This window comes from Actinoplanes nipponensis, from assembly GCF_016862275.1.
Lineage (GTDB): Bacteria > Actinomycetota > Actinomycetes > Mycobacteriales > Micromonosporaceae > Actinoplanes > Actinoplanes nipponensis.
On sequence record NZ_BOMQ01000051.1, the window covers coordinates 1 to 57,160 of the forward strand.

Genomic DNA, 57,160 nt, shown 5'->3' on the forward strand with positions numbered 1-57,160 from the left:
ACCACGCAGGTCTCGGTCGACGTGGACCGGACCGCCCCGGTGATCACGCCGACCGTGCAGGGCCGGCCCAACGGCGCCGGCTGGTACAACACCGCCCCCACGGTCACCTTCCAGTGCGCCGACGCGGTCTCGGCCGTGGCCCTCTGCCCCGCCGCCCAGGTGGTGTCCACCGACGGTACGGGCACCGTCGTGGCGGGCGACGCCGCGGACCGGGCCGGCAACACCGCCTCGGCCGAGGTCAAGGTCAACGTCGACCGGACCGCGCCGGTCACGACCGTCGTGGGCGTCGCCGAGGGCGCCGTGTACGCCTCCGACGCGGTGCCGACCGCCTCCTGCCGGACCACCGACCAGGGTTCGGGCGCGGCGCTGGAGCCGAAGCCGCTCGTCACCACGGCGGCCAACGGCAAGCAGACCGTGCTCTGCGCGGCGGCCGTGGACAAGGCCGGCAACCAGGGCGCCGACGCCGCCGTCACGTACACGGTGACCACGAGCCTCGGCACGCTGCGGGACCTCACCCACGAGTACCTCGCCGGCGCGCCGGCCGCGACCGTCCAGACCTTCGACAAGGCCCTGGACAAGCGCAACCTGGTCCCCTACATGGCCGAGGTGATCATCCACTCGAGCGGGCGCAAGGCGGTCCTGACCCAGAAGCAGGCGGCGACGCTGCTCAGCTGGGCGGTGGTGCTCGACGCGCGCCGCTGACCAAGCGCACCGCACGGTGTACGGCAGCGCCGGGGCTCGTCACGAGCCCCGGCGCTGCCGCGTCGGGTCCGGCGCCGGCCCGGCCCGGAGGGTGACGACCACGGGGAGGTGGTCGGAGCCGACCGCGGGGGCGACGGCCGCGGTGACGGCGGTGATCCCGGGGCCGAGCAGCACGTGGTCGATCTGGGCGACCGGCCGGTGCGCCGGCCAGGTCCGGCCGCGCAGCGCCGGGCGGTACGGCCGGGCCAGCAGCACGGTCGGCCGGCACATGTTGAGGTCCCCGGCGATGACGGTCGGCCCGGCCGGGGCCGGCAACGCGGCCAGGAGCCGGCGCAACTGGCTCGGACCACGGGTGAGCCGGTGGGTCAGGTGGACGTTCACCACCCTCAGCCCGGGGAACGTGACGACCTGGGCCAGCCGGGCGCCCACCGGGTCGCGGGCCGCCGTGCCGAGCGGCACGGTGGCGCAGTGCTGCCAGGGCACCCGGCTGAGCACGGCCAGACCCCAGGCTCCCCGCTCGCCGGCGGCGGCGCCGCCGGCGATCCGCAGCTCGCCCAGCGACCGGCCGGTGACCATGTCGAGCTCGGCGACGTGCGGATAGCCGCAGTCGGCCGCGGCCGCCGCGGCGATGCTCGCGGCGCGGCCGGTCCGCCAGTTCTCCTGCACGACGACCACGTCGGTGTCGAGGGCGGCGAGGGCGTTCTTCACCGGGTACGCGACGCCGTGCCGGTCGAGACCGCAGTGCAGATTGAGGCTGGCGAGGCTCAGGGTCACGTCGAGCTCCCCTTCGCGCCTCCACTGCCGGAACGCCCCGCGGCCGAGCCTAGCCGGATCATGGCTCCCGCGAGGGCGGAACGAGGCGATGCTGAAGGTGGTCGGCCAAGCGCCCCCGCGGTCGCCCGCGCGCTCATACGCTGATGGTGTGCACACGATCCTCAGTACGGGCAGCCGGTTGGATCCGGGCGTCACGCTTCCGGAGGGTGCCGGCCTGACGATGGTCACCGGGGCGCCGGTGGAGTTGCTGATAGCGCTGAGTCGCCCGCATGAGCTTGAGGTCCAAGCGGTCACGGCGGCGCCGACCCGATTCGCGTGGGTCGACGCCGGCGCCGCGGCGGTGCTGTTGTACCGCCTCGGCCCGGTGTTGCCGTGGGCACAGGTGACGTTCCATCCCCATCTGGTTCCGGCCGCGGAGGGGCCGGCCGGGTTCGACGACACGTACGGGGTGCGGATCGTGCTGGTCGACCGGGACAGCCGGGTGGTCCGGGCGGTGCACCGGGTCCGGTGGCCGGCCGACTTCGTCTCGGTGGTGCAGGAGTCGGTGGCCAGGATGCAGGAGGCGCCGTTCAACCGTCTGACCCATGAGTATGCCGTCGCCGCGTTGCACCGCCGGTACCCGACGGCGGAGGATCTGGTGGTCGACCGGGCTGAAGCGCACTGCATCGCCGCACCGATCCGGGCGGGGTGAGCGTCCGCAGCCGCTACCGACCGCCGCATCCCGCGGAACAGGCTGTCGCCCGGTGCGACGGTCGAGCAGGCCGATCCGGGCCGCAGTCGGGATCACGCTCCACGAACTGACAGAATCGCCGGATGAGTGGTCCTGAACTGGTCTTGGTGCTGCGCTACCGCAAGGCGGTGACGTACGGCTTCCACGTGCTTCTCGGCGCCTTGGAACAGCACGGGACAACCACTCGATACGAAGTCCGCTTCGGCGAGACCCCCGCATCGACCGCCGAGCACATCCGGGCCGCGCTCGCCACCGGCGCCAAGGTGCTCGTCCTCTGGTCCTTCTACTCCCCCGACGCCGCCGCACTCGCAGAAGAGCTCGCTCTCGTCCGCCGGCTGGCGGACGGCCCGTCCGTGCTCCACATCGCCGGCGGCGTCCACGCCACCGCCGAGCCGGTGCAGACCCTGGACGCCGGCTGGGACATCGCGGCGGTCGGCGAGGGAGAGACCACCCTGCTCAAGCTCGTCGACGCCGTCGGCGCGCCCACCGGCATCACGGGCCTGGTCTACCGCGACGCCGCCGGCGACATCATCAAGACCGGCCGTCCCGAGCGGCGGCCGCTCGACGACTTCCGCGGCTTCTCCCTCCGATGGGACCGCTTCAACGCCCTCGAAATCACGAGAGGCTGCGTCTTCTCATGTCGGTTCTGCCAGACCCCGTTCATGTTCTCCGCGAAGTTCCGCCACCGCAGCGTGGCCGACGTCCGCTGGCACGTCGACCGGATGCGCGAGCGCGGCCTGCGCGACGTCCGCTTCATCACCCCGACGGCGCTGTCGTACGGCAGCCAGACCGACGAGCCGAACCTGGCCGCCGTGGAGGACCTGCTGGCCTCCTGCCACGAGGGGATCGGACCGCGCGGACGGGTGTTCTTCGGCTCCTTCCCCAGCGAGATCCGCCCGGAACACGTGAGCCGTGAGGCGCTGCGCCTGGTCCGGCGCTACTGCGCGAACACCAACATCATCGTGGGCGCGCAGTCCGGCTCGGACCGCGTGCTGGCCGCGGCCAAACGCGGCCACGACGTCGAGCAGGTCCGGCGGGCCGCCCGGCTGGCCATCGAGGAGGGCTTCCGGATCAACGTCGACATGATCTTCGGGATGCCCGGCGAGGACCACGCCGACGTGCAGGCGTCGCTGTCGCTGGCCCGCGAGCTGGCGGAGCTGGGGGCCCGCATCCACGCGCACACGTTCATGCCGCTGCCGGGCACGCCCTGGCGCGACGCGCCGGCCGGCGACGTGGACCCGGAGACCGTCCGGGAGGTGGACCGGCTGTCGCAGCGGGGCGCGCTGTACGGGCACTGGCAGCGGCAACGCGACCACGCCCACCGGCTGGCGGCCGCGGCGCAGGCCTACCCGCGGCCGGGCCGCAGCCGGACCCTGCTGCCGGTGGTCACGCCCGCCGACCCGGCGGTTCCCGACCAGGGTGGCCGCTGAGCGCACGCGGACGGCGGCACACCGGCCCGTGCACCGGAGGGACCGCCTCAGCGCTCGTCCAGCAGCCGCCCGACGGCGTCCCCCGCCTTCAGCGCCGACCCGGTCAGCACCACCACCGCCGTCTCCCCGGCCCGCAGCGTCCCCCGGCGCCGGAACTCCCGGATCGCCGGCACCACGATCGCGCTGGTCGGCTCGGCGTACAGGCCGCGGCCGGCCAGCTCGAAGGTCGCCGGCGCGATGTCGGCCTCGGCGACCGCGGCCAGGTCGCCGCCGGATTCGCGGATCGCCGCGAGCACCTCCCGGTCGCGGACCGGCATCGCGATCGCCGTGCCCTCGGCGACCGTCGGACGCCACGGGCCGGGTGCGACCGTGGCCGCGCCGGCCGCGAAGGCGGCGACCAACGGGCTGCAGTGCGCGGGCTGGGCCACCAGCAGGCGGGGCCGGTGGCCGATGGCGCCGGAGCGCAGCAGCTCACCGAAGCCCAGGTGGCAGCCGAGCACCAGGCTGCCGGCCCCGGCCGGCAGCACGACCGCGTCCGGCGCGCGGAAGCCCAGGTCCTCCCAGATCTCGTACGCCAGCAGCTTGGTGCCCTGCAGGAAGTACGGGTGCCAGTTGTGGCTGGCGTAGTACGTCGAGGCCGAACGGCGTACCGCCTCGTCCGCGGTGGCCTGGCGGCTGCCCGGGACCAGCTCGACCGTCGCGCCGTGCGTCCGGCTCTGCCGGATCTTCGCCGGGGACGTGGACTCCGGGGCCAGGATCGTCGCCCGGATGCCGGCGGCCGCGGCGTACGCGGCCACCGACGAGCCGCCGTTGCCGCTGCTGTCCTCGAGCATCTCGGTGACGCCCTGCGCGGCCAGCACCGACATCATCACGGTGGTGCCGCGGTCCTTGAAGCTCGCGGTCGGGTTGAACCATTCGGGCTTGACCGCCAGCGGCACGCCGTCGAGGGTGAGGTCCAGCAGCGGGGTGCACCCCTCGCCGAGGGTGACCGGCCGGTCGAGGGGGTACGGCAGCGCGGCCGCGTACCGCCACTGGGAGCGGACGGCGCCGTCCACGTCGTCGCGGGTGATGCCGGGCAGCGGCTCGACCAGCAGCGGGGAGCCGTCGTCACCGCGCCAGCGCGGCTCGTCGAGGGGGTAACGGCGGCCGGCCCGGTCCACAAGCATGACCCGATCCTGCCAGAGCCGGATTTTCTCCCGGAAGCGCTTGGCACTCCGCCGGCGGCAGTGCTAAAAATGTCTTGTCGCTGCTGCTCATCGCGGTGATGGACCACCACGACGGGCGGTGCGACCTCGGCAGAGTTGATCTGTTAGCCGAGCGCCACGCGCCCGCCGGACAGGCCGGCGGGCCCCGTCGAGGAGGTGGATTCCGTGGTGCTGACTTTCGATCCTTTCCGTGAGTTCGACCGGCTGGCCGGGCAGGTGTTCGGCGGCCCGGCGGGCGGCGCGGCCACCCTGGCGATGCCCATGGACCTGTACCGCTCGGGGGACCATTTCGTCCTGCACTGCGACCTGGCCGGTGTCGACCCCGGCTCGGTGCAGGTGGACGTCGACGGCAAGGTGCTGACGATCCGCGCGGAGCGCAGCGCCCGCACCGACAACGACGTCCAGTGGGTACGCCGCGAACGCGCCACCGGCACCTTCGAGCGCCGGCTCACCCTGGGTGACGGTCTCGACCTCGACAAGATCGCCGCCACCTGGCAGGACGGGGTCCTGACCCTGACCATCCCGGTGGCCGAGGCCGCCAAGCCGAGGCGCATCGCGATCAGCACCGGCGCCACCGCCCGGGCCGAGGAGGCCGCTCCGGCGCTCGCCGGCTCCTGACCTGCTCCTCCCGAACGCCCGGCGGGCGGCGACGCCCGCCGGGCACCCGGCACCGAACCACCCACGACCGGCCGCCCGGAAGGCGATGCGCCGCCCGGGCGGGCCGAGCCACGACCGGCCGCCCGGAAGGCGATGCGCCGCCCGGGACAGCGGCCGGGAACCCGGCAGGCTGGCCTTCGGCCGGGCGGTGCGCCCACCGGACGGCGAGCCGCGCCCGGGAACGCGAGCCACACCCTCGCAACGGCTGCCGGGCGAGCGGTTGCGCCGCCCGGCAGCAGCCTCACCGCACCGCAGGTCACGCACGACCACGACCCCGGTCCGGCGGGCGGTGCGCCCGCCGGACCACGCGCCGCCCCGGGGCGGCGCCCCGGCCCGGACCCTCAGAACGGGCCGGAACGCGCCGATAGGCGGGGACGTGCAGGTACACCCCGGAGTCGCCGAGGCCACGATCGAGTCGCTGATCGCGGACATCTACGTGCGTCACGACGGGATGGCCGGCCGGGCCCGTGAGCTGATCCGGGCGGCGAGCGCCGCCGGCGACGCCCGGCACGCCGCTCTGGGCCGGCTGGTGCTGGCCGAGCTGGACAACCGCGGCGGGCGGGTCGCCGAGGGGGTCCGGCAGGCGCGGGACATCCTGGCCGCCGGCGACGACCGGGTGGTCATCGCGCACGCCCACGCCGTGGTCGCCGGCGGGCTGTGGCGGGCCGGCGACAACGCCGAGGCGGTACGGCACGCGTACCAGGCCGACCGGATGCTCACCGACGGCGACCCGCTCGCCCTGCGGGTGGACCACGCGATCATCCTGGCGCTGCAGGTCAACGACCAGCGGATCGGCGGCATCTCGCACAGCGAGTTCGAGGCCGCGCAGCAGCTCGCCGACGCCTGCGGGCGGCCGGCGCTGATCCTGGCCAACCTGAACAACTGGGCCTGGTGTGCCTACTCCCACGGGGATCTGGACAGCGCCGCCGCGCTGGTCGAGCGGATGCGCTCGCACAGCGACCGCAGCGGGGAGCCGCTCAACGCCTCCTGCGCCGACACCGTGGCGCGCATCCTGCTGGAGACCGGCCGGCCGCGGGACGCCACGCTGGTGATCGAGGAGGCCATCGCGCGCGCCGCGCCGACCGACTCGGACGCGATCCCGGCCGCGCTGATGACCCTGGCCGACATCCAGCGCCGGGACGGCAACACCGGCACGGCGATGCGGACGCTGGCCAAGTGCCGGGAGATCGCCGCCCGGGACCGGCTGGGCGACGTCGACGCGCTGGCCCTGCGGATGCTGGCCGGCTGCCACGCCGAGCTGGGCGACTTCGAGGCCGCGTACCGGGAGATGGTCGACTTCCACGAGGCCTGGACCGTGCGCCGCACCGAGCAGAGCGAGGTCATGGCCCGGGTCACGCACGCGCAGTTCGCCGTCGACGAGGCCCACCGCAACACCGAGCTGTTCCGCGAGATGGCCGAGCGGGACGCGCTCACCGGGCTGTGGAACCGGCGCCGGTCCGACGCGCGGCTGGCCGCGGTGCTGGCGGCGGGCGCGCCGGCCGCCGTCGCGCTGCTCGACCTGGACCACTTCAAGCAGATCAACGACACCCACACCCACGCCGTCGGCGACCTCGTGCTGTGCCGGGTCGCGGAGATCCTGCAGGCGGTGCCCGGGCACGCCGGCCGGCACGGCGGCGAGGAGTTCTTCCTGGTGCTGGACACCGGCCTGGCCGCCGCGGCGCGGACCTGCGAGGCGCTGCGGGCGGCCGTGGCCGGCTACGACTGGCCGGCCGTGGCCCCCGGCCTGCGGGTGACCACCAGCATCGGGCTCACCGCGGTGCGCGCCGACGACGACGCGCACACGGTCGTCCGGCGCGCCGACGAGCACCTCTACGCGGCCAAGCGCGCCGGCCGGAACCGGCTGGTCAGCGACCGCTGACGTCGTCGTCCGGGTCCCCCCGCAGGACGTCGCGGACCCCGTGCAGCAGCCGGCCGCCGCGGTTGACCAGTTCGTCGCCGAGCAGCAGCAGCTCGCCGACGTACGCCGAGGCCCGGTCCATCACCAGCAGCGCCCGGTCCAGGTCGTCCTCGTCGTCGCGCAGCGCCCACAGCCGTTCGGCCTGCTCCCAGGCGTGCGCCCGGGTCGCCGCGACCAGCACCCGCTGGCTCCAGTCGTCCAGGTTGCCGACCAGCGCGTCGATCCGCAGCTGCAGCGGCGTCGAATACCGCCGGCGCAGCCCCGGGATCTCCTCGAAGAAGATCTGGTTGATCAGCAGGTAGTCGGGGTGGATCCTGTCCGGGTCCGGCGGGCCGAGCTGCTCCCAGGTGCTGACCAGGGCCAGCGCCAGGTCGTGGTTGATGTGCGCGTTGACGCCGAGCATGGCCGCGGCCAGCTTGCTCACGCCCCGGTCCTGGGCCCGGCGGAACAGCACCTCCCAGGCGTCGGGGGTGGCCGTGTCCTCCTCGCCCCAGAGACGCAGCGCGGCGAAGTAGCGCTTGGCGAACTCGACGTCGAGCAGCTCCAGGAAGTCCTTGTCGTGGACCCCGGTGCCGCGCAGCGCCTTGGCCACCCGGTCGGTGATGGTGAAGTAGAGCGAGTTGAAGGCGGCGACCCGGTTGTCGGCCGGGGGCGGCAGCCCGTCGAAGATCCCCTGCGCGGTGGTCAGGTGGTTGAGCACGGTGCCGATGTCGGCACACTCGGCGGCACACAGGTCGGCGACCTCGATGTGCGCGGGCGCCCACCCCCGGCCGTCCACCGGCGGCATGATCTGCAGCCGTTCGTCGCGCAGCACGACGGCGCTGCGCTGGGCGTTGTCGCGGTCGAAGGCGACTGTCATCGATTCCTCCACGCCGTACACCATGGAGAACCCGGACCCCGCTGACCAGGGTCCGGGCGGCTACCCGACAGTAATCCCGCCGGTGACCACCTCGGCGAAGCGTACGGCGTCGATGTTGCCGCCGGACAGCACGACACCCACCCGGCGCGGCAGCGGCCGGACCCGCCCGGCCAGTAGCGCGGCCAGGCCGGTGGCGCCGCTGGGCTCCAGCACGATCCGCAGCCGCTCGAAGGCGAACCGCATGGCGTCGCGGATCTCGTCGTCGTCGACCAGCACGACCTCGTCGAGCAGCCGGCGGTTGATCGAGAAGGTCAGCTCGCCGGGGATCTCCGCGGCCTGGCCGTCGGCGATGGTGCGCGGCACCGGGATCGCGACCCGCTCCCCCGCCGCCAGCGAGCGCCGGGTGTCGTCACCGGCCGTGGGCTCCACGCCGATCATGCGGATCGCCGGGTGCAGCCCCTTGGCCGCGGTCGCGCTGCCGGCCATCAGCCCGCCGCCGCCGACCGGGGTCAGCAGGGCGTCGAGCTCGCCGGCCTGCTCCAGCAGCTCCAGCGCCGCGGTGCCCTGCCCGGCGATCACGTGCGGGTGCTCGTACGGCGGGATCAGCGCCAGCCCCCGCTCGGCCGCCAGCGCGGCGCCGAGCGCGACCCGGTCGCCGGTGTAGCGGTCGTAGGTGACGATCTCGGCGCCGTACCCGGCCGTCGCCGCCCGCTTGGACGCCGGGGTGTCGGCCGGCATCAGGATGACCGCGGTGGCGCCGAACTCCCGGGCGGCCAGGGCGACCGCCTGCGCGTGGTTGCCCGACGAGTACGCCGTGACGCCCCGGGCCCGCCGGCGCGGGTCGAGCCGGGAGACGGCGTTGAACGCGCCGCGGAACTTGAAGGCGCCGACCCGCTGGAAGTTCTCGGCCTTGAGGTGCACCTCGGCGCCGGCCAGCCGGTCCAGGGTGCGCGAGCGCAGCACCGGGGTGCGGTGGGCGACGCCGTCCAGCCGGGCGGCGGCCTCGCGGACGTCGCCGAGGGTGACGGTCACGCCGCGGCGCCCCGGAGCACGGCGTCGACCAGGTCCTCGGCGAAGGTGTCGGCGGCGACCCGGGTGCTCCACTGCATGACGTTCTGCGCGAAGGACGGCCCGGACAGCATCAGCAGGGTCAGCTCCACGTCGAGGTCGGCGCGCAGCTCACCGGAGGCGATCCCGCGGCGCAGCACCCCGCGCAGCACCTCCCGGCGGGGCTCCATCACGCTCTGGTGGATCCGGCGCATCTCCGGGCTCCGCGCGATCTCCGGCAGCAGGCACGCGGTGACCTTGCCGTAGTGCTCCATGCGCTTGTTGCGCATGGCCGAGATGAGCATGACGAGGTCGTCGCGGACCGACTCGCCGGCGAGCTCGGGCAGCGGGCCCTTCATGGCGGCGACCGCGTCGACCAGCAGCGCCTCCTTGTTGGCCCAGCGCCGGTAGATGGTCGCCTTGCCCACGCCGGCCTTGGCCGCCACCGCCTCCATCGACAGGGAGTCGGCGCTCTGGCCGGAGCCGAGCAGGTCGAAGACGGCCTGGATGATCGCGTGATCGACCTGCGCGTTGCGCGGCCGGCCAGGCGCCTTGCGGTCCTGGCCGGCCGGTTCCTGAACGCTGACCGTCGTCATGGGCTCCATTGTTACCGAGCCTTCATGTCGTGGCCACCTGTCCCCGTCATGACGCGTCGACCAGCTCGATGCCCTGCTCCTCCGCGAGCCCCTCCGCGGAGGTGGGCGCGGGCGCCGTCGCCGGCCGCTTGCCCGGCAGCCAGATCGCCGCCACCAGCGCACCGAGCAGCGCGAAGATCGTGCTGCCGATCGAGGCGTGGTGCATCGCGGTGATGAAGGCGTCGTTGGCCGACCGGATCAGCGCGTCGCCGGCCGGGCCGGCCTGCTCGGCCACGCCGTAGGCGCCGGAGATCGACTCCCGGGCGACCTCGCGCGCGGCGGTCGGCAGTCCGGCCGTGGCCGTCGTGACGTCGTCGCGGTACGAGGAGGAGACGACCGCACCCAGCGCGGCCACGCCCAGGGCGCCGCCGATCTGGCGGATCGTGTTGCTGACCGCCGAGCCGACGCCGGCCTTCTCCCGCGGCAGCACCGACATGATCGCCTCGGTCGCCGGCGGCATCACGTTGGCCATGCCGACGCCCATGAGGAAGAACAGCGCCCCGACGACCCAGATCGGCGTCGTCGCGCCGACGACCATCCAGCCGGCCAGGCCGGCCGCGACCAGGATCAGGCCGACGGTGCTGACCAGCTTGGGGCCGAAGCGCTTGACCATGGCGGCGCTGCGCGGGGCGAAGACCATCTGGGCCACGGCGAAGGGTACGAACAGCGCGCCGGAGGCCAGCGGGCCGTAGCCGCGGACCAGCTGCAGGTAGAAGGCGCTGAAGAACATCGCGCCCATGGCGGCGAAGAACACCAGGCCGATGGCGCCGACCGAGGCGGAGAACTGCGGGATGCCGAAGAGCTTGACGTCCAGCGACGGGAAGGCGATGCGGCGCTCGTACAGCACGAAGCCGGCCAGCACCGCGACCGAGGCGACCAGCGGGATCCACGCCTGCGGCCGGCCGAAGCCCTGCTCGCCGCCCTCGATGACGCCGTAGGTGAGCAGGGTGAGCCCGACGATCGACAGCAGCACGCCGACGAGGTCGATGCGGCCCGGCCGCGGGTCGCGCGACTCGGGGACCAGCACGCTGACCAGCACCACGCCGGCGATCACCACGGGCACGTTGATGAGGAACACCGAACCCCACCAGAAGTGCTGGAGCAGCAGGCCGCCGACGATCGGGCCGATGGCGACGCCCAGGCCGACGGCGCCGGCCCAGACCCCGATGGCCCGGCCGCGCTCGCGGGGGTCGAACACGTTGGAGATGATCGACAGGGTCGAGGGCATGACCGCGGCGGCGCCCAGGCCCATCAGCGCGCGGGCCCAGATGAGCTGGTCGGCGCTCTGGGCGTAGGCCGAGGCCAGCGAGGCGAGGCCGAACAGCACCAGGCCGACGGTCAGGGTGATCCGCCGGCCGAGCCGGTCGGCCAGGATGCCGGCGGTGAACAGCAGGCCGGCGAAGACCAGGGTGTACGAGTTGATGGCCCACTCGAGCTGGCTCTGGCCGGCGCCGAGCCCCCGCTGCGGGTCGGCGATGGTGCGCAGCGCGACGTTGAGGACGGTGTTGTCCAGCACGACCACGAGCAGGCTGATGACGAGTACGCCGAGGATGGCCCAGCGCCGGGGGTGCCCGGAGTTCTCTGCGGCAGGAACGTCCATGGAGTGCCACTCCTGAGGTCGACGGAGATTTGCGATACGAAACAGTTCCGTATCTCTGGCCGACCGTAGACCGGTACCCGACGATACGGAACAGCCTCGTATCGTATTGTGTCGACCGTCACGCCCGGCAGGGTTTGTTGCGTCGCGGTAAAAGTCTCGATCACCCATTGACCGCCGCCGCCGGCCCTACGGATCCTGTGACGACGGAGCCCGGCCCCGCGTTTTCGTTCGTCGAAGGGACACAGGGCATGACGATCGTCATCATCGGCGCCGGGATCGTCGGGTGCTCGCTCGCGGACGAGCTCACCCTGCGCGGCCGCACCGACGTCACGGTGCTGGAGCAGGGCCCGCTGTTCCGCACCGGCGGGTCCAGCTCGCACGCCCCGGGCCTGGTCTTCCGGACCAACCCGTCGCGGACCATGGCCCGCCTCGCCGGGTACACCGTGGACAAGCTGACCGAGCTCGGCTGCTTCGACGCGGTCGGCAGCCTGGAGGTGGCCACCACCCCGGAACGCCTGCGCGAGCTGCACCGCCGGCACGGCTACGCCACCGCCTGGGGCATCGAGGCCGAACTGCTCGGCCCGGAGGCCACCCGGGACCGGTACCCGCTGCTCGGCGAGGTGCTCGGCGGGCTGCACGTGCCGGGTGACGGGCTGGCCCGGGCCGTGGACGCCGCGGAGGCCCAGGCCCGCCGGGCCACGGCCCGCGGCGCGCGGTTCCTGCCGCACCAGCGGGTGGTGGCGATCGAGCGCAGCGACGGCCGGGTGACCGGGGTACGCACGGACGACGCCCACTACCCGGCCGACACCGTGGTCAGCTGCGCCGGCTTCTGGGGCCCCGCGGTCGGCGCCCTCGCCGGCGTGCCGGTGCCGCTGCTGCCCATGGCCCACCAGTACGCCCGGACCGCGCCGCTGCCCGGCCCGCTGCCCGCCCCGATCCTGCGCCACCAGGACCGCGACCTCTACTTCCGGTCCCACGGCGACCGGCTGGGCATCGGCTCCTACCTGCACCGGCCGATGCCGGTCACGCTGGCCGAGCTGGCCGCGGGCCCGCAGCCGTCGATGCTGACGTTCACCTCGGACGACTTCGCCGAGTCGTGGCGGGCCGCGGCCGGCCTGCTGCCCGGCCTGGCGGGCAGCGCGGTCGAGGAGGGCTTCAACGGCGTCTTCTCGTTCACCGCGGACGGCTTCCCGCTGCTCGGCGAGTCCCGCGAGGTCCGCGGCTTCTGGACGGCCGAGGCGGTCTGGGTGACGCACTCCGCGGGCGTGGCCCGGGCGATGGCCGAGTGGCTCGTCGACGGGCGCCCGGGCGTCGACCTGCACGAGTGCGACCTGAACCGCTTCGACGTCGCGCAGCTGTCCCCGGCCTACGTGCGGGAACGCTCGGTGCGCAGCTTCGTCGAGGTCTACGACATCGTCCACCCGCTCGACCCGCCGTCGGTGCGGGACCTGCGGGTGAGCCCGTTCCACGTCCGGCAGCGCGAGCTCGGCGCGGTCTTCGGCGAGGCGGCCGGCTGGGAGCGGCCCCTGTGGTACGAGGCCAACGCCGCGCTGCCCCGCGTGGCCGCGCCGCGCGACGACTGGTCGGCCCGGCACTGGTCGCCCATCGCGGCGGCCGAGGCGCAGGCCACCCGCGAACGCGTCGCCCTCTACGACATGACCCCGCTGACCCGCCTGGAGGTCACCGGCCCGGTCTCCTTCCTGCAGGGGCTCACCAGCAACGACGTGGACCGCCCGGTCGGCACCGTGGTCTACACCCTGCTGCTGGACGACGCGGGCGGCATCCGCAGCGACGTGACCGTGGCCCGGCTCGCCGACGACCGGTTCCAGGTGGGCGTCAACGGCCCGCTGGACCTCGACTGGCTGGCCCGCCGCGCCCCGCGGGACGTGGTGATCCGCGACATCACCGGCGCCACCTGCTGCGTGGGCGTGTGGGGCCCGCTGGCCCGGGAGCTGGTCGCGCCGCTGGCCGACATCGACGTCTCGGCCGGCGCGTTCGGCTACTTCAAGGCGCGGCGGGCCCACCTGGGCCCGGTGCCGGTCACCATGCTGCGGCTGTCCTACGTGGGCGAGCTGGGCTGGGAGGTCTACACCACCGCCGAGCTGGGCCTGCGCCTGTGGGACACGCTGTGGCAGGCCGGCGCCGGGCTGGGCGTCGTCGCCGGGGGCCGGGCCGCGTTCACCAGCCTGCGGCTGGAGAAGGGCTACCGGGCCTGGGGCGCCGACATGACCGCCGAGGACGACCCGTACCAGGCGGGGCTCGGCTTCGCCGTCCGGCTGGACCGGGGCGACTTCGTCGGCCGGGCCGCGCTGCTGGAGCGCCGGGAGCCCACCAGACTGCTCACCTGCCTGCTGCTGGAGGACGAGGGCTGCGTGCCGATGGGCCGCGAGCCGGTGTACGCCCGCGGCGAGCCGGTGGGGTTCGTGACCAGCGCGGCGTACGGGCACACCATCGGCGCGCCCATCGCGTACGCCTGGCTGCCGGCTGCGATCGCCGTGCCCGGCACGGCCGTCCAGGTCGGCTACTTCGACCGGCTGCTGCGCGCCCGCGTGGCCGCCGAGCCGCTGTTCGACCCGAAACACGAACGCATCCGGCGATAGGAGCCAGCGTGGCCGCATTCGACGTCATCGTGGTGGGGCTGGGTGGCATGGGCAGCGCCGCCGTCCACCGGCTCGCCGCGCGCGGGGTCCGGGTGCTGGGCCTGGAGAAGTTCGGCCCGGCCCACGACCGGGGGGCGAGCCACGGCGGCTCGCGCATCACCCGGCAGTCCTACTTCGAGAGCCCCGACTACGTGCCCCTGCTGCTGCGCGCCTACGAGCTCTACGACGCGCTGGCCCGCGACTCCGGCGCCGACGTCATCACACTGACCGGCGGGGTGATGGTCGGGCGGCCGGAGAGCCTGACCGTCTCCGGCAGCCGGCTCAGCGCCGAGCGGTGGGGACTCGAGCACGAGATGCTCGACGCGGCCGCGCTGCGCCGGCGCTTCCCCACGCTGAGCCCGCGCCCGGACGAGGTGGCCCTCTACGAGGCCCGGGCCGGCTTCGTCCGTCCCGAGGCGACGGTGTCGGCCCAGCTCACGCTGGCCGCCCGGGCGGGCGCCGAGCTGCGCTTCGACGAGCCGATGACCGGCTGGGCGCCCGCGACCGGCGGCGGTGTCCGGGTGGAGACCGGCGCCGGCTCGTACACCGCCGGGCAGCTGGTCATCACCCCGGGCCCGTGGGCGCCGCAGCTGCTGGCCGACCTCGGCGTGCCGTTCACCATCGAACGCCAGGTGCAGTACTGGTTCCAGCCGGTCGGCGGGGTCGACCCGTTCCGGCCCGAGCGGCACCCGATCTACATCTGGGAGGAGGCGGACGGCCGCCAGATCTACGGCTTCCCGGCGATCGACGGCCCGGACGGCGGGGCCAAGGTGGCGTTCTTCCGGGGCGGGACGGCCACCACCCCGGAGACCATCGACCGCGAGGTGCACGACCACGAGATCCGCGCGATGGCCGAGCGGGCCCGGCGCAACCTGCCCGACCTGCCCGGCACGTTCCTGCGCGCCAAGACCTGCCTCTACAGCAACACCCCGGACGAGCACTTCGTGATCGCCCGGCACCCGGCGCACGAGGCGGTCACCGTCGCGTGCGGCTTCTCCGGGCACGGCTTCAAGTTCGTCCCGGTGGTCGGCGAGATCCTGGCCGACCTGGCCACCACGGGCACCACGCCGCACCCGATCGACCTGTTCCACCCGCGCCGCCGCACAGGGGTGACCTCATGACCATGACCGAGCTGCCCGCCAGCCTGCTGCGGACCCTGCCGGGCGCCTACTACACCGATCCGGCGATCTTCACTGCCGAGCAGGAGCGCATCTTCGAGCAGATGTGGTTCTGCGCGGTGCGCGGCGCGGACGTCGGCCCGACCGGCGCGTTCCGGACCGTGCGGGTGGGCCGCGAGAGCGTGCTGGTGACCCGCAACGCGGCCGGCCAGGCGCGGGCGTTCCTCAACATCTGCCGGCACCGCGGCGCCCAGCTGTGTGCCGACGAGACCGGCTCGGTCAAGCGCACCTTCCGCTGCACGTACCACGCGTGGGCCTACGACCTGGACGGCAAGCTGGTCGCGGCGCCCAACCTGGTCAAGATGCCGGACATCGACCGCGTCGCGTACGGCCTGAGCCCGGTGCACGTGCGCGAGTGGCTGGGCTACGTCTGGGTCTGCCTGGCCGAGACGCCGCCGTCCTTCGCCGCCACCGTGCAGGGCGCCTGCGAGGAGCGGCTGGGCGACCTGGCCGCGGTGGAGCGCTACGGCATCGAGGACCTCACGGTCGGCCGGCGCATCCGCTACGACGTGCGGGCCAACTGGAAGCTGATCATCGAGAACTTCATGGAGTGCTACCACTGCGCGACCATCCACCCGGAGCTCGTGCACGTGCTGCCGGAGTTCGCGGGCGGCTTCGCGGCGCAGTACTACGTGGGCCACGGCGCGGAGTTCGGGCCGGACGTCGAGGGCTTCACCGTCGACGGCAGCGCCGGGGTGACCCCGATCGCCGGCATCGACCGGGACCAGGACCGCCGCTACTTCGCGGTCACCATCCGGCCCCAGGTCTTCCTCAACCTCGTGCCCGACCACGTGATCCTGCACCGGATGTACCCGCTGGCGGCGGACCGCACGGTGGTCGAGTGCGACTGGCTCTACCGGCCCGAGGTGGTCGCCGAGGGCCGGGACCTGTCCCGCTCGGTGGAGCTGTTCGACCGGGTCAACCGGCAGGACTTCGACGCCTGCGAGCGCTGCCAGCCCGGGATGGCCTCGCGCGCGTACGCGGCCGGCGGCGTGCTGGTGCCCAGCGAGCACCACCTCGCGGGTTTCCACGACTGGCTGCGTACGCGCCTGGCCGGCTGAGCCTTCTCGCTAGGGTGACGGCATGCTCCTCGCCCTGACCGCGGCCGGTGTCACGGTGCTGATCGACGCCACCGCCGGGCGCCTGCCCGCCCTGGCCTACTGGGGCCGGGCGCTGCCGGGCCTCGACGCGGAGCAGGCGCAGGCGCTGGTCGCCACCGGCGAGCCGGTGGCCGGCTCCAACGACCCGGAGGTCCGGCCGCGGGTGGCCGTCCTGCCCGGCCACGACGCCGGCTGGACGGGCCGGCCCGGCCTGCGCGGCTCGTTCGCCGGCGTCGGCTGGTCCCCCGCGTTCACCGTCGCCGCCGTCACCGTCGACGGCGCCCCGGCGCCCGCGTTCCACGCCGGCGGCCCCGGCCGGGTCGAGGTCCGGGCGGTGGACGACGCCGGGCGGCTGGAGCTGCGGCTGGTCCTGGAGCTGCTGCCCGCCGGGCTGCTGCGGGCCCGGGCGGCGCTGCGCAACCGGGCGGCCGAGGGGTACGCCCTGGACGACCTGGTGCTGGCGTTCCCGGTGCCGGCCGAGGCGGACGAGCTGCTGGACTTCACCGGCCGGCACAACCAGGAACGGGTGCCGGTGCGCAGCCCGTTCCCGGCCGGCACGCACCTGCGGGAGAACCGCAAGGGCCGCACCGGCGCCGACAGCGCGTACCTGCTGCACGCGGGCACCGCCGGGTTCGGCTTCGCGGCCGGCCGGATCTGGGCCGTGCACACGGCGTGGAGCGGCAACCACACCCACTACGCCGAGCAGGTGCACACCGGCGAGCGGCTGCTCGGCGGCGGCGAGCTGCTGCTGCCCGGGGAGGTCCGGCTGGCGACCGGCGAGACCTACGAGGGCCCCTGGGTGTACGCCGCGTACGGCGACGGCCTCGACGAGGTGGCCCGGCGCTTCCACCGGCACCTGCGCGCGCGCCGGCCCCCGGTGTCGCCGCGGCGGCCGGTGACGCTGAACGTGTGGGAGGCCGTCTACTTCGACCACGACCTCGACCGCCTGACCGGGCTGGCCGAGCGGGCGGCCGCGGCCGGCGTCGAGCGGTACGTGCTGGACGACGGCTGGTTCGGCTCCCGCCGCGACGACACCTCCGGCCTGGGCGACTGGGTGGTCTCCGCCCAGGTCTGGCCGGCCGGGCTGCACCCGCTGGTCGACCGGGTCGCTCAGCTGGGCATGCAGTTCGGCCTGTGGTTCGAGCCGGAGATGGTCAGCCCGGACTCGGACGTGGCCCGGGCGCACCCCGACTGGATCATGGCGGCCCGCGCGGAGTGGCCGGTCGAGGCGCGCACCCAGCAGGTGCTCAACCTCGGCCTGCCGGAGGCCTACGAGCACGTCAGGACGCAGATCCTGGCCGTGCTCGCGGAGTACGACATCGGCTACCTCAAGTGGGACCACAACCGGGACCTGATCGAGGCGGGCACCCGGCCCGACGGCGGGCGCCCCGGCGTGCACGCCCAGACACTGGCGTTCTACCGGCTGCTGGACGAGATCCGCGCGGCGCACCCGGGACTGGAGATCGAGTCCTGCTCGTCCGGCGGCGCCCGGGTCGACCTGGCGGTGCTGGAGCGTACCGACCGGGTCTGGGTCTCGGACAACATCGACGCCCACGACCGCCAGCGGATCATGCGCTGGACCACCCAGCTGGTCCCGCCGGAGTATCTCGGCTCGCACATCGCCTCCGGCCGTTCCCACGTCACCGGGCGCCGCCACGACCTGGCCTTCCGGGCCGGCACGGCGGTCTTCGGCCACCTGGGCATCGAGTGGGACCTCACCGGGGCGACCCCGGCCGAGACCGCCGAGCTGCGCGAGTGGGTGGCGTTCTTCCGGCGCGAACGCGAGCTGCTGCTGGGCGGGGACCTCGTGCGGATGGACGGTTACGACGACCGCGTGCTGGTGCACGGGGTGGTCGCGCCGGACCGGTCCCGGGCGCTGTTCGCGATGGCGATCACCGACAGCATCGTCCCCGATCCGGTCCCCCGGCTGCGGCTGCGCGGGTTGGACCCCGCGGCCCGCTACCGGGTCGGGCCGGTGGTGGTGGGGGCCGAGCCGGCCGGCCTGATCGCGCCGCGGTGGTGGGGGGCGGACCGCTCGGGCGCCGTGGTCACCGGCGCGGCGCTGGAGCTGGCCGGGGTGGCCTGCCCGCGGATGTATCCGGACCAGGTGCAGCTGTACCGGGCCGACCGCGAGCCGGCCGGCCCGCGCTGAGCCGGCGACCGCGGCCGCCGAGCGCCGGTCAGGCGTCCGGCCGGGTGACCACCAGGACCGGCCGGGACGCCTTCTCGATCAGTTGCAGCGGGAGGCTGCCGAGCAGCCGTTCCGCCACCGCCGGCCGGGTGCTCGCGCCCACCACGATCACGTCGGCCCGCTGCTGGTCGGCGAAGTCCATGATCCGGTCGAGCGGACGGCCGGGCAGCACCGTGCCCTGCGCCTCGATCCCGGCCGCGGCCAGCCGGCGTACCGCCGCGTCCACGGCCTCACCGGCGGCCCGGACGAAGACGCTGCGCGGCGCGGGCGAGAAGCGCTCGAGTTCCACGTGATCCACCGCGACGACCGCCACGGTGGCGCCGGTCTGCTTGGCCAGGCGGGCCACCGCGTCGGTGATCCAGGGCTGGTCGGCGTCGGGCTTGGCAGCCAGCACGATGTGCATGTCGTCCTCCGGCGGGTGGGATCACGTGGGTAGATCCTCGCCCGCGGGCCGCGCCGGAACAAGCCTCTGCGGCGGCGGGTCAGCGTCCCATCGCTTACCGTGAGGCCAGGCATGTCGATGTGGAGGTACGCGGCTATGGCGGACGCGAAGACCCGGGACAGCACGGAACGCGAACAACCGGCTCTGAACCGGGTCATCGGCCCGTGGTTGCTGCTGCTCTTCGTCGTCGGCGACATCCTCGGCACCGGGGTGTACGCGCTCACCGGCAAGGTCGCCGCCGAGGTGGGCGGCGCGGTCTGGCTGCCGTTCCTCATCGCCTTCGTGGTCGCCCTGCTGACCGCGTTCAGCTATCTGGAGTTGGTGACCAAGTATCCGCGGGCGGCCGGCGCCGCGCTCTACACGCACAAGGCGTTCGGCCTGCACTTCCTCACCTTCATGGTGACCTTCGCGGTGATGTGCTCCGGGCTGACCTCGGCGTCCAGCGCGTCGAAGGCGTTCGCCGGCAACTTCGCCGAGGCGTTCGACCTGTCGCTCGGCGAGGGCGCCGGGCTGACCGCGGTGGCGGTCGGGTTCATGACGCTGATCGCGCTGGTGAACTTCCGCGGGGTGGGCGAGAGCGTCAAGGTCAACGTGCTGCTCACCTGCGTCGAGCTGACCGGCCTGCTGATCGTCATCGCGATCGGGGCGTGGGCGCTGGGCGGCGGCGAGGGTGACGTGTCGCGGCTCGTGCAGTTCGACTCGCCGCCGGGCGAGAGCCCTTTCTTCTCGGTCACCGCGGCCACCGCGCTGGCCTTCTTCGCGATGGTCGGCTTCGAGGACTCGGTGAACATGGCCGAGGAGACCAAGGATCCGGTACGGATCTTCCCGAAGGTCATGCTGACCGGCCTGTGCGTCACCGGCGCGATCTACGTGCTGGTCGCCATCTCCGCGGTGGCGCTGGTCACCCCGGCCGACCTCGGCGAGGGCGACGCGCCGCTGCTGAAGGTGGTGTCGGCCGGCGCGCCCGCGTTCCCGCTGTGGGTCTTCGCGTTCATCACCATGTTCGCGGTGGCCAACTCGGCGCTGATCAACATGCTGATGGCCAGCCGGCTGCTCTACGGCATGGCCAACGAGCGGGTGCTGCCCCGGATCCTGGGCCGGGTGCACCGGACCCGCCGGACGCCGTGGGTGGGCATCGTGTTCACCACGCTGATCGCGTTCGGGCTGATCTGGTTCGCCGACCTGACCGCGCTGGGCGGCACCACCGCGCTGCTGCTGCTCTGCGTGTTCACCGTGGTGAACATCGCCGTGCTGGTGCTGCGCCGCGACCGGGTGGAGCACCGGCACTTCCGGGCGCCGACGGCGATCCCGGTGCTCGGCGCGGTGGCCTGCGCCTACCTGGCCAGCCCGCTCTCCGGCCGGGCGGGCGCCGACTACCGGGTGGCCGGCGTGCTGCTGGTCATCGGCGTCGTGCTGTGGGCCCTCACCTACGCGACCAACCGGTTCATCCGGCACCGGGAGACCACGCTGGACCCGACGCACCTGGAGAAGTAGGGCTCAGCCCAGCCGGCGTACCGGTGAGGTGCCGTACAGCCGGCCCATCGCCTCCTTGAGCCCGCCCGGCCGCGCCTTGTACTCCCGCTCCGCGCGCAGCACGACGTGCTGCGCGGCGGCGTCGCCGGCCCAGGCGGCCAGGCACTCGCGCGGCGCCAGGTTCGCCGCCGCGACGACGGCCCCGGCCGCGCCCAGCCAGCTCGCGTAGCCCAGCAGCGCGGAGGCCCCGGTGTAGACGGCCAGGTCCCCGCCGAGGCCGAGCTCGTGGCCGAGCCGGGCCGGGTCGCCGCTGGAGTCCTTGATCCCCGCCAGGCCCAGCTCGCCCAGCGCCTCGACCGGCACCGGCCCGCCCGCGACGCCCGGGTAGTGGTAGGCCAGCACGGGCACCCCGGCGGCGGCGGTCACCCGCTCGTAGAAGCCGGTCAGCGCCCCGCCCAGCCGGGGCGGCGCGACCAGCACCGCGTCCGCGCCCGCGTCGACGGCGCCGGCCACCCGGGTGACGGCCTGCTGCCACCACTCCCCGGAGGCGCCGGCGATCACCGGCACGCCGGGGCAGGCGTGCCGGACGGCGGCGACGAGCTCCACCCGCTCGGCGTCGGTGAGGGTGGCGGCCTCGCCGGTGCTGCCGTTGACCAGCACCGCCCGGATGCCGGCCTCGACCAGCCGGGCGGCGTGCCCGGCGGTGGCCTTGGCGTCGACCGCGGCGCCGGCGTCGAACAGGTTGACCAGGGCGACGGCGGGTCCCGTCCAGAGCGGCTCAGTCATCCACCCAGCCTCCCCGACGCCGGCCCGCGCGGCCAGCGGAACGGCCGGGCCGGCGGACGGGTCCCGCCCCGCCGCTCAGTCGGTGATCAGGTTCTTGCCGGTCGACGCGTCGAACACCTGGATCTTGGAGGTGTCGTACCAGAGCCGGGCGGTCTGCCCGCGCCGGACGTCGGCCCCCGCGTCCAGCCGGGCCGTCACGTCGACGCCGCCGCTGTGCAGCTCGTTGCCGGTGTCCTTGGCCAGGTCGTCGAGCTCCTGCGAGTGCGCCTGGTCGCCCTGCATGGTGAAGTAGGCGTACACGTCGGAGCCCATCGCCTCGACGATGTCGACCGGGGCGTCGAAGGTCGCGCCCGGCTTGTCGCCGACCAGCGAGGCCTCCTCGAAGTGCTCGGGGCGGATGCCGACGATCACCTCCCGGGTGCCGGTGGCCCCGTTCAGCTGCTGCCGGACCCGGTCCGGCAGCTTGGCCTCGCCCAGGGCGGTGACCACGCTGTCCGGCTTGAGCTGGCCCGGGAAGAAGTTCATGGCCGGGCTGCCGATGAAGCCGGCCACGAACAGGTTCGCCGGGTGGGCGTACAGGAACGCCGGCGAGCCGACCTGCTGCACGACGCCGGCGCGCATGACCACCACGCGGTCGCCGAGGGTCATCGCCTCGGTCTGGTCGTGGGTGACGTAGAGGGTGGTGGTGCCCAGGTTCTTCTGGATGCGCGAGATCTGGGTGCGCATCTGCACCCGCAGCTTGGCGTCCAGGTTGGACAGCGGCTCGTCCATGAGGAACGCCTTGGGCGACCGGACGATCGCCCGGCCCATCGCCACCCGCTGACGCTGGCCGCCGGAGAGGTTGGCCGGCTTGCGGTCCAGGTGCTGGGTCAGCTCCAGCATCTCCGCCGCGTGCTGCACCTTCGTGCGGATGGTGTCCTTGTCCAGCCCGGCCAGCCGCAGCGGGAAGCCCATGTTGTCGCCGACGGTCATGTGCGGGTAGAGCGCGTAGGACTGGAACACCATGGCGATGTCGCGGTCCTTGGGGGCCTTGTCGTTGACGACCTGGCCGTCGATGAGCAGCTTGCCGGCGGTGATGTCCTCCAGCCCGGCCACCATGTTCAGCGTGGTCGACTTCCCGCACCCCGACGGGCCGACCAGGATGATGAACTCGCCGTCGGCGATCTCGAGGTTGAAGTCGTCCACGGCCAGGGCGCCGTCGGGGTAACGCTTGACCACATGGTCCAGAACGATCTCGGCCACGTCAGCTCCAAGTGGATGAGTGCGGGTGGATGGGTCAGCCCTTGACGGCGCCCGAGGTGAGCCCGGCGACGATCCGCCGCTGGAAGACCAGCACGAAGATCACGATCGGGATGGTGATGACCACGGCGGCGGCCGCGATCGGTCCGGTCGGCTTCTCGAACGTGGTGGCCCCGGTGAAGTAGCTCATCGCCGCGGGCACGGTGCGCGCGTTGGAGGTCGAGGTGAGCGAGAGCGCGAACAGGAAGTCGTTCCAGCAGGAGATGAAGACCAGGATCGCGGTGGTGAAGATGCCGGGCATGGCCAGCGGCGTGATGACCCGGCGGAAGGCCTGGTACGGCGTCGCGCCGTCCATCTTCGCGGCCTTCTCCAGGTCCCACGGGATCTCCCGGAAGAACGCCGACAGCGTGTAGATGGCCAGCGGCAGCGCGAAGGCGATGTACGGGATGATCAGGCCGGGCCAGGTGTCGAACAGCCCCACCGCCGTCTCGATCTTGAACAGCGGGGTGACCAGCGCGATCTGCGGGAACATCGAGACCAGCAGGGCCATGGCCACGATCGTCCGCTTGCCCGGGAAGTCGAGCCGGGCGATGGCGTACGCCGCCATGGTGCCGAACGCGATGGCGATCAGGGTGGCGATGATGCAGATGCCGATCGAGTTGGCCAGCGCCCGCAGGAAGTCGGAGTTGTTGAAGATCGCGGTGTAGCTGTCGTCGCTGGGCGAGGTCGGGAAGTAGTTGCCGTCGTTGAGGGTCGCGTCGTCCTTGAGCGACAGCGACACGATCCAGAGCACCGGGATGAACGCGTACAGCAGGACGATCGCGTTGACACCCCACCACATCAGCTTGCGGTTGGTGGTCTCCGGCTGCATGACTACCGCCTCCCCTCAGCGTCGGATCCGGGCGCGGCCGCCCCGAAGAACTTGATGAACGCGAACGCGATGATGCCGGTGGTGATGAAGATCAGCACCGACATCGCCGAGCCGATGCCGAGGTTCAGCCCCCGGATCAGATTGCTGTAGGCCACCATCGACACCGAGCTGGTCTGGTTGGACCCGCTGGTGAGCACGAAGATGTTGTCGAACACCCGGAACGCGTCCAGGGTGCGGAACAGCAGCGCGACCAGGATGGCCGGCTTGATCAGCGGCACGGTCACCAGCCAGAACCGCTTCCACGCGGTCGCGCCGTCCATCGAGGCCGCCTTGAGCAGGTCCTCGGGCACCAGCGCCAGGCCGGCCATCAGCAGCAGGGCCATGAACGGGACGGTCTTCCAGACCTCGGCCAGGATGATGATGCCGATCGACGGCCAGAACTCGGTCAGCGGCGCGGAGTTCTCCGGGGCCAGCCAGCCCAGCCCCTGGGTCCAGGCGAAGCGCCAGGAGAACGCCGCCACCACGGTCACGATCGCGTACGGCACCAGCGCCGAGGTGCGCACCAGCCCCCGCCCCACGATCGTGCGGTGCATGACGATCGCCAGCAGCATGCCGAAGATCAGCTCGAGGGTGGCGCCGACGATGGTGATCAGCATGGTGACGCCGAACGCGGTCCACCAGATCGGGCTGGACAGCACGGTGACGTAGTTGTCGAACCAGATGAACTTGTTGGCGTCCGGCTGGCGCAGGTCGGCCTTGTTCAGCGAGAGCCAGAAGGCGTACAGGATCGGGTAGGCGGCCACCGCGAGCATGATCACCACGGCCGGGCCGACGAGCATCAGGCCCAGCTTGCGCTCGGCCCGCTTGGCGTCGGTGTGCCGCTGCCGGGCGATGTCGAGGGTGCCGTCGTCCATGCGGTCCTCGGCCGCCTGGGCGGCCGCGGCGGTCGGTGTAGCGGTCATGGGACGATCCCCTTGCCCTCGATCGCGTCCTTGATGGAGCTGCGCAGCTCGTCCGCGTCCTTCTGCGGGTTGATGCTCTGCGGCGGCGACAGCGTGGTGGAGACGAGCGTGGAGATGTTCTGGTACACCGGCGACACCGGCCGGGGCACGGCGGCCTCCAACTCGCTCCTCATGACGTCGGCCATCGGGTACGCCTTCTGGAACTCCGGCAGCTCGAAGACGGTGGCCAGGGCCGGCACGTCACCGGCGTCCAGGGCGGCGCTGAGCGCGTTCTTCTCGTTGCGCAGGCACATCGCCGCCTCGAACGACTCCTCGGGATGCTTGCTGTAGGTGCTGATGGCGTAGTTCATCCCGCCCAGCGTCACCTTCGGCGGGCCGCCGTCGACCGACGGGTACGGGGCGAAGCCGAGGTCGTCGACCAGCTTCGGGTTCGCCTCCCGCATGGCGCTGAGCACGTAGGGCCAGTTCAGCGAGAACGCCGACCGCTCGGCCTGGAGGTCGGCGAACACCTCGGGTTCCTGGGCGTTGGACAGCGACGCGCTGGTGACACCCGAGGTGGCGAGCTTCTTGAGCAGGGTCAGCGCCTGCACGGTCTTGTCGTCGATGGTGGGCCGGGAGCTGTCCTCGTTGACCAGCGTGCCGCCGTACGCGGTGATCAGGTTGTTGACGTTGACCACGTAGCCCTCGTACTGGGCCGCGGTGAGACCGATCTCGTGGGTCTTGCCCTGGGCCTTGAGCTGCTGGGCCATCGCGATCATCTCGTCGAACGTCTTGGGCGGGGTGGGCACCAGCGACTTGCGGTACCACAGCAGCTGCACGTTGGTCGTGCGCGGCACCCCGTAGAGCTTGTCCTTCCAGGTCGCCGTGTCGATCGGCGGCTGCAGGGTGTCCTTGATGGCCTGCGCCTTCTGGTCCCCGGTCAGTTCCCGGATCCACTTGGCCTCGGCGAACTCGGCGGTCCAGGTGACGTCCATGCCGAGCAGGTCCATGCCGTCGTCCTTGGCGGCGAGCCGGCGCACGAACTGGTCGCGCTGGCCGTCCGCGTCGCTGGGCAGCAGGTTGCCGACGATGGTGTACCGGCCCTGGGCCTGCTGGTTGCAGTCCGCCAGGATCTTGTCGAACCCGGTCCCGCTGGCCCCGCCGTAGAGGTTGACCACCGTGCCCTCGGGACCGCTGGAACAGGCCGTGAGGGAGGTGACGAGGGCCGCCACCCCGACCAGCGCGGCCCATCGTGACGGCCGCCTGGGCACCGTCGGTCGTGGAATCATCATCGATCCTCCGTCCGGGCCAACCGCCGGCACTTGTGGCCCAGCTCACAGCCCTGACCCCGACATTGCCAGATATCGCTGATCCGCGCGAGTGGAGAGAACCAATCTTCTGTAACGACGTGTTCATGCAGCGTGAGCGGCCGGCATCGTGCCCGACATATGCCGGTGAGGCCGGGCAAAAGCCCGGCCTCACCGTCCCCTGAAGCGCTCGCTACGGCAGCCGCAGCTCGCAGACGTCCTCGTCGGCCGCCACCTCGGCCACGCTGTCGCCGGCCCGGACCCGCCACGGCGCCGCCGCCCCGCTGCGGACCACCCGCACGGTCCCGCCCGAGCGGGTCACCGCGAACGTCGTGGCCGGCTCCCCCGCCGGACCGGGCACGACCGTGCTGCGGGTGCCCTCGGCCAGCTCGTACAACCGCAGCGTGATGCCGTCGCGGTAGTCGTAGTCCGGCCGGTCGGTCCGGGCCCCGACCGGCACCACCGAGTCCGGCCGGACCAGCAGCGGCACGCTGGCGAAGCCGTGCGTCTCGTGCACCCAGCCCGGCCCCTCGACGACCTCCCCGGTGAGGAACCGGGTCCAGCGGCCGGCCGGCACGTAGTAGGACGTGTCCCCCGCCTCGCTGAACACCGGGGCGACCAGCAGGCTGTCGCCGAGCAGGTACTGCCGGTCCAGGTGGGTGACGGCCGGGTCGGCCGGGAAGTCGAGCACCAGCGGCCGCATCACCGGCAGGCCCTCGCGGTGCGCGCGGCCGGCCGCGGCGAACAGGTACGGCATCAGCGTGTGCTTGAGCCGGGTGAACGAGCGCAGCACGTCGACCGCCTCCTCGTCGAACAGCCACGGCACCCGGTACGTCTGGTTGCCGTGCAGCCGGCTGTGCGAGGACAGCAGCCCGAACGGGATCCAGCGCTTGAACACCGCCGGGTCCGGCAGCCCCTCGAAGCCGCCGATGTCGTGGCTCCAGAAGCCGAACCCGGACGCCGCCAGCGACAGCCCGCCGCGCAGGCTCTCCGCCATCGACTCGTAGGTCGAGGAGTTGTCGCCGCCCCAGTGCACCGGGAACTGCTGGCCACCCACGGTTGCCGAGCGCGCGAAGACCACCGCGTCGCCCTCGCCGCGGTGCTCGCGCAGCACGTCGAAGACCACCCGGTTGTACAGCTGGGTGTAGTAGTTGTGCATCCGCTCCGGGTCCGAGCCGTCGTGCCAGACCACGTCGAGCGGGATGCGCTCGCCGAAGTCGGACTTGAAGGCGTCCACACCCATCTCCAGCAGGGCGCGCAGTTTGCCGGCGTACCAGGTGCGGGCGTCCGGGTTGGTGAAGTCGACCAGGGCCATGCCGGCCTGCCAGCGGTCCCACTGCCACACGTCGCCGTCGGCCCGGCGGACCAGGTAGCCGGCCGCCATGCCCTCGGCGAACAGCGGCGAGCGCTGCGCGATGTACGGGTTGATCCACACGCAGGTGCGCAGCCCCCGGTCGGCCAGCCGCTTGAGCATGCCGGGCGGGTCCGGGAAGATCCGCGCGTCCCACTCGAAGTCGCACCAGCTGAACTCGCGCATCCAGAACGTGTCGAAGTGGAAGACGCTCAGCGGCAGGTCCCGCTCGGCCATCCCGTCGACGAAGCCGGTCACCGTCTCCTCGTCGTAGCTGGTGGTGAACGAGGTGGTCAGCCACAGCCCGAAGGACCACGCCGGCGGCAGCGCCGGACGCCCGGTCAGCGCGGTGTACTTGCGCAGGACGTCCGCCGGGGTGGGCCCGTGGATGACCAGGTAGCTCAGCGACTGCCCGGCCACGCTGAACTGGGTGCGCCCGACCAGCTCCGAGCCCACCTCGAAGGAGACCCGGCCGGGGTGGTCGACCAGCACGCCGTAGCCGCGGTTGGTCAGGTAGAACGGCACGTTCTTGTACGCCTGCTCGCTGCTGGTGCCGCCGTCCTCGTTCCAGATGTCGACGGTCTGGCCGTTCTTGACCAGCGGCCCGAAACGCTCCCCCAGCCCGTAGACCGCCTCGCCGACGCCCAGGTCCAGTTGCTCGTGCACGTAGTGCGCGCCGTCGGCGGTGTCGACGACGCCCATGCCCTTCCCGCCGCTGCGGGTGAGCCGCCGGCCGTCGGCGAGGAACTCCAGGCCCCAGGCGTCGCCGGCGGCGAAGCGCGCGGTCAGCGACCCGGAGACCAGCTCGTGCTCGCCGACCTCGGGCCGGAAGTCCGGGTCCGCGAGGATCTCGAAATCGGGGGTACGGGGCACCGCGCCCGCGAAGTGGCTGATCGACACCCGGATGACGTCGGGCCGGGGCGCGGACAGCGTCACCGTGATGATCGGCGCGTCCAGGGTGTCCCCCCGCCCGTGCACCCGCTTGGCGCTGGCGTAGGCGGTCAGCGAGCGCGCGTCCGCCGCGGTGTCCTGCAGCTGCACCGGATGCAGCACCGTCAGGCCGTCACGCTTGCGCCAGTAACCGTCGGTGAACTTCATGCGGAATCCCTTACTTGATGGCGCCGGCAGTGATGCCGCGGGTGAGGGTGCGCTGGAAAAGGAGGAAGAACAGGATCGCCGGCAGGATGCCGATCAGCGCCGAGGCGCTGGTGGTGGTGGCGTCCATCTGTTTCTCGCCCTGGAGCACGCCGAGCGCGACCGGCACGGTCTGGTGGGCGTTGGCGACCAGGAAGACCAGGGGCAGGAAGAACTCGTTCCACGTCCAGATGAAGAAGAACGTGAACAGCACGGCCAGCGTCGGCTTGCTGACCGGCACGACCACCCGCCACAGCGTGCGGAAGCGGCCGGCGCCGTCGACCGCGGCCGCGTCGAGCAGCTCGGTCGGGAACTCGGCGTAGACCGAGGACAGCAGGTAGGTGCCGAACGCGCTCTGGATCACCGTGAAGATGATGATGATCGACAGCAGGCTGTCGTACAGGTGCAGGCTCTTGGACAGGTAGTACAGCGGGTAGACCAGCACCTCCTGCGGCAGCAGGTTGGCGACCAGGAAGAACACCAGGAACCAGACCCGGCCGCGGACCCGGCCGATGCCCAGGGCGTACGCGTTGAGGACCGACAAGATCACGGCCAGCACCGACACGGCGGCGCTGGTGATGAAGCTGTTGAGCAGCTTGCGGCTGAAGTCCACCCGTTGCCAGAAGTCGACGATGCCGTCCCAGTGCAGCGACTTCGGGATGGACAGCGGCCCGTTGCTCGCGTAGTCGGAGGGGCTCTTGACCGCGTTGAGCGCGACGACCAGCAGCGGCGCCACGACGATCAGCAGCAGGATCAGCAGCACGATGAGCACGACGAACCGGGCCGGGTACCGGCGCCGGTTGACCCCGGCTTGCGCGGGGGCCGCCTGCTTCTCGGGTGCGGTGGCCAGAGCAGTCATGTCAGGCTCCCTTGCGCTCGTCGCGGGTCTGCAAGCGCAGGAAGACGAACGCCAGCACCACGATCAGGACCGTGAGGACGGTGGAGATCGCCGAGCCGTAGCCGACCTGGGCCTTCTGGAAGAAGTTCTGCCAGGCGAAGTACGACGGCACCAATGTCGCGTTGCTCGGCCCGCCCCGGGTCAGCACGAAGATCTGCCCGAAGATCTTCAGCGCGGCGATGGTGGTGGTCACCAGCACCACGTAGAACTCCGGCTTGATCAGGTGGACGGTGATGTGCCGGAACCGCTGCCACCAGCCGGCCCCGTCCAGGTCGGCCGCCTCGTACAGCTCGGGGTCGATGCGCTGCAGGCCGGACATGAACATGACGATCGGGTAGCCGAGCTGGAACCAGACCATCACCGCCATCACGCTGGAGAGCGCGTACTGCGGGTCGCCGAGCCAGTTGCGGCTCAGCGAGGAGAGCCCGACGGAGTCCAGGACCCGGTTCAGCGCGCCGTAGCTCGGGTGCAGGATCCAGCCCCAGACGATGCCGGTCACCGCGACCGGCAGCACCTGCGGCAGGTAGAACCCGGAGCGGAAGACGCTGGCCCAGCGCGGCCCGAAGATCTTGGCGATGTAGTCGAACAACACCGCCGCCAGCAGCAGTCCGAGCAGGGTGGGGATCACCGCCATGGCGATGATCAGCAGCAGGATGTGCCCGAACGAGGCCCAGAACCGCTCGTCGTGGACCAGCCGGGTGTAGTTCTCGAAACCGACCCAGACCGGATCGCCGACGCCCGACCACCGGGTGAAGCTGATGCCGACCGTCATCACCAGCGGCACCACGATCACCGCGAGGGAGGCCAGCACCCCCGGGACGAGGTACCAACCGAACCCGGCGCTGGACCGGCCTCCCTGCCGGCTCATCTGCCCAGGTCGGTCAGGTTGTCCTGGTACGGCTTGGCGACCTCGTCGAGCATCTGCTGCGGGGTCTTCGAGCCGTTGATCAGCCCTTGCACGCCGCCGACCATGACGTCGTAGTAGCCGGGCGCGGGCCAGTCCGGGTAGAACGCCAGGCCGTCGCTCGAGGAGATCTTGGCGAAGTTGTCGATGAGCTCCTTGTTCTTCGGGTCGGTGATCGCCGCCGCGTCCGCCGCGACCGGGACACCGCCGTTGTTGCCGAGCAGGTTCTGCACCTCGGGCCGCATGGTGATGTCGATGAAGTCGTACGCCAGCTTCTTGGCCTTGCTCTTGGTCGGCACCACCCAGAGGTTGCCGCTCGAGCCCGGGTGCAGGGTGTTGCCCGGGAACAGGAACGTCCCCCACGGGAAGTTCTTGATCTCCGAGGCGAACCGGCCGTACCACCAGCTGCCCGAGATCATGATCGGGAACTTGCCCTGGGTGAAGGCGACGCCCATGTCCTCGGCCTTGATGCCGGCCGAGTTCTTGGCGATGTAGCCCTTCTTGACCCAGTCGGCGAAGGTCTGCGCGCCGAAGGTGAGCTCCGGTCCCTGGAAGTTGACCTTGTTCTTGTAGAGCTGGTAGTCGTCGACGAAGGCCCGGTCGGCCTTGGCCAGGGCCAGCTCGTAGAAGATCTGCTGGGCCGGGTACTCGGCGCCGCCGACCGACAGCGGGGTGACGCCGGCCTTGACGAAGGTGTCCATCGCCGACTCGAACTCGGCGAGGGTGGTCGGCACGGCGACCTTGTGCTTGGTGAACAGGTCCTTGTTGTAGTAGACCATCACGTACTCGCCGTAGTTGGGCACGCCGAACGTCTTGCCGCTGCCCATGATGCCGTCGCCGTCGTACTTGGTGGTGGTCTGCAGGCTCGGGCTCAGCTTCTTGTCCCACCCCCGCTTCTCGGACTCCTCGGTGAGGTCGGTGAGCAGGCCCTGCTTGGACAGCAGGCCGGCGGTAGCGTTGCCCTTGTTGTACTCGAGGATGTCCGGGGCGCTGTCGGAGTTGAGGATCATCCCGGCGTTCTGCTGGATCTGCTCGAAGCCCTTGCCCTCGAACTTCACCTCGACGCCGGGGTGGCTCGCCTTGAACAGCTCGATCGCCTTGGCCCAGGCGACGCCCATGGCGCTGGTGGGGCCCTCGTAGTGCCAGAGGGTCAGGGTCTTGGCGTCGGCGCCCTCGTCGCCGGAACCGGAGTCGCCGCACGCGGTAAGGCCGAGGGACGCCGCCAGTAGCAGCGCACCCGCGGCGAGGATCGATCGGGATCTGACCATGCCGTCCTCCCAGGGAGACCGAGACCGTCGAAGCGTTTCGACGAGCGTTCGTCGAAGCGCTTCGACGGTGGGGCTGGAGCAGACGGTAGGGAACGGCTCGCGGTGGTGTCAACAGTGTGACGGGCAGATTTCCTCAGTCGCGGGAAGAGCAGCTGTCCCGCTCGACGATGGTCGGCGGCAGCAGCCGGGTGCCCGGGGTACGGCGGCCGTCGAGCAGGTTCATCGCCGTCTCCACCGCCAGCGTCCCCACGTCGTGCGCCGGGATGTCGGCCGAGGTCAGCCGCACCGGCAGACCCACGGCCACGTCGCGCGGGCACACCGCCACGATGGACAGGTCGGCCGGCACCCGCCGGCCGCGGGTGCGCAGCTCCTCCAGCAGCGGCGGCAGCGCCTCCTCGTTGTGCACCACCAGCGCGGAGACCTCCGGCAGCTCGGCGTCGATCGCGGCCAGGCACTCGCGCACCCCGGCCGGGCCCGGCCCGCACGGGTGCGCCACGGTCTCCAGGCCCAGCTCGGCGGCGGCGTCGGTGAAGCCGGTCAGGAACCGCGACGCGTACGTGGTGCCCCGCTCGTAGACCGCCGGCGACGGGCCGACCAGGGCGATCCGCCGGTGCCCGTGCCCGGCCAGGTGCCGCAGGCACTCGGCCGCGGTGGCCGCGAAGTCCAGGTCCACGCAGGCGATGCCGGCCGCGTCGTCGGGCAGCCCGACCAGCACCGAGGGCTGCTTGAGCCGGCCCAGCGCCGGGATGCGCACGTCGTCGCGCTCGACGTCCATCACGATCAGCGCGTCGACCATGGTGGCGCCGGCGACCCGTTCCAGGCCGGCCGTGCCCTCGTCCTTGGTCAGCAGCAGCACGTCGTGGTTGTAGGTGCGCGCCGCGGTCACCACCGCGGTCACGAACTGCATGATGACCGGCACGCTGACGTCCACCCGCAGGGGCACCACCAGGGCCAGGACGCTGGTGCGGCTGCTGGCCAGGGCCCGCGCCCCGGCGTGCGGGTGGTACCCCAGCTCGGCGATGGCCGCCTTGACCCGGGCCTGGGTCTCGGCCGAGATCGGCCGGCGCCCGCTGAGCACGTACGAGACCGTGCTCATCGACACGCCCGCCGCCCGGGCGACGTCGCTGATCGTCGGCATCGCCCCTCCCCCGTTCCGCTGCTGCTGGCCTGCCGATCCTACTGACGCCGGAGGTCACCCGGCCCGGAAGGTGGCCAGCCGGACCCCCGCGCCCAGCACGAGATACACGTCGTGCCGCCCGCGCACCGGCGCCAGCCGCGCCGTGGTGGTCGCGTAGGCGTACCGGTCGCCGGCGCCGGCCACCGTCGCCGTGCCCAGCAGGCGGCCCGACGGGGAGCCGAGCCGCACCTCGACGGTGCCGCTGCCCGCCGTCTCCTTGGCCACCCGGGCGGTGAACGCGGGGCCCAGACGCGCGTCCTCGAAGGCGATCCAGCCGCCGCTGACCGCGGTGCCGCGCGCCTTGCTCTCGTCCACCAGCAGCGCACCCCGGTACGCGTCGAAGCTCTCCGCCCGCGTCGTGCGGGTCAGGTCCCGCGCCGGCACGGTCTCGCCCCGCACCCGCAGCGTGGCGCGCTGCCGGATGTCCGCCGACGACGCTCCGGCCAGCAGGTCGTGCGCCGAGGTCTCGAGCGCCCAGCGGCCGCGGGTGACGTCCCAGTGGGCCAGGTCGGCCAGCGCGAACCGCAACGTGACGGTTGTGGTGGCGCCGGGCGCGAGGCTGACCCGCTGGAACGCGCGGAGCTGCTTGACCGGTTGCCGCACCCGCGAGGAGCGCTGGTGGCTGTAGAGCTGGACCACCTCGTCGCCGGCCCGGGCGCCGGTGTTGGTGACCTCGAGACGCACGCTGACCGTGCCGCCGGCGGTGCTGGTCCGCAGTGGCGAGTAGCGGAACGAGGTGTACGAGAGCCCGTGGCCGAAGGCGTACAGCGGCTTCTGCCGGCTGTAGAGGTACGTCTGCCCGGACGAGATGATGTCGTAGTCCAGCAGGTCGGCGGGGAGCTGGTCGTCCGAGCGGGGCCAGGTCTGCGGCACCCGGCCGGCCGGGTTGACCGCGCCGAACAGCACGTCGGCGACGGCGTGCCCGGTCTCGGCGCCGGCGTGGGTGGTCCACAGGATCGCCGGCACGTGCTCCTGCTCCCAGGCGATCGAGTCGGGATAGCTGGTCTGCAGCACCACCGTGGTGCGCGGGTTGGCCGCCAGCACCGCCTCGACGAGCCGGTGCTGGCTCTCGCTGAGCGCGGTCGTGGTGCGGTCGTGCGCCTCCCGCCCGTTGATGAACGGGTTGCTGCCCACCACGACCACCGCGGCGTCGGCGCCCCGGGCGGCGGCGACCGCCTGCGCCACGCCGCTGCCGATCACCTCGCGGGAGAAGTGCGCGGCGCCGGCGGCGGTGGCGGACCCGAGCGCCAGCTTGCCGTCCGCGCCGACCGTGACGTAGGTGTTCGCGCCGAACCAGCTCTCCTGGGTCTCGTAGCCGGCGTAGTGCAGCACGACGCTGCCGTCGGCCTGCGGCTCCACCTTGAACTGCTGCTGCACGAACCAGCCGCTGGGCCGCTCGTCGCGGGTGAGCAGCGGACCCCAGTTGTAACCGAGGAACCGGCCGGTGGCGACGTTGCGCAGCGTGGCGACGCCCTGGCCCCAGTCCACCAGGTCGAACTGGGCGGCCGGGCCCGCGGCGGCGCCGGTGGCGGTGACCGCGTCGGCGTCGGTGGTGCCGGTCGCGATCACGTACCGGCCGGTGGCGGTGTCCTTCAGGGCGATCCGGTCGGCGCCGTCGCTGGTGGTGACGCTCGCGGCGCGCTCCCGGATGCCGTCGACGGCGGTCACCGCGTACGGCAGCTCGCCGCCGTACCAGTCGGTGTAGAGGGTGCCGGCCAGCGGGCCGACCACGGCGACCGTGCCGCCGGGCCGCAGCGGCAGCGCGCCGCGGGAGTTCTTCAGCAGCACCGTGGCCTTGCCGGCGGTCTCGCGGGCCAGCGCCCGGTGGGCCGGGCTGTCGATCACGTCCGGGCCGATCGACGCGTACGGGCCGCCGTCCGGGTCGAACTCGCCGAGCCGGAACCGGATGCTCAGGGCGTGCCCGGCGGCGGTGTTCACCTCGGCCTCGGTCAGCAGTCCCCGCGCCAGCGCCTCCTTGACCGCGGCCACCGTGGGACCGCCGTTGCCGTCGTCCACGGTGAAGCTGTCCAGCCCGGCCCTGAGCACGGCGGCGTCCGCCTCCGGCTGGGTCGCGAAGTATCCCTGCGACCGGATCAGGTTGCCCGGCGCGCCGGCGTCGCTGACGTTGAACAGCGGCCGCGGCGCCCACTGCCGGACCAGGCCGCCCAGGTCGGGGTCCACGGTGGCCGGACGCCCGTTGATCAGGTTGTACGAGGCCATCACCCCGGTCGCGGCGTCGGCCCGCAACGGGATCCGGAACGCCGGGCGCTCGTACTCGTTGAGCACCCGCTGCGGCACGGTGGCGGAGGTGACGTCGCGGCCGGCCTCGTTGTTGTAGGCCGCGTAGTGCTTGAGCGTGGGCGCGGTCCGCAGGTGGGCCGGATCGTCACCCTCCAGCCCCCGCCCGTACGCGGTGGCGATCGCCCCGGTCAGCAGCGGGTCCTCGGAGTAGCCCTCCTCGTTGCGCCCCCAGCGCGGGTCGCGCAGCGGGTTGACCACCGGCGCCCACAGGTTGAGCCCGAACACCCGGGGATCGCGCGCGTGGTAGCCGCGGGCCTCGTCGCCCACCGCCGCGCCGACCCGCCGCAGCAGGGCCGGGTCCCAGGTGCTGGCCAGGCCGACCGCCTGCGGGAAGGCGGTGCCCCGCGCGGTGACCACGGCCCCGCCGGCGTCGACGTCGTTGGACCAGGCCACCCCGTGCAGCGCCTCGGTGCCGGTCTTGAACATGGCGATGCCGAGCCGGGGCACGGCCGGCTGGTACTGGTGCAGGAGCCCGATCTTCTCGTCCAGGGTGAGCCGGCCGAGCAGGTCGCCGACCCGGGCGCTCAGCCCGAGCCGCGGGTCCCGGAACGGATACGCCGGCTCGGCGGCGGCCACGGCGGGCGCCGCCGGCAGCGTGAGCAGGGCGAGCGCGACCAGGGCCAGCGCGCGCCGCAGGGGCCTGTTTCGCATGTTCGTCTCTCCTGGTCGGAGCCGGTCCACGGGCAGTCGAAGCGCTTCGACGATGAAGGGCGGGCCACCGGCGGCGAATGACGGGGATGAATACCGACCATAGAGGCCGGGCGATGGCGGGGCAACCACCGGCCGTCGCCCGGCGGACACCCCGGGCGACCGTCCTACCGGAGCTCGCCGCGGACCGCCCAGGCGCGGGCGGTGAGCCGGATCGACCCGTCCGGCCCGGCCGGCAGTCGCGAGCGCAGCAGCTCGCGCAGCGCCGTCCGCCGCGGCTCGGTCAGCGACGCGACGTAGCCGGGCGCGGACCCCTGACCGCCCAGGAACGGCTGCCAGAAGTCGGCGAACCCGGTGAACACGGTCGCCACCTCCACCGCGCGGGTCCGTACGGCGGTGAACCCGGCGCCGGACCACAGCCCGGCGAGCGGCTCCGGCGCGCACACGGTGAACCGGCTGCCCTCGTCGAACCGCGCGGCCGGCGGATCGAGCTCCACCGCCGCGTCCCAGAAGTGCCGCATCATCGCCATGCCCTCGGCGTAGTCCCACACGTAGGCCGCGGCGACCCCGCCCGGCGCCGTGACCCGGGCGAACTCGGCCACGGCCCGCCCGGGCTCGGGCACGAAGTTGAGGCAGAGCCCGCTGACCACGACGTCGAAGCGGCGGCCGGCCACCGGCAGCGCGCGGGCGTCACCGGCGGCGAACCCCGCGCGGGGGTCGTCCGTCCGCGCCCGCGCCTCGGCCAGGAAACCCGGCGACCGGTCGACGCCGGTCACCCGGGCCGGATCGGCACCGAGCGCCGCGGCGGTCAGGGCGCCGGGCCCGCAGCCGACGTCGAGCCACGTCCGGCCGGCGCCGGCTCCGAGCCAGGCGACGAACTCCCGCGCGACCGGACGGCTCCAGCGACCCACGTACGCCTCGTACGCGGCGCCGACCTCCCACACAACCTGGCCCATGGCCCCGACCCTACGGCCGGCCGGGGCCGCCGTCGCTCCCGGTTGCCCCCGGCCGGAATCTCGCTATCGTTCATCCCCGATGCGGGACACCGGGCGAGATCATCAGCGGCAGGGGCCGGCCCGCACCGGGCAGACCCTGCGGGAGGTGCTGCCCTGGGTGCCGACGGCGCTCGGGGTGGGCGCCCTGATCATGCTCTTGATCGTCGCGGCGACGCGGTTCTCCTCGGCTCCCGAGGTGCGGGCCGTGCCGCCGGCCCGGCCGTTCCCGGCCCAGCAGTTCCCCATCGGGCCCGAGCCGGCGCCCTCCGGGTCGGCCACCTCGGCCGCGTCCGCTCCCCCGGCCGCCGCCACGACCGGCGCCCGGCCCGACCGACGGATCCGGCCCGCGACCACCACGACCTCGCCGCGCGCGGAGCGCCCGTCCACCCGGCCCACCAGCGCGGCGCCGCCCGCCGGCCCGGTGCGCGGCGCCTACCGCGTGGTCGACTCGTTCGACGACGCGTTCATCGGCGAGGTGCTGGTCACCAACGCGGGCGCCCGCGACAGCGACTGGCGCGTCGAGCTGCGCTTCCCCGCCGCCGTGGGCGACCTGATCACCTCGTGGGTCGAGTCCGCGCCCCAGGCGACGCTGCGCCGCGCCGGCGACAGCTACGTCTGGACCTCGGGCGTGCCGGTGCCCGCGCGCGGGCAGGTGGCGCTGCGCTTCCACTTCTCTCGCTCCGGCTCCGGCAACCGGCCGGACGCGTGCACGGTGAACGGGTCGGCCTGCGCCGGGACGTGATCCCGATCTCATAGCCGCCGGGGCGCATCCGCCGGGGGGCCCGGCCCCGAAGTCAGGTCATGGCCCTCACTCTGGCTTCGGCATTGCAGCAGGTGCGACAGGCCCCGCGCCTCGTGGAGGCGCTGGGCGACGAGGTCCGGGCCGCCGCGGCGGTGGGTGGGCCGGCGACCGTCCCGGTGCTGGAGCAGGCGATCGCCGGCGCCGACGAGCTCACCGCGGTGGCCGCCGTGCACGCGCTCGGCGCGGTGGAGGGCGAAGCCGCCGGTGCGGCCCTCTCCCGGCTGCTCTCGCATCCGCGCGGTTTCCTGCGCGAGCACGCGTCCTGGGCGCTGATGGCGCAGCCACCCCGCCCCGACGCGATGGACGCCCTGGTCGCCGCCGTGGCCGGCGGCGGCTTCGCCGGGATGCTGGCCCAGCGCACGCTGGCCCGGTGGGGCGAGGCCGGCGGCCCGGGCGACGTGGCGATCGTCGCCGCCCTGCTGGTGGCGCTGGCGGGCGAGCGCGTACCGGCGGCCCGGGCCCGGCTGGTGGAGTCCCTCGGGCTGCTGCCCGGCGAGCCCGCCGGGCGCGCCGTCGCCGAGCTCGCGCTGGACCCGGCCGAGACGCAGCCGGTCCGGACCGCCGCGCTGGCCGCCCTCGGGGACCGCCACGGCGAGCTGAGCGCCGCGCAGACCGTGGGCGAGCTGCTCGCGGCGGGCGACGAGCTCGGCGCGGTCGCCCGGCTCGCCGCTTTCGACCTCGGGCTGCTCTCCGCCGGCCCGCCGGCCGCGGCGGCGCCCGGCCTCACCGTCGCCCAGCTCTTCCTGCACGCCGACCTGGACCGCGAGCTCAGCCGCGCGGGCGCCGGCGACAACGGGGGCATCGCCACGCTGCTGGTCCGCCTGGGCGACGCGCTGGCCGGCGAGCCCGGCATCGCCCGGGCGCTGACCCTGTCACGGGGCACCGCCGACGCCGCGTTCGACGCGCTGCGGCCGGCGGCCGGGCACCAGCTCGCCGCCGTACCGCTGCTCAGCCCGGCCGTGGGCGCGGCCACCGCCTGGCCCACCTGGGTCGCCGCCCGGCGCGGCATCCGCCGGCTGCTGCGCGCCCACCGGGTCGACCTGCTGCACCTGCGGATGGCCGACGTCGGCAGCCTCGCGGCGGCCGAGGCGGCCACCGGGCTCGGCATCCCGGTCGTGTTCACCCTGGCCCCGGACCCGCACGGGGCGATCGACGCGCTCGACCGCAGCGGCGCGCTGAGCCGGGCCGACTTCGGCCGGATGGACGAGACCGAGCACTTCTGGTTCCGCTCGCGCCTGGTCCGGCGGCTGACCGCCGACGCGGCCCACGTCGTGCTCTTCCCCCGCCCGCACGTCCGCGACGACCTGCGGCGCCTGGTCGGCATCGACGTGGACGCGGAGCCGGACCGGTACACGGTCGTGCCCGAGGGCATCGACCTGGGCGTCATCGAGGCCGCCGAGACGGCCGCGGAGCCCGCCGGGCTGGCCGCGCTGGTGTCGGCCCTGCCGGCCCACCGGCAGGGCCTGCCGCTGGTGCTCAGCGTCGGGCGGCTGCACCGGGTCAAGGGCATGGCGACCCTGGTCCGGGCCTGGGCGGACGATCCGCGCCTGTGGCGGCGCAGCAACCTGGTGATCGTCGGCGGCGACCTGGACGACCCGTCGCCGGACGAGCGCGAGCAGCTGGACCGGATCGCGGCCGTGGTCGCGGACGGCCCCGCGGCGGACGGTCTGATCCTGACCGGCCACCGCCCCAACGACGAGGTGGCCCGCTGGCTGGCCCAGGCCCGGGCGGGCCGGCCGCCGGCGATCGGCCCCGCCGGGGTGTACGTGTGCGCGAGCCTCAAGGAGGAGTTCGGGCTGGCCCTGCTGGAGGCCCTGGCCGCCGGCCTGGTGGTGGTCGGGCCGGACGCCGGCGGCCCGCCGACCTACATCGAGCAGGGGCGCACCGGCCTGCTCGTCGACACCAGCCGGCCGGAGGAACTCGCCCGGGCCACGGCCGCGGGGCTTGATCTTGCGGCCGGTCCGGGACAGGCTGCCCGGGTACGGCGGGCGCGGGAGCGGATCCGCGCCGGCTTCACGGTCGGCGCGATGGCGACCGCGCTGCGCGCCATCTACACCACCGTGACCAAGGAGGGCGACAAGCCGTGACGCTGCTGGTGATCAGCCCGGACTACGCCTCCCACCTGCTGCCGCTGATCACACTGGCCACCGCCTGGCGCGACGCCGGCGAGCGGGTGGTGGTGGCGACCGGCCCGGCGACCGCGCCGATCGTGCGCGACGCCGGCTTCGCGTGGACCGACCTGCCGCTGGGCCGCGGCTCCAACCCCGGCGTGATCCGGGCCGAGCAGCAGCCGGCCGGCGAGGACGAGGCGCTGCGCGGCTTCTTCTCGGCCACCCGGCGCGGGCTGGTCGAGACGCTGCTCTACCAGGCCCGGGCCCGGCGCGCGGACCTGCTCTGGGACCCGGTGGGCCGCGCGTACGCGGTCCGCGAGACGGTCGCCGCGGTCCGCCCGGACCACGTCATCGTCGACCACCTCGCGTTCAGCGCCCGCCTGGCCCTGTCGGCCGACCGGGTGCCGCACGCGGACGTGGTCCTCGGCCACCCGTCGGCGCTGCCGGTCGGCGGCGAGGTGTACGGCTACCCGACGGACTGGCCCGCCGCCTTCACCCCGGCCGCCGCCGAGCTGGCCGAGCTGCACAAGGTCTGCCGCGACGTCCGCGAAGCGTTCACCGCCGAGTGGAACGTGGCGCTGCGCAGCCTGTCCCGGTCGGCGCCGCTGGTCTCCGACGCGCTCGCCGAGCACGGCGACCGGCTGCTGTTCAACTACCCGGAGGCCCTGCACGACCCGGCCCGGACCACGCTGCTGCCGCCGCACGTCTTCCTCGGCTCGGCCGTGCGCACCGAGTCGGTGCCGGGCGACGTCCAGGAGTGGCTGGACGCCGACGACCGGCCGCTGGTCTACGTCAGCTTCGGCAGCTTCCTGTCCGCCCGCGGCGACGTGCTGACCACGGTGCTGACCGCGCTGCGCTCGCTGGACGTCCGGGTCGCGGTGGCGACCGGCTCCGCCCGGGACCTGCCGGCGCCGGGGCCGGACTGGCTGGTGCGCGACTTCCTGCCGCAGACGGCGCTGCTGGCCCGGGCCGCGCTGGCGGTCACCCACGGCGGCAACAACAGCGTCACCGAGGCGCTGACCTTCGGCGTGCCCATGCTGGTCCTGCCGTTCTCGACCGACCAGTTCGCGGGCGCCGCGGCCATCGAGCGCAGCGGGGCCGGCGCGGCCCTGGACCCCAACGCGGCGTCGGCGCCGGACGTGATCGACGCCGTCCGCGACATCCTGGCCGGGCGTCCGCCGGAGGTCGCGGCGCGGCTCGGCGAGCAGCTGCGCGCGACGCCCGGGGCGGCGCTGGCCCGCCGGGCCCTGGTCTAGGTGGCGCGCCGGCTCAGTCGGTGAGGACCTCGTTCCACTCGCGGATCTCGTAGGAGCGCACCACGCCCTCCAGCACGAACGGGTCGCCGGCGACGAACTCCTCGGCGGCCTCCCGGGTGGGGAAGATGGCCATCGACCCCTGGGTGACCGGGTCGCCGAAGGTGCCGACCATCAGGATGTCGCCGCGGCCGTGGAAGGCGTCGATGCGGGCGTTGTGCGCGGGAAAGTGCAGCGGCGCCCGGGCCAGGACGTCGTCGGCCGGGGTGTAGAGGAGCACGTACTTCACGACGCGCCCCCGGGGGCCGGCGCGGGGCTGCTGATCATTTGTGGTCCTCCTGCTCGTACGTTCGTCACGGCTAACGGTAAGCTACGGCTTACCGTTGCCGCTGGCAAGTCCCGGCGCGGCCGGTCCGCTGGGCGACGCAGGTCACAGGTGCGCCGCGGCCGCCGGGATTACGATGTCGGCAAGCAACACGTTCAGCGTGCTCCGGGGTCGGTGCAATTCCGAACCGGCGGTGACAGTCCGCGACCCGACCGCAGCCGGCGGCCGGTTGATCCGGTGCGATTCCGGGACCGACGGTGAAAGTCCGGATGGGAGGCGGCGCGCGGGACGGTTCGGCTTTCCGCGTGCGCGGCCTCCCCCGGCGTGCACCTCTGTCCCCCGGAGGTGCCGGCCATGCACTGGCTCGATCAACTGCTCACCGCCTTCTACGACGCCAAGTGGCAGGTCACCGCCACCCAGGCGATCTACTGGCGGGAGATCGTCGGCAACGCGTTCGGGCTCGGCTCGGCGCTGTTCGGCCTGCGCCGCAACGCCTGGGCCTGGCCGGTCGGCATCGTCGGCAACATGCTGCTGTTCACCGTCTTCCTCGGCCAGGCGGTCGGCAACGACCAGGGCACCCCGCTGTACGGCCAGGCGTCGAGGCAGGTCTTCTTCATCGTCACCAGCGTCTACGGCTGGTGGCGCTGGCGGCGCAACAGGCACGCGCCGGGCGGCGCCACGGTCGTGCCCACCTGGGCCACGAACCGCGACCGGGCCTGGTTCATCCCGGTCGCCCTGGCCGCGGTCGTGCTGTGCTTCTTCGTCTTCCGCGCGGTGGGCGCCGGCTTCCCGGTGCCGTGGTGGTACTACCTGGCCGACTCCTGGATCTTCGTCGGCTCGATCCTGGCCACGTACGCGATGGCCCGCGGCTGGGTGGACTTCTGGCTGTGCTGGCTCGCGGTGGACCTCGTCGGGGTGCCGGAGCTGCTGCACTTCGGCTACTACCCGTCGGCGATCCTGTACGCGGTCTACGCCGGGTTCGTGATCTGGGGCTTCCTGGTGTGGCTGCGCATCTCCCGGACCGAACAGCCGCGCATCGACTCCCCGGCGATGGAGGCCGTGGCCTGAGCGGAGGAGCCCGGCCGGGTGACCGTCAGCTGCGCGTCACCCAGGTCGGGTGGGCCAGCACGAACTCGTCCACGGTGTCGGTCCGCACCGACCGGAGCAGCTCCAGGCTGGTGTCGCTGAGGATCTCGGCGCTGCCCACCCCCGGGATGGTGTCGCTGTTGAAGGTGCCGTTGTTGGTCTTGATGGTGATCAGGTCGTCCGGGCGGATGCCGCGCAGCGCGAACACCCAGTCGGCCAGCGGGATCCCGCCGTCGTCGACGGTCATCGTCCTGCCCACCGCCTTGAGCAGGCCGGGCAGCCTGGTCGGCGAGTCCAGCCCGCTGTCCATGATGTTCTTGATCAGGGCCTTCAGGAACTGTTGCTGGTGGCGCTGGCGGCCGTAGTCGTAGCTGTCGTCCTCCAGCAGGTCGCGCTGGCGGACGAAGTCGAGGGCCTCCGACGGGGTGAAGCAGCGGTTGCCCTTGCGGTAGACGTTCGGCGTCACGCCGCGGATCCGGCCGCGCAGCGTGCCGTCCGGGTTGATCCGGTACGGCGCGGTGAGCTTGCCCGTTTTGTCGTCGTGGCCGTAGTGGATGGACGTGGTCGTGGTGTCCACGTACATGCAGACCTTGCCGAGCACGTCGACCACCTGGCGGAAGCCTTGGAAGTCGATGATCGCCCCGGCGTCCGGGGTGATGCCGGTCAGGCCCTTGATGGTCTTGGCCAGCAGGGTGAAGCCGCCGGTGAGCGCCTGCTCGCCGGTGAGCCCCCGGCTGCCGTAGGCGAACGCGGCGTTGATCTTGTTGCGCCCGCCGGGATACCGCTGCTTGCCGTTGTCGAACTCGGGGATCTTCACGTAGCTGTCACGCGGCAGCGACACCAGGTAGGCGCCCCGGTGGTCGGCCGGGATGTGCAGCAGGATGATCGAGTCCGACCGGGTCAGCTTGGCGGGGTCCTGGTTCGGCCGGGTGTCCAGGCCGACCAGCAGGATGGTCTTGGCCCCCTTGACGCTGACGCGCTTGGCCGGCACCCGGGTGTCGCCGAGCAGCTGCTGCTGGGTGACCGTCTCGGTGGCCGTGCCCAGCAGCACCCGGGTGCCCGCCACGGCCGCCCCGCTGCCGGCCAGGAGCAGCGCCCCGACCACGACACACCACAACGCCCAGCGCGGCGACCGCGCGGGACGACGCTTGCCGGCCGGTGCGGTGACCCGGTCGCCGTTCCCGCTCGCCGCATCCGTTGCCCGGCCCGCACGCTTGCTCACAGCACCCGCTCCCCGCTCAGGACGCGTGGCGCCGGCACGCGTGGCGCGGTGGCCGGCCGCCGTCGGGCCCGGGCGTCTCCGGTGGCGCACGGCCTGGAGGCCGTCCGTCCCCGTACCGCGTCACGGCGTGCGAACGCGGTGCGCCGTTCTCGTGTGATCATCGTCGTCCCCCTCGATCAAGATGACGGGGACGGAACGTGAGAACGTTGCGGAATTCTGGGTGAACAAACGGTTCGGGTCAGCCGGGGTCGGCCCCGGCCATGGCGGTGAGCAGTTCCAGCAGGGAGATCTCGGCCGTCGCGGGATCCAGCGACCGGTAGGCGGCGTAGAGGTTGGCGACGGTGCGCTCCGACTCGCCCCACGCGGCGTACGGGCCCAGGTCCACCTCGGCGGCGGCCTCCCGCCAGGACCGGCCGGCGGCGAGGCTGCTCCGGGCGTACCCCAGCAGGAAGCTCAGGTAGTCACGGACCTGGCGGATGCCCGCCGGGCCGGTGACCGGGCCGTGCCCGGGCACGACCGTGACCGGGTCGAGGGCCAGCATGCGGTCGCAGGCCGCGATCCAGTTCCCGGGCGGGCCCGACCAGATCATCGGGGTGCCGCCGATGAACAGCAGGTCCCCGGCGAACAGGGTGCGCGTGTCCGGCACCCAGACGACCACGTCGCCGCGGGTGTGCGCGGGCCCGAGCGGCAGGATCTCGACCGCCCGTCCGCCGACGTCGAGGGTGAGCGGGCCGGTGACCGTGACGTCGGCGCCACGCACGGGCACGTCGGTGAACGTGTACCGGCCGAAGTTGCGTCGCAGGTACGGGCCCAGCACCGGGCCGAGCTCGGCGGTCATGAGCTGGGCCAGCAGCGCCGGCGGCACCTCGTGCAGGTCGTCGTCGAAATGCGGGCCGGCGTGGATGACCGTGCCGGGGCTCAGCAGCGAGTTGCCGAAGCAGTGGTCGCCGTTGGCGTGGGTGTTGACCGCGTAGCGCACCGGGCGGCGCTCGGTGACCACGGCCATCGCGGCGAGCATCTCGCGGGTCATCGGCAGGTCGAACAGGGTGTCGACGAGCAGCGCGGCGCCGTCGCCGGCGATCAGGCCGGCGTTGCTCAGACCCCAGCCGCCGTCGGGGGCGAGCCAGGCGTGGACGCCGCGGGCGACCTCATGCAGGCCCTTGCGGTACGGGATCGCGGAAGCAGTCACGAGCCGATGCTAGCCAGCGGGCGGGCGGCAAATGCGTTGTCGGGCAATGCGCCGCCGCGGAGAATGCGACGGGTCTGGAGGGACGCTGATGGCTCAGGGGGATGTCCGGGGATTCGTCCGGGACGACATGGCGGGGGTTCGCGCCGCGTTCGAACAGAACTTCACCGACGGCGCCGAGACGGGCGCGTGCTTCTGCGCCACCGTCGACGGCGAGACGGTCGCCGACCTCTGGGGCGGGTACGCCGACGCGGCGCGTACCCGGATCTGGGAGCGGGACACGATCGTCAACGTCTACTCGCTCACCAAGACCATGGCGGCCCTGACCGCGCTGCTGCTGGCCGACCGCGGCGAGCTGGACTTCGCCGCGCCGGTGGCCCGCTACTGGCCGCAGTTCGCCGCCAACGGCAAGGACGAGATCACGGTCGCGCAGGTGCTGAGCCACTCCGCCGGACTGTCCGGCTGGCGTGCCCCGCTGCGGCCGGAGGACCTCTACGACTGGCAGCGGGCGACCGCGGCGCTGGCGGCCCAGGAGCCGTTCTGGAAACCCGGGACCGCCTCCGGCTACCACGTGGTCACCCAGGGGTTCCTGATCGGTGAGCTGGTCCGGCGGATCACCGGCCGGTCGCTGGGCACGGTGTACCGCGAGGAGATCGCCGAGCCGCTCGGCGCCGACTTCCACATCGGGCTGCCGGAGTCCGCGGAGCCCCGGGTCGCCGAGGTGATCCCGCCCGCGCAGGAGCCGTTCTCCGGCGACCTGACGGACCTGCAGGACAACGCGGCGCACAACCCGCGGCTCGACACGTCGGTGGTCAACACCCGCGCCTGGCGGGCCGCCGAGATCCCGGCCGGCGGCGGCACCGGCAACGCCCGCGCCATCGCCCAGGTGCACACCATCCTGGCCAACGGCGGCGTCGCCCGGGGCCGGCGCTTCCTGTCCGAGGCGACCTGCCGCCGGGCGCTGGAGGTCCAGGTCGAGGGGACGGACCTGATCCTCGGCATACCGGTCCGCTTCGGGCTCGGCTTCGCGGTCGGCGGCGACTTCATGCCCGGCCCCCGCACGCTGTTCTGGGGCGGCGCGGGCGGTTCGCTGGCCGTCATCGACATGGACGCGCGGGCCACCTACGCCTACGCGATGAACCGGCTGGGCGGCGGCCGGGGCGGCGACCTGCGGGCCTTCGTACCCATGTCGACCGCTTGGGAGAGCGTCGCCCGGGCCGGGTGATTCCCGCGGGATGATCCGGATCGGGCCGGGTGCCCGCCTTCGACCAGGGGCCGCGCTAACGGACGTAGTGCCGTAGCCGCACGGCCTCCCCGCGCGGACCGCTCCAGCCCGCGGTCGTCGTATGCGTGTACCGCCACCCCGTGGCCTCGTAGAAGGCGACCGCGGCGGAATCCGGCTTGTCGATGACGTTGAGGATCAGCCGGCCGCCGGCCCACACGCTCACGTGGTCCAGCAGCGCGCTGCCGACCTTCCGGCGGCGGGCCGCGGGCGCCACGAACAGGCGGGTGACCTCCCGGCCGTTCTGGACGGCGACGTGCCCGTCGATGACGCCGGGTGAGCTCTGGGCCACCCAGGCCTGGTCCAGCTGCGGGCGGTCCAGCCAGGCCCGGGGATCCGACGGCCACTTCATCGGATAGCCGTCGGCCAGGCGCACCTCACGCAGCGCTGCGACACACTGGTGGAGATCCTCGGACCGCCGGGCTCGGATGGTCAGGGGCCGGATAGTCAGGTTGCTCACCCGAGCAATCATGAAGCACCACCGGCCCGATCGCCTCCGGCGGCCCGATGTCGACGACCCGTTTCGTTCGTGAAGCGACGCGGAGTTCCCCGATCCCGCCCTCGCCGTCGTGGATCTGCGCTCGGTGGTGTGCCGTGCCCTGTGCGCCGTCACCTGTGCCGCGTGCTGGGCATGCGATGTGCGTCGGGGAATCGAACCCCCGCGCCTGCCCCCGGCGCGCCAGGAGTGAGCCGGATGACCCGCCGGCTCCCGGGTTCGCGCACGCCTCCACGGCGGTTACCTGCTCCGCGTCGGTCAGTCGAGCAGATCGACCTCCCAGTTGACCCGCTGAATCAGCGTGTCGACCTCTCTCACCTGCCGGGCCAGATCGTCGGCCTGGCGGCGCAGCTCAGCGACCGGCAGCGCCGGGATCATCTTCAGCTCGGACCGCAACTGGCGGTATCCACGCTGGCCCTCACCGGCCGCGGCGTCAGCTGCGGACGTGACCGTGCTGTGGCGCAGGCGCAGCACGTCCCGCCGGGCGAGCGCGTCGGTCAGCGTGCCGCCCTCGATCAGGGTCGCGGCATTGGTGCGGTTGATCCGCCTGATCAGCGACTCGAGCTCGGTGAGCACCTCACCGGCCTCGGCGAGCAGGGACGCTGCGTCCTCGGCCGGGGTCTCGCCCTCCTGGAAGCGCGCGCTGCTGGTGATGCGAGAGCGGAGCTGTTCGGTACGGCGCGACGCATCTGCGCGCAGCGCGAGAGCTTCGGCAAGTTTCATGGGAGCAGTATGGCCAGCCAAGATCGGATTTGCCTCCGATTTTCATCGGCGAGAGCCTACGAGGCGGATCCGAGCGCCGAGCAGACCGCGCGGTCCGCGGCAGAAGGGGACGTTCCTGCCAGGTTTGTCGTCCGTGGTGAGTCACCACCCGTTCACACCCGCTGGAATACCTGTACAGCCCCGGCAGGAGATGGAAGCACCTTCCCCGCAACCGGTCACCGCACCTGCAGGAGGCCCGGATCGACCTTGCAGTAGGCCGCCAGTCCTTCGCCCGCCGCGGGGAAGCCGGAGGTGGCGACCTCGTTGCCGATCACGGCCGGGCCGGCGGAGGCCGCCACCAGCCGGTACACCCGCAACAACGAGTCGACCCACCCGCGTTTGCCGGCCGGCGCCGCGGGCCGCATCGCGGTCAGTCGGCTGACCAGTTCCGCCGCCCATGCCTCGGTCGTGGGCTTGCCCTGGTGGTCATGTGACCACTTGGCCATCGCCCGGTACTGGGTGCAGAAGTCGCCTCCGCCGGTCGAGCGCGTCGGCGGACGGGACGACGGCTTGGACCTGGGGCGGTGGAACGTCACCCCCACACTGCCGGTACCCGCCACGGTGAACGCGCCACCGACCCGGCCGGAGATCTCAGCCTGGATCCGGTTCAGCACCGGGTCGAAGATCGCGTTCAACACTGCCGCTGGGACCGGCACCGCGCTGAGCACCGCGTTGAGCGCGGCGCGGACCTGGAACTTCGCCTCCTCGAGCAGTTCGCGCAGCTCCGGCCGATCGGCCTCTACCCGGACGACAGCAGTCCCACGCTCCACCGTTTCCTCGGCGGCCTCCGCGGTCTCACGACCGGTGGTGAACCGCAGCCGGGAGGTCAGGTCGGTGCCGACCACACCGGTCAGCGCACCGGTGGTGATCACCGGGCCATCGTTGGCCGCCACCTGCCAGGTGGCCTTCGCGCCGGACTTGAGGACGGTCGGCAGCTTCTTCTTCGTGACCTCGGCGCACTTGACCAGCGCGTCCGGCCACTTCTCGGTGAGTCTGTCGGCCGTCGCCACGAACTCGCCGCTGATGTCGGGCTCGGACCCGACAGCGAACCGAAAGTCCGTCGCGGGTTCGAGCCGCACCGACAGGGTCTGCTTGGTGAAGTACGAGACCACGAGGGTAGCGACGGCCGCGGCACCGATTGCCGCGCGCAGCAGGTCGAACACAGGCTGGGTCAGCTTCGTGACGACGGCCTCGACGATGCCGCGAGCGAGGTCCACCGCGATGTTCCAGACAGTGGCGAGCCAGGGCACGAAGCTCAGCAGACCGCCCGAGTTACCAGGGTTCAGCTTGAGGGCGTCGAAGACCGTCTTCATCGCCTTCGCCAGAAACGCCGTGATGTCGGCGCACGGATCGAAGGCGACGAGCTCGACCTGGCCCGCGGTCAGGGCCGCCGGCCGCATCGCGCCCGGGCTCGGTCCCGCCGTACCGGTGAGCCCGGGCGCGGTGGACTCCGTCGCTGCCCGGGAGCCGGCGGCCAAGGGCCGGGTGAAGTCGGTGACGAACATGGAGACGACGGCCAGGGGGAAGATCACCTGCCGGGCGTGCCGCCAGTCTCGGTCACCGGTCAGCCCGTGTGCCGCCTGCGCCGTCGGTGTCGGCCGGTTGGAGAGCCAGGCGGCGAGCAGGTAGCTCATCGGAGGTGATCCCGGCGGCGTCGGCGCCAGCGCGTCCAGGTCTGCTCCGAGCAGCCCTCCACCGGCGGCCAGCTCGGAGATCATCCGGTCCGCCTGCACTCTGGTCAGCATGACCATGCCCGGTGCGGGGGACACCGGCGCCGTCTCGTCGGCAACGATCTGCATGCCCGCCGCCGTCAAAATGGCCTCTGGCGTCCCGGCCGCAGCCGCCGTCGGTGCGGGCTGTGCAACCGGCTCGCTGGCACCGTCGCGGGGTGATCCGGAATCCGTGCACGCGGAGAGCGCCACGGCCGCGACCATGATCCACCCGATCAGGCGGCGGTGGCCCCGACGGCGCGGTTGCTTGGTCCCGACCATGACTGTCTCCCGAGCGCGTAGAGGATGGGCCGACCGGGCTTCGTCGGCATAGGTGACACAGTCATCAAGTGGAGTCGCGGTACCCCGTGGCCTCAGAGTTCCAGGAAGCTGGTGAATCCGATGGTCTTCAGCACCTCGGTCCGCGCCGCCGGGCATTCCGCCTTGGTCATCTCGTCGAGTTCGGTGCGCGGCACGACCTGGCCCTTTTCGTCGTAGAAGGTGAACATCTCGGTGGTGACCTCGGTCATCGCGGCGAGTTGGCCACCTGCCGACTTCCAGCGCGGCAGGTTGCTGTCGAGAAATGCGCACAAGTCGGCGGCCGACACGGTCCTGCTGTCACCGCCGGCGGCGGCATTCGCGGTCGCAACAGTGGTCGGCCCCGCCGCGGATGGCGACTCGGTGTCGGAGTCGCCGCAAGCAGCGACCGACAGGCAGAGAACGCCGGCTACGGCGACGGAGATCGCGGCGCGCCGCGAAAGGTACGAATTCATTGAGCGCCTCGGATTCTGCCCGGCTCAGCGTGAACGGATGGCGGATCAGGCGGGTAACGCCGCAGCCTGGTGCTTCGCCACGCAGATCGACCGGTAGTCAGCCGCCAGGGTGCTCTGGTAGATCGGGCCGTCGGGCAGGGAGAACCCCAGATCCGCCGCCATGGTGGCACCGTCGGTGGCCAGGCCGATGTCCTTGGTGGCTTCGGTGGCGGCGACCTCCTCGAACAGGGCGTCGGCCTTGGTCTTGAGTGTCTCCGCAGCCGCCTTGTCGCCGCCTTCCAACGCGACGAAGATCTTTCGGACCGCCTCGCAGCCACCATTCATGCCCTTGCCGGAGACCGTGACGTCGGCGTTCTCGCCGGTCACCGGACCGGCGGGAGCCGGCGCATCCGCACTCTTCGCCTCGGTGTCGTCGGCTCCGGCACAGGATGCGGTCATGCCGATCAACCCGGCCACGGCAACAGCCGCCATCACCCGACAAGATCTATTGATACCGCTGATCATCCCGTTTCGCTCCTCGTCCCACCAGTTCGGCCGTTCACGCCGATACCGTATGAGTCGGCACTGAAGGAACGCTTAAGACGGAGACACATGCGGTTCGAGGTACTCGGTCCGGTCCGGGTGATCACGGGCGACGGTGTCGCCGTGCCGCTGCCACCGCGGATGCGGATGCTGGTCGCGGCCCTGGTCGCTGCCGGTGGGCTGCCCACATCGGCGCAGCGGTTGATCGCCGAGCTGTGGCCGGGAAAGGTGCCGCCGACCGCAGCCAACGCGCTGCAGGTGCATGTGTCCGGGTTGCGGAAGCTGGTCGGAGCGCGGCTGCGGACCGTGGACGACGGGTACGCCTTGACCGGCCCGTCCGATGCGGACGAGTTCGAGAAGCTGTTCACCGATGGGGCGCTCGACGAGGCGCTCGCGCTGTGGCGGGGCGCCGCGTACGAGGACGCCGCTGACGGGCAACTCGTGACCGCAGCCGCCGCCCGGCTGGAGGAGCTGCTTCTCACGGCCCGCCAGGACTGGGTGGACCGGGCCACGGCCGAGCAGCGGCCGGTGCTGGCCGAGCTCAGTAGCTGGGTCGCGGCCGAGCCGACCATCGAACCGCTCGTCGAACGCCTGATGCTGGCGCTGCACCGCGCCGGCCGCAGCACCGATGCCCTGAAGGTGTACGAACGGACCAAGCTCGCCCTGGCCGGCTACGGGACGGAGCCGCGAGCCGGGCTGGTCGCGCTGGCCGAGGGAATTCGGCGCCGCGACCCGACTCTGGACCTGCCTGCGACAGGGTTGCCCGGCGCCCGGAGCCGGTTCATCGGCCGGCGCGCCGAGCTGGACCGGGCGATCGACCTGCTGGGAACGAACCGGCTGCTGACCGTGGTCGGGCCGGGCGGCTGTGGCAAGACTCGGTTGATGTATGAGGCGGCCCGGGAGATGGCCGCCGTGCACGACGCCGTGCATCTGGTGGAACTCGCCGGGCATACCACCGGCCTGCTCGCTGAGCGTGTGGCGGCGGCTGTCCGGGTCCGTGAGGAACCGGGTGTCCCGATTCTGCTCACGCTGGCCCGTCATCTGAGCGGTCGGGTCCTGCTGTTGCTGGACAACTGCGAGCACATCAGAGCCGATGTCGCCGCTTTCGCGTACGAGCTGCTCGCCGCGTGCCCGGGGGTGCGGATCGTCGCGACCAGTCGGGAACCGCTCGGACTGGCTGGTGAGGTGGTCTTCCTGCTGGCCGGTCTCACCGTCCCGGCGCCCGATGAGCCGGGCGCACGGTCCGACGCCGTACGGCTGCTCGCCGATCGGGTCGCCACGGCCCGCGGCGGGCTGGCGCTCCAGCCGGCCGAACTGCCCGGGGCCGCCGAACTCTGCCGTCGGCTGGATGGGCTTCCGCTGGCGATCGAGCTGGCTGCGGCGAGGCTGCGTGCCGTGCCGCTGGCCGAGATCATGTCCCGCCTCGACCGGCGGCTCGACCTTCTCGTCGGCACGTCTCCGGTGCATCGCCACCAGACCATGCGGGCGGCGATCGACTGGGGTTTCGACCTGCTCACCGAGGAGCAGCGACGACTGCTGCTCCAGCTCAGCGTCTTCGCCGGAGGCTTCGATCCGGCTGCTGCCACGGCGGTGCGCGGTAGCGACGCCCTCGAGCCGCTCACTCAGCTGGTCGACCGGTCCATGGTCGAGCTGGTCGACGGCGGCTATCGGCTGACCGAGACCATCCGGGAATACGCGATGGAACGTCTCGATGATGACGACCCGGCGCACCAGCGGCTCGTCGCGCTCTGCGCCGACCGGCTGGCCGCGCCGCCGCCTCCGGACGGGCCCGCGCACACTCGTTGGCTCGGCGCCATCACCCGGGAGTACGACAACATTCAGGCCGCGCTCGCCTGGTCGCTGGATCATGGGGACGCCGAGCAGGGCCTGAGCATCGCTACCGCGATGTGGTGGTACTGGTGGGTCACCGGTCGGATGATGGAGGGCCGCGCCTGGCTGAACCGGGCGCTCGCGGCTGCCACCGGTGGCCCGAGCGTGCTGCGCGGCCGGGCCTTGCGGGTCGCCGCCTCGTTGGCCCGCAACTCCGGCGATCTGCCGGCGGCGCGCCAGCTCGGCGAGCAGTGCCTGGCGATCTTCCGCGGGCTGGACGACCGGACCGGGACGATCGCGGCGCTGAACAATCTGTCGGCCACCGCCCAGGGTCAGCGCGACCATGTGGCATCGTTGGCGTTCGGTTTCGAGGGCTTGGCGATGGCGGAGCGCGAGGACGACGCCCGAGCCATCGCCGTCGCCTGCAACAACACGGCCACCACTCTGCGCTGCCTGGACCGGCTCGACGAGGCCGAGCCGCTGCTGAGGCGCGCGCTGAACTGGTTCCACACGGCCGGCGAGCGACGCGGCGAGGCGGCCGCGTTGACCAACCTGGGCATCATCGCCCGCCGGCGTGGAGACCTCGATGCGTCCGGCGCCTGTATGCGGAGCGCCCTGCGGATCTATACCGAGTTGGCCATCCCGGAGGGCCAACTGGACGCGATCGAGGGACTGGCGCAACTGGAGATCCTGAGCGACCAGCCGGAGGCCGGCCTCGTCCTGCTGACGATCGCGGAACGGGAACGTACCGCCCTGGGCTCACCGATCTTCACGCCGGACGAGATGGCCGACCGCGACGCCGCCGAGCAGGCTGCCCGGCAGGCGCTGACTACCGACGCGGTGGCGAGGGCGTACCGGACGGCCTCCGGAACATCCCTGACCGCGGTGGTGACCCGGTATGACGATCAAGGTCCCTCGGCTTGATTCCGCTCGGGTGGACACGCGGAAAGGGGAAACTGCCGGGTGCGTCCGTCGTCTCGTCGAAGCAGTGTGGAGCCGGGTCCATGCCGCAGTCGTGGGGACGCCGGCGCAGCGGAAGAACGATCATGCGAGGCGGCCCGGCCGTCAGGCTCGGCCGGGCGCACTCCCCGACCGGTACCGCTCGATCAGCTCCCCGGCCCGCCGCGGGTCGTCCGGGGTGAACGCCGGCGAGACCCGCCCGCCCAGATCCAGGACGATCAGTGTGTGCTTGCCGGCCCGGCCGGCCTCCAGCGGGAGCCAGTAGCGCGGGTCGCTCGTGCCCCACAGGCGGCCCCGGCCGGTGAGCCAGCTCATCGGGCGCAGGTCCACCGACCGGATGTCGCGGTAACGGATGTGCTTGGCGGTGGCTATCGGGAAGTAGTAGCGGCGCAGGGTGACGCCGTCGCTGTCCACCCGGACCCGACCGTCGTCGTACACGGCCTCGTCGTCCACCGTCCTCGTGTTCCCCGCCGGCCGGTTTTCCATGCGTGACCGGAACGGCCGGCGGGGACCACGAAAGGGAGAGCGCTGCCGGTCAGCGGCGGCTGACCAGCGTCCTGCCGGCCGGGGCCGACGTCGTCGCCGCGGCGGCGGACGACGGGGCCGGGGGTGGCGTCACCGTCCAGTCCGGGTGGCCTGGCATCGGCGGCGTCTTGGTGCCGTAGAGCCAGTCGTTCAGGAAGCCGCGCAGGTCCTGGCCGGAGATCCGGGACGCCAGCGCGATGAAGTCCTGGGTCGAGGCCGACTTGCCGCGGTTCCGGGCCACCCAGGTCCGCTCGAGCGTCTGGAAGTTCCGGACGCCGATCCGCTGCTGCAGCGCGTACAGGACGACCGCTCCGCCGTCGTACACGTTGGGGTTGAACACGTCCCAGATCGAGTCCGACCGCAGCGGGTGGGCCACCGGGCCGTAGCGGGCGCGGTAGATGTCGCCGCGCGCGTACGCGGCCTTGAAGTACGCCTCCCGGTCCGGGGTGCCGGTGTACTGCTGGAAGACGCCGGTCTCCTCGGCGTAGAGCAGCTCGTACCACGTCGCGTGGCCCTCGCTCTGCCACACGTCGCTCCACGACCACGGCGCCACGCTGTCGCCGAACCACATGTGCGTCAGCTCGTGCGCCATCACCGGGTCGAGCACGAACTTCGGCGCGCCGAACAGCCGGGTGTCGTAGAGGGAGAGGGTCTGGGTCTCCAGGGCGAAGCCCAGGTCGGTGTCGACCACCAGGGAGCCGTAGTTCTCGAACGGGTAACGCCCGACCTTGTCGATCATCCAGGACAGCTGCGGACGCTCGACCTCGGCCTTGGGCAGCAGGTCACTGGCGAGGCGGCGCGGGACGACGTCGCGGATCGGCACGCCCGCCACCGGCGGCCGGGTGTGCACGACGAAGTCGCCGACGGCCGCCTGAATCAGCTCGCTGGCCATCGGCCTGGACTCGCGGTAGACCGAGGAGACGTAGCCGCCGTGGCGCCGGTCGCCGAGGTGCCGGCCGTTGGCCACCGCGGTCCAGCCCGTCGGGGCGGTGAGCGTGATCGTGTACGTGGCCATGTCACGCGGGTGGTCGTTGCTCGGGAAGTAGTTGTGCGACTCGTTCGGCTGGCCGGCCATGAACGTGCCGTCGGCCGTGGTCACGAAGCCGGCCGGGGAATCGGCGTTGGCCTCGATGGGCGTCGACTTGTAGTCGCTGACGGTGACCCAGAAGCGCTTGCCCCGCTTCAGGTAGTGCCGCGGCGTGATGACCAGTTCGTCGCCGTCGCGGGTGAATCGGGCGGTGGACCCGTTCACCGTGACCCGGCCGACGGAGTCGCCGCCGAAGTCGAGGTTGAAGCGGGAGAGATTCTGGGTGGCGACGGCCGTGATCGTCACGGTGCCGGTCACTGTCTGCTTCGGATCCTTCTGGGGGTAGAGCACCCGGAGGTTGTAGTCCTGCACGTCGTACCCGCCGTTGCCGAGCAGGGGATACAGCCGGTCCCCGAGACCGGCCGAGCCCGGTGCCGGGGCGCCGCCGCCCGCGTATGCGGGAGCGGCCATCCCGGCGGTCGCGACGAGCACTGCCGCGCTGCTGGCGAGGAGGGCAGACAGACGACTGCCTATGAACGTTCTCATGGCGGGTGACGTTACGCGTCCAGCCGGATACCGCAATCCACTTCCATGCGTCGATCTTTTCTTCGTCGACGGACCGGCGGTGGTGCGCCCCGCGGCCGGTCTCGGCTCAGGCTGTCGGATCCGCCGCGGGTCGTTCGTGGATCAGGTGGAGACAGCCGTTCTGTGGTCTCCCGGGACCGGGAGCCACAAGGCGGCCCGCTACTGGAGAGGTGACGGCGTGGGCAAGCTCATCTACGTGACGAATGTGTCGCTTGACGGCTACATCAAGGACGGGAACGGCGCGTTCGACTGGCTCCCCGTCGACGACGAGGTATTCGCTTTCACCACCGACCTCCTGCGGTCCGTGGGCACGTTCCTCTACGGGCGGCGCCTGTACGAGGCGATGGCCGTCTGGGAGACCGACACCGCCCTGGCCGCGCAGTCCGACCTCATGGCCGACTTCGCGAGCACCTGGCAGGCGGCGAGCAAAGTCGTCTACTCCGCGACCCTGCCCGCGGTGTCGACCGCGGGCACCCGACTCGAACGCCGTTTCGACCCCGCCGCAGTACACGAGCTGAAGGCCACGACCGGCCGCGATCTCACCGTAGGAGGAGCCGACCTCGCGGCGCAGGCTTTCCGAGCCGGGCTGGTCGACGAGTGCCGGCTGCTCATCCTGCCCGTTGTGGTCGGCGGGGGTAAGCCGGGACTGCCGACCGGCATGCGCGCGGATCTCGAGCTCCTCGATGAGCGCCGATTCCGCAACGGCGTCGTGCACCTCAGCTACCGCCCGCGGACCTCCGGGCATCGCCATGCCGCGGTGGTGATGGACGCAGCCCGCCGACCCGGTGGGTGACCGGCGCGTATGGTCGGGCGGTGAATCCCGCTGACCTGCAGGGCCTCCGGACCGGAGACCTCGCGACCCGTGAAACGCATCTGCACCACCTGCTCGACCGGGCCCGGACGGACGGTGATCAATCAGCCATCGCGGCGCTGCACGTGCTCGTCCGCGACTACCGGGACTACCACCGGTCGTTGTACTCGCGGGCGATGAACCAGGCGGCCGTCTTCGCCGACCCCGGACTGCGGGAGCCGCTGCTGGCCGCGCTCGCCGACACCCGGTACAACTGCCAGGCGTGGGCCGCGATGGGTTGCGTGGCCATGGACGTCCGGGCCGCCGTGCCGCAGCTCGTCACGCTGCTCGACCATGAGCAGTGGATCGTCCGGGACGAGGCGGTGACCGCGCTCGGGCGCCTCGGTGACGCTTCGGTCGTACCGTCGCTGCGGCCTCTGCTCGGCGACCAGGCCGACTGGCTTCGCCAGCGCACGGCCGACGCCCTGGCCCGCATCGGCGGCGACGCGGCGCTGGAGGCGCTGTGGTCCGAGTTCGAGCACCGGCGGTTCCCCCGGATCGGCTACATCGCCAGCACGCTGGCCCTGTTCATGCCGGAGGTGCTGCCCCGGCTGCTGGCCGCGGCCGACAGCACCGACCCGGATCAGCGGTACTGGGCGGCCGTCGCGCTCGGCTCGACCGGTGATGATCGGGCGGTGCCGACGCTGGAGCGCCTCATGGCCGGTGACCGGGGCGCGACCGTGTTCGACGGGGAAGTGCGCACCGCCGCGAAGAAGGGGCTGCGCACGCTGCGGCGCATCCAGGCCGCCGTCGCCGGGCGGGAGGGCGCCGGGGCGGACAGCGATGCCGGGCCGGTTACGGCGAGTTCGCGGGTCTGGCCTTCTGCGGGTTGACCGTCTCGTGGCGGGCCAGCATGGCGACGAACTCGCCGATCTTGCGCTCGCGGGTCTCCGCCCGTTTGACGGCATTGAGGCGGTAGATGAGGGCGAACCGGTTGGCCTGGGTGAGCACGTCGAACATGGCCTGGGCGGCCGGGACGGCGGCGATCGCGGCGAGCAGATCGGCCGGTACCTCGGCTTCCGACGGCGGGGCGTAGGCCGCCGCCCACCGCCCGTCCGCCTTCGCGGCCTCCACCGCGGCGCGGCCCGAGGGCAGCATGCGCCCTTCGGCTTCGAGCCGGGCCACGTGGGCGACGTTGCGCTGGGACCAGGTGCTGCGGGCCCGCCGCGGGGTGAACCGGATCCAGGAGGTCTCCTGGTCCCGTTTGCGGGCCTGCCCGTCGATCCAGCCGAAGCACAGGCCCTCGTCGACCGCCTGCTGCCAGGTCAGCGTGGTGACGGTGCCGCCCTTCCGGGTCAGGGCCAGCCAGACGCCGGGCGAGTCGGCGTGGTGGGCCGACAACCACGCGCGCAACGCCTCGGCGTCCGCGACGATCAACTCATCCAGCTCGGCGCTCCCCATGACGGCAGGCTAGCCGACGCGCCGGGGCGGATCACGCGGCAGGATCAGTACGA

Annotated in this window: 48 protein-coding genes, 1 pseudogene and 1 riboswitch (1 of these 50 cut by a window edge); of the genes and pseudogenes, 18 read left to right on the forward strand and 31 right to left on the reverse strand. The window is 72.7% G+C overall.

The genetic code is table 11. The features are described 5' to 3' along the window. A pseudogene (locus Ani05nite_RS20195) lies at positions 1-702 on the forward strand (Neogenin); the annotation flags it as partial. Positions 703-741: 39 nt separating this feature from the next. Here the strand turns inward: Ani05nite_RS20195 and Ani05nite_RS20200 are convergent. Beyond that, positions 742-1,476 (reverse strand): endonuclease/exonuclease/phosphatase family protein, encoded by a 735-nt coding sequence (locus Ani05nite_RS20200; RefSeq protein ID WP_203770352.1) that lies wholly within the window; start codon positions 1,474-1,476, stop codon positions 742-744. An 88-nt stretch (positions 1,477-1,564) separates the two neighbouring features. Between Ani05nite_RS20200 and Ani05nite_RS20205 the strand changes: the two genes are divergently transcribed. Both Ani05nite_RS20205 and Ani05nite_RS20210 read left to right on the forward strand, forming a co-directional pair. Further along, on the forward strand, positions 1,565-2,167 hold the full coding sequence (locus Ani05nite_RS20205) for a hypothetical protein (RefSeq protein ID WP_239130414.1): 603 nt from the start codon (positions 1,565-1,567) through the stop codon (positions 2,165-2,167). A 122-nt stretch (positions 2,168-2,289) separates the two neighbouring features. After that, entirely contained in the window at positions 2,290-3,636 is a 1,347-nt protein-coding gene (locus Ani05nite_RS20210) for a TIGR04013 family B12-binding domain/radical SAM domain-containing protein (RefSeq protein ID WP_203770354.1), read from the forward strand. Between the two features lie 47 nt (positions 3,637-3,683). Here the strand turns inward: Ani05nite_RS20210 and Ani05nite_RS20215 are convergent, their stop codons facing one another. Next, a complete protein-coding gene (locus tag Ani05nite_RS20215; protein ID WP_203770356.1) occupies positions 3,684-4,802 on the reverse strand; it encodes a threonine synthase in 1,119 nt (372 codons plus the stop codon). 204 nt (positions 4,803-5,006) lie between these two features. Between Ani05nite_RS20215 and Ani05nite_RS20220 the strand changes: the two genes are divergently transcribed. After that, on the forward strand, positions 5,007-5,459 hold the full coding sequence (locus Ani05nite_RS20220; protein ID WP_203770358.1) for an Hsp20/alpha crystallin family protein: 453 nt from the start codon (positions 5,007-5,009) through the stop codon (positions 5,457-5,459). Positions 5,460-5,874: 415 nt separating this feature from the next. Further along, the gene (locus Ani05nite_RS20225) at positions 5,875-7,377 is read left to right on the forward strand and encodes a GGDEF domain-containing protein (protein ID WP_203770360.1); all 1,503 of its coding nucleotides are present in this window, start codon (positions 5,875-5,877) and stop codon (positions 7,375-7,377) included. On the opposite strand, the gene Ani05nite_RS20230 is transcribed toward Ani05nite_RS20225, so the two are convergent. From Ani05nite_RS20230 to Ani05nite_RS20245, 4 genes are read right to left on the reverse strand one after another with little or no spacing between them, the layout of a single operon-like run. Continuing rightward, positions 7,364-8,275 carry a DUF5995 family protein gene (locus Ani05nite_RS20230; protein ID WP_239130416.1) on the reverse strand — a complete coding sequence of 304 codons (912 nt, stop codon included), beginning with the start codon at positions 8,273-8,275 and terminating at the stop codon, positions 7,364-7,366. The genes Ani05nite_RS20225 and Ani05nite_RS20230 overlap by 14 nt on opposite strands. 60 nt (positions 8,276-8,335) lie before the next feature. Then, positions 8,336-9,307: a threonine ammonia-lyase gene (locus tag Ani05nite_RS20235; protein WP_203770364.1), complete on the reverse strand. Its 972-nt coding sequence runs from the start codon at positions 9,305-9,307 to the stop codon at positions 8,336-8,338. Then, the gene (locus tag Ani05nite_RS20240; RefSeq protein ID WP_239130418.1) at positions 9,304-9,918 is read right to left on the reverse strand and encodes a TetR/AcrR family transcriptional regulator; all 615 of its coding nucleotides are present in this window, start codon (positions 9,916-9,918) and stop codon (positions 9,304-9,306) included. The genes Ani05nite_RS20235 and Ani05nite_RS20240 overlap by 4 nt, the downstream gene beginning before the upstream one ends. 46 nt (positions 9,919-9,964) lie before the next feature. Then, complete coding sequence (locus Ani05nite_RS20245) at positions 9,965-11,557, reverse strand: MFS transporter (protein WP_203770368.1); 1,593 nt, start codon at positions 11,555-11,557, stop codon at positions 9,965-9,967. Between the two features lie 248 nt (positions 11,558-11,805). Between Ani05nite_RS20245 and Ani05nite_RS20250 the strand changes: the two genes are divergently transcribed. From Ani05nite_RS20250 to Ani05nite_RS20265, 4 genes are read left to right on the forward strand one after another with little or no spacing between them, the layout of a single operon-like run. Next, positions 11,806-14,157, forward strand: a complete 2,352-nt coding sequence (locus Ani05nite_RS20250) for a GcvT family protein (protein WP_203770370.1) — start codon at positions 11,806-11,808, stop codon at positions 14,155-14,157. Positions 14,158-14,165: 8 nt separating this feature from the next. After that, positions 14,166-15,317, forward strand: a complete 1,152-nt coding sequence (gene solA, locus Ani05nite_RS20255; protein WP_203770372.1) for an N-methyl-L-tryptophan oxidase — start codon at positions 14,166-14,168, stop codon at positions 15,315-15,317. Then, positions 15,314-16,435 carry an aromatic ring-hydroxylating oxygenase subunit alpha gene (locus Ani05nite_RS20260; protein WP_203770374.1) on the forward strand — a complete coding sequence of 374 codons (1,122 nt, stop codon included), beginning with the start codon at positions 15,314-15,316 and terminating at the stop codon, positions 16,433-16,435. The genes solA and Ani05nite_RS20260 overlap by 4 nt, the downstream gene beginning before the upstream one ends. A 22-nt stretch (positions 16,436-16,457) precedes the next feature. Then, complete coding sequence (locus Ani05nite_RS20265; protein WP_203770376.1) at positions 16,458-18,626, forward strand: alpha-galactosidase; 2,169 nt, start codon at positions 16,458-16,460, stop codon at positions 18,624-18,626. Positions 18,627-18,654: 28 nt separating this feature from the next. On the opposite strand, the gene Ani05nite_RS20270 is transcribed toward Ani05nite_RS20265, so the two are convergent. Next, entirely contained in the window at positions 18,655-19,068 is a 414-nt protein-coding gene (locus tag Ani05nite_RS20270; RefSeq protein ID WP_203770378.1) for a universal stress protein, read from the reverse strand. 135 nt (positions 19,069-19,203) lie between these two features. Between Ani05nite_RS20270 and Ani05nite_RS20275 the strand changes: the two genes are divergently transcribed. After that, positions 19,204-20,601, forward strand: coding sequence for an APC family permease (locus Ani05nite_RS20275; protein WP_203770379.1), 1,398 nt, complete (start codon positions 19,204-19,206; stop codon positions 20,599-20,601). A gap of 3 nt (positions 20,602-20,604) precedes the next feature. On the opposite strand, the gene Ani05nite_RS20280 is transcribed toward Ani05nite_RS20275, so the two are convergent. From Ani05nite_RS20280 to Ani05nite_RS20335, 12 genes are all read right to left on the reverse strand, one after another. Continuing rightward, a complete protein-coding gene (locus Ani05nite_RS20280) occupies positions 20,605-21,366 on the reverse strand; it encodes a dihydrodipicolinate synthase family protein (RefSeq protein ID WP_203770381.1) in 762 nt (253 codons plus the stop codon). A 75-nt stretch (positions 21,367-21,441) separates the two neighbouring features. Next, entirely contained in the window at positions 21,442-22,608 is a 1,167-nt protein-coding gene (locus Ani05nite_RS20285; RefSeq protein ID WP_203770383.1) for an ABC transporter ATP-binding protein, read from the reverse strand. Between the two features lie 34 nt (positions 22,609-22,642). Further along, a complete protein-coding gene (locus tag Ani05nite_RS20290) occupies positions 22,643-23,476 on the reverse strand; it encodes a carbohydrate ABC transporter permease (protein ID WP_203770385.1) in 834 nt (277 codons plus the stop codon). A 2-nt stretch (positions 23,477-23,478) separates the two neighbouring features. Then, complete coding sequence (locus Ani05nite_RS20295) at positions 23,479-24,438, reverse strand: carbohydrate ABC transporter permease (RefSeq protein ID WP_275410584.1); 960 nt, start codon at positions 24,436-24,438, stop codon at positions 23,479-23,481. After that, positions 24,435-25,709, reverse strand: a complete 1,275-nt coding sequence (locus tag Ani05nite_RS20300) for an ABC transporter substrate-binding protein (RefSeq protein WP_239130419.1) — start codon at positions 25,707-25,709, stop codon at positions 24,435-24,437. Before Ani05nite_RS20300 ends, Ani05nite_RS20295 begins: the two co-directional genes overlap by 4 nt. A gap of 208 nt (positions 25,710-25,917) precedes the next feature. Then, a complete protein-coding gene (gene yicI, locus Ani05nite_RS20305; protein ID WP_203770387.1) occupies positions 25,918-28,173 on the reverse strand; it encodes an alpha-xylosidase in 2,256 nt (751 codons plus the stop codon). A gap of 10 nt (positions 28,174-28,183) precedes the next feature. Beyond that, complete coding sequence (locus Ani05nite_RS20310) at positions 28,184-29,068, reverse strand: carbohydrate ABC transporter permease (protein ID WP_203770389.1); 885 nt, start codon at positions 29,066-29,068, stop codon at positions 28,184-28,186. 1 nt (position 29,069) lies between these two features. Next, the gene (locus Ani05nite_RS20315) at positions 29,070-29,975 is read right to left on the reverse strand and encodes a carbohydrate ABC transporter permease (RefSeq protein WP_203770390.1); all 906 of its coding nucleotides are present in this window, start codon (positions 29,973-29,975) and stop codon (positions 29,070-29,072) included. Continuing rightward, positions 29,972-31,279: an ABC transporter substrate-binding protein gene (locus Ani05nite_RS20320; protein WP_203770391.1), complete on the reverse strand. Its 1,308-nt coding sequence runs from the start codon at positions 31,277-31,279 to the stop codon at positions 29,972-29,974. Before Ani05nite_RS20320 ends, Ani05nite_RS20315 begins: the two co-directional genes overlap by 4 nt. Positions 31,280-31,412: 133 nt before the next feature. Then, positions 31,413-32,417, reverse strand: a complete 1,005-nt coding sequence (locus Ani05nite_RS20325; protein ID WP_203770392.1) for a LacI family DNA-binding transcriptional regulator — start codon at positions 32,415-32,417, stop codon at positions 31,413-31,415. 54 nt (positions 32,418-32,471) lie between these two features. Beyond that, positions 32,472-35,408, reverse strand: coding sequence for a glycoside hydrolase family 3 protein (locus Ani05nite_RS20330; RefSeq protein ID WP_203770393.1), 2,937 nt, complete (start codon positions 35,406-35,408; stop codon positions 32,472-32,474). A gap of 164 nt (positions 35,409-35,572) precedes the next feature. Continuing rightward, positions 35,573-36,361: a class I SAM-dependent methyltransferase gene (locus Ani05nite_RS20335; protein WP_203770394.1), complete on the reverse strand. Its 789-nt coding sequence runs from the start codon at positions 36,359-36,361 to the stop codon at positions 35,573-35,575. A gap of 79 nt (positions 36,362-36,440) precedes the next feature. Between Ani05nite_RS20335 and Ani05nite_RS20340 the strand changes: the two genes are divergently transcribed. From Ani05nite_RS20340 to Ani05nite_RS20350, 3 genes are read left to right on the forward strand one after another with little or no spacing between them, the layout of a single operon-like run. Continuing rightward, on the forward strand, positions 36,441-37,142 hold the full coding sequence (locus tag Ani05nite_RS20340) for a cellulose binding domain-containing protein (protein WP_203770395.1): 702 nt from the start codon (positions 36,441-36,443) through the stop codon (positions 37,140-37,142). Between the two features lie 59 nt (positions 37,143-37,201). Then, the gene (locus Ani05nite_RS20345) at positions 37,202-39,289 is read left to right on the forward strand and encodes a glycosyltransferase (RefSeq protein ID WP_203770396.1); all 2,088 of its coding nucleotides are present in this window, start codon (positions 37,202-37,204) and stop codon (positions 39,287-39,289) included. After that, positions 39,286-40,569 (forward strand): nucleotide disphospho-sugar-binding domain-containing protein, encoded by a 1,284-nt coding sequence (locus tag Ani05nite_RS20350; protein WP_203770397.1) that lies wholly within the window; start codon positions 39,286-39,288, stop codon positions 40,567-40,569. Before Ani05nite_RS20345 ends, Ani05nite_RS20350 begins: the two co-directional genes overlap by 4 nt. 13 nt (positions 40,570-40,582) lie before the next feature. Here Ani05nite_RS20350 and Ani05nite_RS20355 read toward each other — a convergent pair whose 3' ends face one another. Further along, positions 40,583-40,855 carry a YciI family protein gene (locus Ani05nite_RS20355; RefSeq protein WP_203770398.1) on the reverse strand — a complete coding sequence of 91 codons (273 nt, stop codon included), beginning with the start codon at positions 40,853-40,855 and terminating at the stop codon, positions 40,583-40,585. Between the two features lie 192 nt (positions 40,856-41,047). After that, positions 41,048-41,176: riboswitch (FMN riboswitch) on the forward strand. 69 nt (positions 41,177-41,245) lie between these two features. Between Ani05nite_RS20355 and Ani05nite_RS20360 the strand changes: the two genes are divergently transcribed. Further along, positions 41,246-41,959 (forward strand): nicotinamide mononucleotide transporter family protein, encoded by a 714-nt coding sequence (locus Ani05nite_RS20360; protein WP_203770399.1) that lies wholly within the window; start codon positions 41,246-41,248, stop codon positions 41,957-41,959. A gap of 25 nt (positions 41,960-41,984) precedes the next feature. On the opposite strand, the gene Ani05nite_RS20365 is transcribed toward Ani05nite_RS20360, so the two are convergent. Both Ani05nite_RS20365 and Ani05nite_RS20370 read right to left on the reverse strand, forming a co-directional pair. Next, the gene (locus Ani05nite_RS20365) at positions 41,985-43,199 is read right to left on the reverse strand and encodes an LCP family protein (protein WP_203770400.1); all 1,215 of its coding nucleotides are present in this window, start codon (positions 43,197-43,199) and stop codon (positions 41,985-41,987) included. 238 nt (positions 43,200-43,437) lie between these two features. Then, complete coding sequence (locus tag Ani05nite_RS20370; protein WP_203770401.1) at positions 43,438-44,388, reverse strand: MBL fold metallo-hydrolase; 951 nt, start codon at positions 44,386-44,388, stop codon at positions 43,438-43,440. An 88-nt stretch (positions 44,389-44,476) separates the two neighbouring features. Between Ani05nite_RS20370 and Ani05nite_RS20375 the strand changes: the two genes are divergently transcribed. Continuing rightward, positions 44,477-45,610, forward strand: coding sequence for a serine hydrolase domain-containing protein (locus tag Ani05nite_RS20375; RefSeq protein ID WP_203770402.1), 1,134 nt, complete (start codon positions 44,477-44,479; stop codon positions 45,608-45,610). A gap of 55 nt (positions 45,611-45,665) precedes the next feature. Here Ani05nite_RS20375 and Ani05nite_RS20380 read toward each other — a convergent pair whose 3' ends face one another. The 5 genes from Ani05nite_RS20380 to Ani05nite_RS20400 all read right to left on the reverse strand — a co-directional run bounded on the left by Ani05nite_RS20380 (position 45,666) and on the right by Ani05nite_RS20400 (position 49,911). Beyond that, positions 45,666-46,127, reverse strand: a complete 462-nt coding sequence (locus tag Ani05nite_RS20380) for a GNAT family N-acetyltransferase (RefSeq protein WP_239130421.1) — start codon at positions 46,125-46,127, stop codon at positions 45,666-45,668. Positions 46,128-46,421: 294 nt separating this feature from the next. Further along, entirely contained in the window at positions 46,422-46,886 is a 465-nt protein-coding gene (locus Ani05nite_RS20385; RefSeq protein WP_203770404.1) for a DIP1984 family protein, read from the reverse strand. A gap of 215 nt (positions 46,887-47,101) precedes the next feature. Further along, entirely contained in the window at positions 47,102-49,072 is a 1,971-nt protein-coding gene (locus Ani05nite_RS20390; protein WP_203770405.1) for a hypothetical protein, read from the reverse strand. After that, positions 49,009-49,407: a hypothetical protein gene (locus Ani05nite_RS20395; RefSeq protein WP_203770406.1), complete on the reverse strand. Its 399-nt coding sequence runs from the start codon at positions 49,405-49,407 to the stop codon at positions 49,009-49,011. The genes Ani05nite_RS20390 and Ani05nite_RS20395 overlap by 64 nt, the downstream gene beginning before the upstream one ends. 45 nt (positions 49,408-49,452) lie before the next feature. Beyond that, the gene (locus Ani05nite_RS20400; RefSeq protein ID WP_203770408.1) at positions 49,453-49,911 is read right to left on the reverse strand and encodes a hypothetical protein; all 459 of its coding nucleotides are present in this window, start codon (positions 49,909-49,911) and stop codon (positions 49,453-49,455) included. Between the two features lie 165 nt (positions 49,912-50,076). Here Ani05nite_RS20400 and Ani05nite_RS20405 point away from each other — a divergent pair, with 165 nt between their 5' ends. Next, positions 50,077-52,683 carry an AfsR/SARP family transcriptional regulator gene (locus Ani05nite_RS20405; RefSeq protein WP_239130453.1) on the forward strand — a complete coding sequence of 869 codons (2,607 nt, stop codon included), beginning with the start codon at positions 50,077-50,079 and terminating at the stop codon, positions 52,681-52,683. Positions 52,684-52,824: 141 nt separating this feature from the next. Here Ani05nite_RS20405 and Ani05nite_RS20410 read toward each other — a convergent pair whose 3' ends face one another. Together Ani05nite_RS20410 and Ani05nite_RS20415 are read right to left on the reverse strand one after the other, a co-directional pair. Further along, entirely contained in the window at positions 52,825-53,172 is a 348-nt protein-coding gene (locus tag Ani05nite_RS20410; protein WP_203770412.1) for a hypothetical protein, read from the reverse strand. Positions 53,173-53,254: 82 nt separating this feature from the next. Next, positions 53,255-54,763: a M1 family metallopeptidase gene (locus Ani05nite_RS20415; RefSeq protein ID WP_239130424.1), complete on the reverse strand. Its 1,509-nt coding sequence runs from the start codon at positions 54,761-54,763 to the stop codon at positions 53,255-53,257. A 271-nt stretch (positions 54,764-55,034) separates the two neighbouring features. Between Ani05nite_RS20415 and Ani05nite_RS20420 the strand changes: the two genes are divergently transcribed. Together Ani05nite_RS20420 and Ani05nite_RS20425 are read left to right on the forward strand one after the other, a co-directional pair. Further along, positions 55,035-55,649 (forward strand): dihydrofolate reductase family protein, encoded by a 615-nt coding sequence (locus Ani05nite_RS20420; protein WP_203770415.1) that lies wholly within the window; start codon positions 55,035-55,037, stop codon positions 55,647-55,649. A 20-nt stretch (positions 55,650-55,669) separates the two neighbouring features. After that, entirely contained in the window at positions 55,670-56,539 is an 870-nt protein-coding gene (locus Ani05nite_RS20425; RefSeq protein WP_203770416.1) for a HEAT repeat domain-containing protein, read from the forward strand. Here Ani05nite_RS20425 and Ani05nite_RS20430 read toward each other — a convergent pair. Together Ani05nite_RS20430 and Ani05nite_RS20435 are read right to left on the reverse strand one after the other, a co-directional pair. Further along, positions 56,502-57,107: a YdeI/OmpD-associated family protein gene (locus Ani05nite_RS20430; protein ID WP_203770417.1), complete on the reverse strand. Its 606-nt coding sequence runs from the start codon at positions 57,105-57,107 to the stop codon at positions 56,502-56,504. The genes Ani05nite_RS20425 and Ani05nite_RS20430 overlap by 38 nt on opposite strands. A 44-nt stretch (positions 57,108-57,151) precedes the next feature. Beyond that, on the reverse strand, positions 57,152-57,160 hold the 3' portion of the coding sequence (locus Ani05nite_RS20435) for a VOC family protein (RefSeq protein ID WP_203770418.1). 381 nt of this gene lie beyond the right edge of the window; the window shows 9 of its 390 coding nt (coding positions 382-390); its start codon lies off the right edge, out of view — the gene reads right to left on this strand; its stop codon occupies positions 57,152-57,154.

Excerpts from the sequence above, each read along its gene's own strand:
- Ani05nite_RS20250 (WP_203770370.1), top strand. The coding sequence starts at position 11,806 with ATGACGATCGTCATCATCGGCGCCGGGATCGTCGGGTGCTCGCTCGCG.
- Ani05nite_RS20375 (WP_203770402.1), top strand. The coding sequence starts at position 44,477 with ATGGCTCAGGGGGATGTCCGGGGATTCGTCCGGGACGACATGGCGGGG.
- Ani05nite_RS20275 (WP_203770379.1), top strand. The coding sequence starts at position 19,204 with ATGGCGGACGCGAAGACCCGGGACAGCACGGAACGCGAACAACCGGCT.
- Ani05nite_RS20335 (WP_203770394.1), bottom strand. The coding sequence starts at position 36,361 with ATGGGCCAGGTTGTGTGGGAGGTCGGCGCCGCGTACGAGGCGTACGTG.
- Ani05nite_RS20290 (WP_203770385.1), bottom strand. The coding sequence starts at position 23,476 with ATGCAGCCGGAGACCACCAACCGCAAGCTGATGTGGTGGGGTGTCAAC.
- Ani05nite_RS20385 (WP_203770404.1), bottom strand. The coding sequence starts at position 46,886 with ATGAAACTTGCCGAAGCTCTCGCGCTGCGCGCAGATGCGTCGCGCCGT.
- Ani05nite_RS20360 (WP_203770399.1), top strand. The coding sequence starts at position 41,246 with ATGCACTGGCTCGATCAACTGCTCACCGCCTTCTACGACGCCAAGTGG.
- Ani05nite_RS20405 (WP_239130453.1), top strand. The coding sequence starts at position 50,077 with ATGCTGGTCGCGGCCCTGGTCGCTGCCGGTGGGCTGCCCACATCGGCG.
- Ani05nite_RS20320 (WP_203770391.1), bottom strand. The coding sequence starts at position 31,279 with ATGGTCAGATCCCGATCGATCCTCGCCGCGGGTGCGCTGCTACTGGCG.
- Ani05nite_RS20270 (WP_203770378.1), bottom strand. The coding sequence starts at position 19,068 with ATGCACATCGTGCTGGCTGCCAAGCCCGACGCCGACCAGCCCTGGATC.
- Ani05nite_RS20395 (WP_203770406.1), bottom strand. The coding sequence starts at position 49,407 with ATGAATTCGTACCTTTCGCGGCGCGCCGCGATCTCCGTCGCCGTAGCC.
- Ani05nite_RS20240 (WP_239130418.1), bottom strand. The coding sequence starts at position 9,918 with ATGACGACGGTCAGCGTTCAGGAACCGGCCGGCCAGGACCGCAAGGCG.
- Ani05nite_RS20245 (WP_203770368.1), bottom strand. The coding sequence starts at position 11,557 with ATGGACGTTCCTGCCGCAGAGAACTCCGGGCACCCCCGGCGCTGGGCC.
- Ani05nite_RS20345 (WP_203770396.1), top strand. The coding sequence starts at position 37,202 with ATGGCCCTCACTCTGGCTTCGGCATTGCAGCAGGTGCGACAGGCCCCG.
- Ani05nite_RS20430 (WP_203770417.1), bottom strand. The coding sequence starts at position 57,107 with ATGGGGAGCGCCGAGCTGGATGAGTTGATCGTCGCGGACGCCGAGGCG.
- Ani05nite_RS20325 (WP_203770392.1), bottom strand. The coding sequence starts at position 32,417 with ATGCCGACGATCAGCGACGTCGCCCGGGCGGCGGGCGTGTCGATGAGC.
- Ani05nite_RS20260 (WP_203770374.1), top strand. The coding sequence starts at position 15,314 with ATGACCATGACCGAGCTGCCCGCCAGCCTGCTGCGGACCCTGCCGGGC.
- Ani05nite_RS20330 (WP_203770393.1), bottom strand. The coding sequence starts at position 35,408 with ATGCGAAACAGGCCCCTGCGGCGCGCGCTGGCCCTGGTCGCGCTCGCC.
- Ani05nite_RS20300 (WP_239130419.1), bottom strand. The coding sequence starts at position 25,709 with ATGATGATTCCACGACCGACGGTGCCCAGGCGGCCGTCACGATGGGCC.
- yicI (WP_203770387.1), bottom strand. The coding sequence starts at position 28,173 with ATGAAGTTCACCGACGGTTACTGGCGCAAGCGTGACGGCCTGACGGTG.
- Ani05nite_RS20205 (WP_239130414.1), top strand. The coding sequence starts at position 1,565 with ATGCTGAAGGTGGTCGGCCAAGCGCCCCCGCGGTCGCCCGCGCGCTCA.
- Ani05nite_RS20315 (WP_203770390.1), bottom strand. The coding sequence starts at position 29,975 with ATGAGCCGGCAGGGAGGCCGGTCCAGCGCCGGGTTCGGTTGGTACCTC.
- Ani05nite_RS20265 (WP_203770376.1), top strand. The coding sequence starts at position 16,458 with ATGCTCCTCGCCCTGACCGCGGCCGGTGTCACGGTGCTGATCGACGCC.
- Ani05nite_RS20280 (WP_203770381.1), bottom strand. The coding sequence starts at position 21,366 with ATGACTGAGCCGCTCTGGACGGGACCCGCCGTCGCCCTGGTCAACCTG.
- Ani05nite_RS20210 (WP_203770354.1), top strand. The coding sequence starts at position 2,290 with ATGAGTGGTCCTGAACTGGTCTTGGTGCTGCGCTACCGCAAGGCGGTG.
- Ani05nite_RS20230 (WP_239130416.1), bottom strand. The coding sequence starts at position 8,275 with ATGACAGTCGCCTTCGACCGCGACAACGCCCAGCGCAGCGCCGTCGTG.
- Ani05nite_RS20295 (WP_275410584.1), bottom strand. The coding sequence starts at position 24,438 with ATGACCGCTACACCGACCGCCGCGGCCGCCCAGGCGGCCGAGGACCGC.
- Ani05nite_RS20340 (WP_203770395.1), top strand. The coding sequence starts at position 36,441 with ATGCGGGACACCGGGCGAGATCATCAGCGGCAGGGGCCGGCCCGCACC.
- Ani05nite_RS20390 (WP_203770405.1), bottom strand. The coding sequence starts at position 49,072 with ATGCCCGGCGGCGCGGACCGAGGTGCTGAAGACCATCGGATTCACCAG.
- Ani05nite_RS20400 (WP_203770408.1), bottom strand. The coding sequence starts at position 49,911 with ATGATCAGCGGTATCAATAGATCTTGTCGGGTGATGGCGGCTGTTGCC.
- Ani05nite_RS20310 (WP_203770389.1), bottom strand. The coding sequence starts at position 29,068 with ATGACTGCTCTGGCCACCGCACCCGAGAAGCAGGCGGCCCCCGCGCAA.
- Ani05nite_RS20215 (WP_203770356.1), bottom strand. The coding sequence starts at position 4,802 with ATGCTTGTGGACCGGGCCGGCCGCCGTTACCCCCTCGACGAGCCGCGC.